Origin of the sequence: Caballeronia sp. LP006, assembly GCF_031450995.1 — a bacterium.
Lineage (GTDB): Bacteria > Pseudomonadota > Gammaproteobacteria > Burkholderiales > Burkholderiaceae > Caballeronia.
Map to the genome: position 1 here is coordinate 2628810 of NZ_JARTVW010000005.1, position 57671 is coordinate 2686480.

Annotated in this window: 54 protein-coding genes and 1 pseudogene (2 of these 55 cut by a window edge); 30 read left to right on the forward strand and 25 right to left on the reverse strand. The window is 61.9% G+C overall.

What is annotated here, in order from left to right:
• Positions 1–350: the 5' portion of a GNAT family N-acetyltransferase gene (locus P9250_RS28865; protein WP_250509372.1), read on the reverse strand. 799 nt of this gene lie to the left of the window's left edge; 350 of the gene's 1149 nt are visible here — the first part of the coding sequence; the start codon lies at positions 348–350; the stop codon falls past the left edge of the window.
• A 129-nt stretch (positions 351–479) separates the two neighbouring features.
• On the opposite strand from P9250_RS28865, the gene P9250_RS28870 reads away from it, so the two are divergent.
• Positions 480–809, forward strand: coding sequence for a GIY-YIG nuclease family protein (locus P9250_RS28870; protein ID WP_310396480.1), 330 nt, complete (start codon positions 480–482; stop codon positions 807–809).
• 75 nt (positions 810–884) lie between these two features.
• Here P9250_RS28870 and ppa read toward each other — a convergent pair whose 3' ends face one another.
• Entirely contained in the window at positions 885–1412 is a 528-nt protein-coding gene (ppa, locus tag P9250_RS28875) for an inorganic diphosphatase (RefSeq protein ID WP_244825962.1), read from the reverse strand.
• A 333-nt stretch (positions 1413–1745) separates the two neighbouring features.
• On the opposite strand from ppa, the gene P9250_RS28880 reads away from it, so the two are divergent.
• The gene (locus P9250_RS28880; RefSeq protein ID WP_244825964.1) at positions 1746–3062 is read left to right on the forward strand and encodes an MFS transporter; all 1317 of its coding nucleotides are present in this window, start codon (positions 1746–1748) and stop codon (positions 3060–3062) included.
• 100 nt (positions 3063–3162) lie between these two features.
• On the opposite strand, the gene P9250_RS28885 is transcribed toward P9250_RS28880, so the two are convergent.
• The gene (locus P9250_RS28885) at positions 3163–3816 is read right to left on the reverse strand and encodes a hypothetical protein (protein ID WP_310396483.1); all 654 of its coding nucleotides are present in this window, start codon (positions 3814–3816) and stop codon (positions 3163–3165) included.
• Complete coding sequence (locus tag P9250_RS28890; RefSeq protein ID WP_310396485.1) at positions 3813–6002, reverse strand: hypothetical protein; 2190 nt, start codon at positions 6000–6002, stop codon at positions 3813–3815. Before P9250_RS28890 ends, P9250_RS28885 begins: the two co-directional genes overlap by 4 nt.
• A 608-nt stretch (positions 6003–6610) precedes the next feature.
• On the opposite strand from P9250_RS28890, the gene urtA reads away from it, so the two are divergent.
• From urtA to P9250_RS28920, 6 genes are all read left to right on the forward strand, one after another.
• Positions 6611–7918, forward strand: a complete 1308-nt coding sequence (gene urtA / locus P9250_RS28895) for an urea ABC transporter substrate-binding protein (protein ID WP_244825971.1) — start codon at positions 6611–6613, stop codon at positions 7916–7918.
• Between the two features lie 67 nt (positions 7919–7985).
• Positions 7986–9602 (forward strand): urea ABC transporter permease subunit UrtB, encoded by a 1617-nt coding sequence (gene urtB, locus P9250_RS28900; protein WP_244825973.1) that lies wholly within the window; start codon positions 7986–7988, stop codon positions 9600–9602.
• A 4-nt stretch (positions 9603–9606) separates the two neighbouring features.
• Entirely contained in the window at positions 9607–10803 is a 1197-nt protein-coding gene (gene urtC, locus P9250_RS28905) for an urea ABC transporter permease subunit UrtC (RefSeq protein WP_250465351.1), read from the forward strand.
• Between the two features lie 68 nt (positions 10804–10871).
• A complete protein-coding gene (gene urtD / locus P9250_RS28910) occupies positions 10872–11675 on the forward strand; it encodes an urea ABC transporter ATP-binding protein UrtD (RefSeq protein WP_244828098.1) in 804 nt (267 codons plus the stop codon).
• A 44-nt stretch (positions 11676–11719) separates the two neighbouring features.
• Entirely contained in the window at positions 11720–12412 is a 693-nt protein-coding gene (urtE, locus tag P9250_RS28915; RefSeq protein WP_309962637.1) for an urea ABC transporter ATP-binding subunit UrtE, read from the forward strand.
• A gap of 60 nt (positions 12413–12472) precedes the next feature.
• Positions 12473–13351 carry an urease accessory protein UreD gene (locus tag P9250_RS28920; protein WP_310396487.1) on the forward strand — a complete coding sequence of 293 codons (879 nt, stop codon included), beginning with the start codon at positions 12473–12475 and terminating at the stop codon, positions 13349–13351.
• Positions 13352–13384: 33 nt separating this feature from the next.
• Here the strand turns inward: P9250_RS28920 and P9250_RS28925 are convergent, their stop codons facing one another.
• The 3 genes from P9250_RS28925 to P9250_RS28935 form a co-directional block, all read right to left on the reverse strand.
• A complete protein-coding gene (locus tag P9250_RS28925; protein WP_310396490.1) occupies positions 13385–14839 on the reverse strand; it encodes a cytochrome c in 1455 nt (484 codons plus the stop codon).
• Between the two features lie 14 nt (positions 14840–14853).
• Positions 14854–16467 (reverse strand): GMC family oxidoreductase, encoded by a 1614-nt coding sequence (locus P9250_RS28930; RefSeq protein WP_310396492.1) that lies wholly within the window; start codon positions 16465–16467, stop codon positions 14854–14856.
• A 110-nt stretch (positions 16468–16577) separates the two neighbouring features.
• Positions 16578–17303 carry a sugar dehydrogenase complex small subunit gene (locus tag P9250_RS28935; protein WP_310396494.1) on the reverse strand — a complete coding sequence of 242 codons (726 nt, stop codon included), beginning with the start codon at positions 17301–17303 and terminating at the stop codon, positions 16578–16580.
• Between the two features lie 412 nt (positions 17304–17715).
• Here P9250_RS28935 and P9250_RS28940 point away from each other — a divergent pair, with 412 nt between their 5' ends.
• The 10 genes from P9250_RS28940 (at position 17716) to ureG (ending at position 25030) form a co-directional block, all read left to right on the forward strand.
• Entirely contained in the window at positions 17716–18519 is an 804-nt protein-coding gene (locus tag P9250_RS28940; RefSeq protein ID WP_250509379.1) for a transporter substrate-binding domain-containing protein, read from the forward strand.
• Positions 18520–18537: 18 nt separating this feature from the next.
• On the forward strand, positions 18538–19215 hold the full coding sequence (locus P9250_RS28945) for an amino acid ABC transporter permease (RefSeq protein ID WP_244825988.1): 678 nt from the start codon (positions 18538–18540) through the stop codon (positions 19213–19215).
• Positions 19212–19862 carry an amino acid ABC transporter permease gene (locus tag P9250_RS28950; protein WP_244825990.1) on the forward strand — a complete coding sequence of 217 codons (651 nt, stop codon included), beginning with the start codon at positions 19212–19214 and terminating at the stop codon, positions 19860–19862. The genes P9250_RS28945 and P9250_RS28950 overlap by 4 nt, the downstream gene beginning before the upstream one ends.
• Positions 19849–20568, forward strand: coding sequence for an amino acid ABC transporter ATP-binding protein (locus P9250_RS28955; RefSeq protein ID WP_244825991.1), 720 nt, complete (start codon positions 19849–19851; stop codon positions 20566–20568). Before P9250_RS28950 ends, P9250_RS28955 begins: the two co-directional genes overlap by 14 nt.
• A gap of 101 nt (positions 20569–20669) precedes the next feature.
• Entirely contained in the window at positions 20670–20972 is a 303-nt protein-coding gene (gene ureA, locus P9250_RS28960) for an urease subunit gamma (RefSeq protein ID WP_244825992.1), read from the forward strand.
• Between the two features lie 4 nt (positions 20973–20976).
• Positions 20977–21282 (forward strand): urease subunit beta, encoded by a 306-nt coding sequence (locus P9250_RS28965; RefSeq protein ID WP_250509380.1) that lies wholly within the window; start codon positions 20977–20979, stop codon positions 21280–21282.
• Between the two features lie 16 nt (positions 21283–21298).
• Positions 21299–23005 (forward strand): urease subunit alpha, encoded by a 1707-nt coding sequence (gene ureC, locus P9250_RS28970; RefSeq protein ID WP_309844096.1) that lies wholly within the window; start codon positions 21299–21301, stop codon positions 23003–23005.
• Between the two features lie 8 nt (positions 23006–23013).
• Positions 23014–23670 carry an urease accessory protein UreE gene (gene ureE, locus P9250_RS28975; protein WP_310396497.1) on the forward strand — a complete coding sequence of 219 codons (657 nt, stop codon included), beginning with the start codon at positions 23014–23016 and terminating at the stop codon, positions 23668–23670.
• A complete protein-coding gene (locus P9250_RS28980) occupies positions 23670–24350 on the forward strand; it encodes an urease accessory protein UreF (RefSeq protein WP_250465363.1) in 681 nt (226 codons plus the stop codon). The genes ureE and P9250_RS28980 overlap by 1 nt, the downstream gene beginning before the upstream one ends.
• Positions 24351–24382: 32 nt before the next feature.
• Positions 24383–25030 (forward strand): urease accessory protein UreG, encoded by a 648-nt coding sequence (ureG, locus tag P9250_RS28985; RefSeq protein WP_244826002.1) that lies wholly within the window; start codon positions 24383–24385, stop codon positions 25028–25030.
• A 15-nt stretch (positions 25031–25045) separates the two neighbouring features.
• Here the strand turns inward: ureG and P9250_RS28990 are convergent, their stop codons facing one another.
• Positions 25046–26107, reverse strand: a complete 1062-nt coding sequence (locus P9250_RS28990) for a DMT family transporter (protein ID WP_310396500.1) — start codon at positions 26105–26107, stop codon at positions 25046–25048.
• Complete coding sequence (locus P9250_RS28995) at positions 26104–26517, reverse strand: hypothetical protein (protein ID WP_310396502.1); 414 nt, start codon at positions 26515–26517, stop codon at positions 26104–26106. Before P9250_RS28995 ends, P9250_RS28990 begins: the two co-directional genes overlap by 4 nt.
• Before the next feature lie 160 nt (positions 26518–26677).
• Here P9250_RS28995 and P9250_RS29000 point away from each other — a divergent pair, with 160 nt between their 5' ends.
• On the forward strand, positions 26678–27928 hold the full coding sequence (locus P9250_RS29000) for a glycosyltransferase (RefSeq protein WP_409014980.1): 1251 nt from the start codon (positions 26678–26680) through the stop codon (positions 27926–27928).
• Between the two features lie 15 nt (positions 27929–27943).
• Here the strand turns inward: P9250_RS29000 and waaA are convergent, their stop codons facing one another.
• The 3 genes from waaA to waaC form a co-directional block, all read right to left on the reverse strand.
• Positions 27944–29266 carry a lipid IV(A) 3-deoxy-D-manno-octulosonic acid transferase gene (waaA, locus tag P9250_RS29005; protein WP_250526196.1) on the reverse strand — a complete coding sequence of 441 codons (1323 nt, stop codon included), beginning with the start codon at positions 29264–29266 and terminating at the stop codon, positions 27944–27946.
• A gap of 44 nt (positions 29267–29310) precedes the next feature.
• The gene (locus P9250_RS29010; RefSeq protein ID WP_250465374.1) at positions 29311–30195 is read right to left on the reverse strand and encodes a Kdo hydroxylase family protein; all 885 of its coding nucleotides are present in this window, start codon (positions 30193–30195) and stop codon (positions 29311–29313) included.
• Between the two features lie 68 nt (positions 30196–30263).
• Positions 30264–31259, reverse strand: a complete 996-nt coding sequence (gene waaC / locus P9250_RS29015) for a lipopolysaccharide heptosyltransferase I (protein ID WP_244826011.1) — start codon at positions 31257–31259, stop codon at positions 30264–30266.
• A 196-nt stretch (positions 31260–31455) separates the two neighbouring features.
• On the opposite strand from waaC, the gene P9250_RS29020 reads away from it, so the two are divergent.
• Positions 31456–31887 (forward strand): DUF29 domain-containing protein, encoded by a 432-nt coding sequence (locus P9250_RS29020; RefSeq protein WP_309844113.1) that lies wholly within the window; start codon positions 31456–31458, stop codon positions 31885–31887.
• A gap of 61 nt (positions 31888–31948) precedes the next feature.
• Here the strand turns inward: P9250_RS29020 and P9250_RS29025 are convergent, their stop codons facing one another.
• Positions 31949–33349, reverse strand: a complete 1401-nt coding sequence (locus P9250_RS29025; RefSeq protein ID WP_244826013.1) for a phosphomannomutase/phosphoglucomutase — start codon at positions 33347–33349, stop codon at positions 31949–31951.
• 449 nt (positions 33350–33798) lie between these two features.
• On the opposite strand from P9250_RS29025, the gene P9250_RS29030 reads away from it, so the two are divergent.
• The 5 genes from P9250_RS29030 (at position 33799) to P9250_RS29050 (ending at position 39380) form a co-directional block, all read left to right on the forward strand.
• Positions 33799–35061, forward strand: coding sequence for an oligosaccharide flippase family protein (locus tag P9250_RS29030; RefSeq protein WP_309844115.1), 1263 nt, complete (start codon positions 33799–33801; stop codon positions 35059–35061).
• Positions 35058–35867: a glycosyltransferase gene (locus P9250_RS29035; protein WP_250465379.1), complete on the forward strand. Its 810-nt coding sequence runs from the start codon at positions 35058–35060 to the stop codon at positions 35865–35867. The genes P9250_RS29030 and P9250_RS29035 overlap by 4 nt, the downstream gene beginning before the upstream one ends.
• A 123-nt stretch (positions 35868–35990) precedes the next feature.
• The gene (locus tag P9250_RS29040; RefSeq protein WP_310396509.1) at positions 35991–37130 is read left to right on the forward strand and encodes a glycosyltransferase family 4 protein; all 1140 of its coding nucleotides are present in this window, start codon (positions 35991–35993) and stop codon (positions 37128–37130) included.
• Positions 37131–37154: 24 nt separating this feature from the next.
• Positions 37155–38225: a UDP-glucose 4-epimerase GalE gene (gene galE, locus P9250_RS29045; RefSeq protein ID WP_244826017.1), complete on the forward strand. Its 1071-nt coding sequence runs from the start codon at positions 37155–37157 to the stop codon at positions 38223–38225.
• A 45-nt stretch (positions 38226–38270) separates the two neighbouring features.
• Complete coding sequence (locus P9250_RS29050; protein ID WP_244826018.1) at positions 38271–39380, forward strand: glycosyltransferase; 1110 nt, start codon at positions 38271–38273, stop codon at positions 39378–39380.
• A gap of 46 nt (positions 39381–39426) precedes the next feature.
• Here the strand turns inward: P9250_RS29050 and P9250_RS29055 are convergent, their stop codons facing one another.
• The 3 genes from P9250_RS29055 to P9250_RS29065 all read right to left on the reverse strand — a co-directional run bounded on the left by P9250_RS29055 (position 39427) and on the right by P9250_RS29065 (position 41351).
• Positions 39427–39894 (reverse strand): hypothetical protein, encoded by a 468-nt coding sequence (locus P9250_RS29055; RefSeq protein WP_310396511.1) that lies wholly within the window; start codon positions 39892–39894, stop codon positions 39427–39429.
• Positions 39891–40358 (reverse strand): ImmA/IrrE family metallo-endopeptidase, encoded by a 468-nt coding sequence (locus tag P9250_RS29060; RefSeq protein ID WP_309962614.1) that lies wholly within the window; start codon positions 40356–40358, stop codon positions 39891–39893. The genes P9250_RS29055 and P9250_RS29060 overlap by 4 nt, the downstream gene beginning before the upstream one ends.
• A 171-nt stretch (positions 40359–40529) precedes the next feature.
• Entirely contained in the window at positions 40530–41351 is an 822-nt protein-coding gene (locus tag P9250_RS29065) for an alpha/beta fold hydrolase (RefSeq protein ID WP_244826023.1), read from the reverse strand.
• A gap of 287 nt (positions 41352–41638) precedes the next feature.
• Between P9250_RS29065 and P9250_RS29070 the strand changes: the two are divergent.
• A pseudogene (locus P9250_RS29070) lies at positions 41639–41722 on the forward strand (DegT/DnrJ/EryC1/StrS family aminotransferase); the annotation flags it as partial.
• 170 nt (positions 41723–41892) lie between these two features.
• Here the strand turns inward: P9250_RS29070 and P9250_RS29075 are convergent.
• On the reverse strand, positions 41893–42975 hold the full coding sequence (locus P9250_RS29075; RefSeq protein WP_310396513.1) for a glycosyltransferase family 4 protein: 1083 nt from the start codon (positions 42973–42975) through the stop codon (positions 41893–41895).
• On the reverse strand, positions 42976–44223 hold the full coding sequence (locus tag P9250_RS29080; protein WP_310396515.1) for an oligosaccharide flippase family protein: 1248 nt from the start codon (positions 44221–44223) through the stop codon (positions 42976–42978).
• A gap of 397 nt (positions 44224–44620) precedes the next feature.
• On the opposite strand from P9250_RS29080, the gene P9250_RS29085 reads away from it, so the two are divergent.
• Complete coding sequence (locus P9250_RS29085) at positions 44621–45802, forward strand: glycosyltransferase (protein WP_310396517.1); 1182 nt, start codon at positions 44621–44623, stop codon at positions 45800–45802.
• 81 nt (positions 45803–45883) lie between these two features.
• On the opposite strand, the gene P9250_RS29090 is transcribed toward P9250_RS29085, so the two are convergent.
• On the reverse strand, positions 45884–47023 hold the full coding sequence (locus P9250_RS29090; protein ID WP_309844132.1) for an acyltransferase: 1140 nt from the start codon (positions 47021–47023) through the stop codon (positions 45884–45886).
• Between the two features lie 463 nt (positions 47024–47486).
• Here P9250_RS29090 and P9250_RS29095 point away from each other — a divergent pair, with 463 nt between their 5' ends.
• Together P9250_RS29095 and P9250_RS29100 are read left to right on the forward strand one after the other, a co-directional pair.
• Positions 47487–48965, forward strand: coding sequence for a hypothetical protein (locus P9250_RS29095; RefSeq protein ID WP_250465396.1), 1479 nt, complete (start codon positions 47487–47489; stop codon positions 48963–48965).
• A gap of 20 nt (positions 48966–48985) precedes the next feature.
• Positions 48986–50188: a glycosyltransferase gene (locus P9250_RS29100; protein WP_250509396.1), complete on the forward strand. Its 1203-nt coding sequence runs from the start codon at positions 48986–48988 to the stop codon at positions 50186–50188.
• A 7-nt stretch (positions 50189–50195) separates the two neighbouring features.
• Here P9250_RS29100 and P9250_RS29105 read toward each other — a convergent pair whose 3' ends face one another.
• The 3 genes from P9250_RS29105 to P9250_RS29115 form a co-directional block, all read right to left on the reverse strand.
• Positions 50196–50654 (reverse strand): hypothetical protein, encoded by a 459-nt coding sequence (locus P9250_RS29105; RefSeq protein WP_310396521.1) that lies wholly within the window; start codon positions 50652–50654, stop codon positions 50196–50198.
• A gap of 130 nt (positions 50655–50784) precedes the next feature.
• A complete protein-coding gene (locus P9250_RS29110) occupies positions 50785–52518 on the reverse strand; it encodes a GMC family oxidoreductase (RefSeq protein ID WP_310396523.1) in 1734 nt (577 codons plus the stop codon).
• A 384-nt stretch (positions 52519–52902) separates the two neighbouring features.
• On the reverse strand, positions 52903–53538 hold the full coding sequence (locus tag P9250_RS29115; RefSeq protein ID WP_310396525.1) for a DapH/DapD/GlmU-related protein: 636 nt from the start codon (positions 53536–53538) through the stop codon (positions 52903–52905).
• A 517-nt stretch (positions 53539–54055) separates the two neighbouring features.
• Between P9250_RS29115 and P9250_RS29120 the strand changes: the two genes are divergently transcribed.
• A complete protein-coding gene (locus P9250_RS29120) occupies positions 54056–54520 on the forward strand; it encodes a hypothetical protein (protein WP_310396527.1) in 465 nt (154 codons plus the stop codon).
• A gap of 72 nt (positions 54521–54592) precedes the next feature.
• Here the strand turns inward: P9250_RS29120 and P9250_RS29125 are convergent, their stop codons facing one another.
• From P9250_RS29125 to P9250_RS29135, 3 genes are all read right to left on the reverse strand, one after another.
• Entirely contained in the window at positions 54593–55918 is a 1326-nt protein-coding gene (locus P9250_RS29125) for a glycosyltransferase WbuB (RefSeq protein WP_309844144.1), read from the reverse strand.
• A gap of 156 nt (positions 55919–56074) precedes the next feature.
• A complete protein-coding gene (locus P9250_RS29130) occupies positions 56075–57217 on the reverse strand; it encodes a glycosyltransferase family 4 protein (RefSeq protein WP_310396529.1) in 1143 nt (380 codons plus the stop codon).
• Between the two features lie 44 nt (positions 57218–57261).
• A protein-coding gene (locus tag P9250_RS29135) for a GDP-L-fucose synthase (RefSeq protein WP_244826040.1) crosses the window boundary here: on the reverse strand, positions 57262–57671 show its 3' portion. It continues 544 nt past the right edge of the window; 410 of the gene's 954 nt are visible here — the last part of the coding sequence; its start codon lies beyond the right edge, outside the window; its stop codon occupies positions 57262–57264.

The following is a 57671-nucleotide window of genomic DNA, read 5'->3' on the forward strand; positions in this document are numbered from 1 at the left end:
GCGATGAGACGCGGACCCGTCACCGGCGAGAACGGCACGGCCGAGAGCGCCTTGGGGTAATAGCGCACGCCGTGGCGTTCGAAGGCATCGGCCCAGGCGTGGTCGAAGACATATTCGCCGCGCGAGTGCGACTTGAGATAAAGCGGCATGGCGCCGGCGAAGACGCCGTTGCGCTTCAGAATGAGGTGATGCGCCCGCCAGCCGGTGCGCTTGACCGCGCAATGCGTGTCCTGCAACGCCGACAGGAAGCCGTGACTGACGAAGGGATTCGCGCCCGCGAGGCGGTTCCACTCCTCGGGCGAAATGTCCTCTAGCGTGTCGACTACCTGGATTTCGACTTCGCGATTCAACGGAAGACCTCGAATGATGAGTTTTGCCCTTGCGGGCATGAAGGGCTATTCTCGCGCAAGTTTTAATTCGTCGTTTAGTCGGGCGTGGCCGCTCTCGAAGGTTGCGCCGATTCGGCGATAATCCCGGCCATGCCCTGGTTTCTCTATCTCATCGAATGCGCCGATGGCAGCCTGTACACGGGCATCGCCACGGATGTAGAAGCGCGCTTCGTCGCGCATGCCGCCGGCAAGGGCGCGCGTTATACCCGCGCGCGCAAGCCGCTGCGCGTCGTGGCGTCGTTCGAACTGCAGGGAAGATCGGAGGCGTTGCGCGCCGAATATTGGGTGAAGCAGCTCACCGCGAGGCAAAAGCGCGCGTTGATCGCGGGCGAGCGCACGCTCGATTCCGTGCTGCCGCCGCCCGCTGCCGCCGTCGTGGATGACAACCTGGACGAAGCCCACGACGCGCCCGCAAATTGAAACGGCCGCGCATCGAGCGCGGCCGTGCGGACCACTCGCATCGCGTCTACGCAACGCGACGCGCGAAAGCCAGGCTTACTTCTTGAAGTTAGCCGCGCCTTCCGAGATTTCCTTGTGCGCGGCTTCGATGCCGTCCCAGCCCTCGACCTTCACCCACTTGCCCTTCTCCAGCGCCTTGTATTGTTCGAAGAAATGCTTGATCTGGTCTTTGAGGTACTCGGGCACGTCGTCGATCGACTTGAGATTTGCCGTCATCGGGCAGATCTTGTCGTGTGCAACGGCGATCAGCTTCGCGTCGACGCCGGATTCGTCGGTCATCTTCAGCATGCCGAGCGCGCGCGAGCGGACCACCGAGCCTGCGAGCAGCGGGAACGGCGTGATGACCAGCACGTCGACCGGGTCGCCGTCGCCCGACAGCGTCTGCGGGATGAAGCCGTAATTCGCCGGATAGCGCATGCCGGTGCCGATGAAACGGTCGACGACGAGCAGGCCCATGTCCTTGTCCGCTTCGTATTTCACCGGATCGCTCTGCGCGGGAATCTCGATGATGACGTTGAAGTCCTGCGGAAGATCCTTGCCGGAAGGTACGTTGTTGAAGCTCATGAGCGCTCTCTGATGAAGTTGAGTTCGGAAATCTGTCAGCGCCGCGCGCGCGAGGCATTCTCTTCGGCGCGGTGGCCGCGTTTCTGCGCATTCGCGCGGTCGCGCGAGGCGGCGTGGATGCAGCGAAGTGCAACCCGGGCATTATAGCCAAACGCGCCTGCGCGCCCTTTCGCTTGCCTTGGCGGGAGGATCGCCGGACGTTGCACGCCACACGTTCATCCGTGTTTTCCCCGATCCAAAACCCTCGCCTCGGCTTGCCGCCTGGCAGCTAGAATCCTTACGCGTCTGTAATCATCGAACGAACCCGAACGCGCAAGAGAAAGAGGAGACGACATGGCCCGCACCGCCGATTCAGTGCAAAGCCCCGCCACGGGCACGCCTTCCGCATTCGAGGAGGCAACCTACAAGAAGGTCGCATGGCGGCTCTCGCCGCTTCTGCTCATTTGTTATGTGGTCGCGTATCTCGACCGCGTGAACGTCGGCTTCGCCAAGTTGCAGATGGCCGCCGATTTGAACCTCTCCGATGCCGTCTATGGCTTCGGCGCGGGCATATTCTTTTTCGGCTATTTCATCTTCGAGATACCGAGCAACGTGATTCTTCATCGCGTCGGCGCGCGCGTGTGGATCGCGCGGATCATGATCTCGTGGGGCGTCATTTCCGCGCTCACCATGTTCATCACCACGCCGACCATGTTCTACGTCATGCGCTTTCTGCTGGGCGTGGCCGAAGCGGGCTTCTTTCCCGGCATCATTCTTTATTTGACGTACTGGTTTCCGGCGCAACGGCGCGGGCGCATGACGACGCTGTTCATGACGGCGATCGCGCTGTCGGGGTTGATCGGCGGGCCGGTGTCGGGCTGGATCATGAAGCGTTTCGATGGCACGAACGACTGGCATGGCTGGCAGTGGCTGCTATTGCTGGAAGGCATTCCGTCGATCGTCGTCGGACTCGTCGTGTTCTTCAAACTCGACGACCGCATCTCGAAAGCGAAGTGGCTCACGGCCGACGAGCGAGCGTTGCTCGAACGCAATATCGCCGCCGATAACGTCGAGAAAGAGGACATGCCCATCGGCAAGATTCTGTCGAGCCCGAAAGTCTGGCTGATGAGCCTGATCTACTTTTCCTTCGTGATGGGTCTTTATGGCGTGAGCTTCTGGCTGCCGACGATCATCAAGGCCACCGGCGTCTCCGATGCGCTCACGGTCGGCCTCCTCTCCGCGATTCCCTACGGCGCGGCGGTGATCGGCATGCTGCTGGTCGCGCGCAGCGCGGACAAGCGCGGCGAGCGGCGCTGGCATATCGCCATTCCGGCGTTCATCGGCGCATTGGGGCTGGTGCTCTCGGTCGTGTGGTCGGCGAACACGCCGCTTGCCATGCTCGGACTCACGCTTGCGACCATGGGCATTCTCACGACCTTACCGTTGTTCTGGAGTCTGCCGACTGCGTTCCTCGCGGGCACGGGCGCGGCCGCCGGCATCGCGATGATCAATTCGCTCGGCAATCTCGCGGGCTTTCTGAGCCCGTATCTCGTGGGATGGCTCAAGCAAGCCACGGCATCGAACGCAAGCGGCATGTATATGCTGGCCGGTTGTCTGATCGTGGGCGCGCTGCTCGTGCTGAGCGTGCCTGCGCGAATGGTCAATCGGTGAATCGAAGGAGAGCCGCCGTGGAAACGAGGCGGCTCTCCTATTATGGCGCAGGCGGTACATCGCCGCGATGATGCATCGCACTCCCGCGCTTTATAAGCTCCTATGCAGGGTTCTTGCCGGGCGTGTCGAGGAACTCGATCGACTCGATAATCTTCAACGCCTCCGGTATTACTCCGGTCTTGCTAAAGCGGGGTACCGCCACGACGGGTGCACTGCCGCACAGGGCCACGGCTGCGCGAAGCAAACAGAACCCTAATGAGACACTTCGATTTTGCGGATCACCGACGATCATGCGCTGAAGCACTACTAAACCGGAACTCCCAACAGCCTTTACCAAAAGCCACTGCACAGCCGGAACCAACACCTTCTTGTCGCGTGCAGACACCCCCGATAAATCCGTGAACCAACGTCCTTTCTGTGCGTCATATCGAGCCAAGGTGTAGTCGCGAATTGAGCCCGCATCGGACGAACTTAGACAAACGAAGGTAATTGCAAGACTCCCGATGCCGGTTTTTTTGTACGGCAAGTCGTCTACCGCATAGCTGTTGCCGGATATCCATCCTCCGTAAGGATCTTTGAATCCAATGGAACAATGATGGTTACCGCTGCTAACAAGTAATTCCTTTCGCTCGTTTGGTTCAGACTTTGCGGATGAAGCGCTGTGCAGCCCGAGAGCAATGAAACAGACGGCCAAGCCTTTTGCGATTGACTGGCAAGCTTTTGAGCCACATAGCAGACATAATTTTTTATTCATCTTTGGCCTCTTCGCAGAATATCGTAATCTGGCGTGTCTGCCGCCTGGCCCGGCGCGATCGGGAATTTCACTTCGGATAAGACTGCGAGAGCCACGTTGTAAGCCATACAGCGCGCCTCAAATCCGTTAAGCCGTATCGAATAGAGACTATCGATTGCCCCTGGCAAGTTCACCGATGCCGATGCTTTCCAAAAACTAGCGCTGCGGTAGTAACTATGCGCACGTCGATTTGCGGTAAGCCCTACTCGCTCCAGTACATGCGGCTCATCGGCATACCTGGCCATCCGCAGCTTCACCCAGTAAAAGCCTGCGCTCAACGCGGCATCCGACTGATCCGGAAGCGAGACCTTGGCCCGCCACTTATGCATGTCAGGTGTAAGAGCAGTCTCAGTGGCTTGCCAAACATCGTTGCTCCGTGAACGATCTGCCGCTTGCTGCGCAGTGAGAAGTTGTACACGTACAGCTGACGGGATTTGTGATGCTCGCCCGTGAAAATCCCAATAGTCGAGGTAGTTGCTTGCCCATGTCAGCTGTAGGAAGCCGCGCCCAAACCAAGGGTAATATCTTTGAGTTGTAGGAGAGCCCTCTTCCAGCAGTTGCAACCATTGAGATTCTTGAATAGCGTTGCCAAAAAAACTTGCCATACGTAACGGCGTGTTGATGCCGTAGGTGCACATCATGCGATTTAAAACGACTCGCTGGTTCTTGAAGATATTTCCGCTAGTGAAAGTGCCTGGGACTAGCTCCCACAATGTTTGCCCGCCGTGCTTACGGACCGTAAAAGATGGTACTAGCTGCTTGAACTCTTTTTCACTCAACCACGCACACTTCCTAAAGTGTCGAATAAACGCCGTCGGATGAAAAAACCAAAGCTTATTCGCCTCGCCTAGTGGCGTCTGCTTTATAAACTGAAACTGCTTGACGAAGCTGAGGAAGTTTTCGTAGCCACGCGGATCGGTCTCCTTGCGCTTACCAAAGAATCCATTCGGTTCATTCAGCGCACGGAAGCGTTCCTCATTGTTGCTCGTATCCCATTCGCTTTTGGCGTGACAAATAAAGCCCTTGAGCTTGACTCGCACTTCCGCCTCGCCACGCACATAAGCCGCCAGTCGCTGGTCATGGTCGAACTCCGTTGGCGTTTGGGCATGTAACGCTAGGCGTGTATCGGTCACACCCGCAATCGTGCAAAGCTCGTCATAGCCACAAAACCCCTCTCGATTGAACGGCGTATTGCCCTCCTCGATTTTCTGCCAGCCCATGAAGAAAGGGAAGTCTGCATCCGACAGCTTTTGAATGCTGGCCAAATTCACGTCGATATAGCCCGTCGTACCTTGAGCAAACGGTACCTCGACCCAAGTAGCTCGACTGCCGGCGGGCAAGGTCGGTGTATCCGTGCTCAGGATGCGGCCGAAACGGAGCAACTCATAGCCTTCGCTTGGGCACGCTTCGTATAGCGTGGTTGCGCGCTCGTAAAGGTCATATTCATACTCCGCGAACTTATCCTGCACAGGTTCCGGAGTCAGCGAAACAAGCTTCCGATCGCCCTTGTCAATCCACGCACGCATGAAACGCTCGCCCCGGCTAAAGTACGTCTCGACGTAAAGCGTGCTGTTGGCATCCAAAGCGCCTGCGTTCAGTGCGGGGAAAAGCAGCTTGGGTGTGCGACCTTTCGTTTTCAGGTTTCCTTGGCCCGGCGGCGTGCTCATGAACGTGGAGCCCTTTGGAATAACAAAGTATGTGTGCCCCCAATAGTCCTTCGACGCTGGCGTGTTTGGCTGTGCATCACCCAACGCAACCTTATGCCCCACCTGATCGAACCACGCGGTGAAATCCGCCTCGGTCATGAAGATCTCAAAGTGCAGATGCTTCTCACCCTGACTTTGGCCGACAAAACCCAGGCGATCCTTCCGATAAACCTTCTTTCCACCGCCCGCTTGCACGCCTTCTGTCTCCCTGAGCAGCCAAGCGGCGAGCGCACCGGGGGAACTCTCAGGCATCGGATTATTTGGCTGCGATGCAAGCGCATTGGTGCTAATGACGTCAAGCAAGTGCATGTAAAGCGAATAGAAGGTGATGGTGCGGCCTTCGCCTGTTTCGGTCACGTGTTTGAGCAGCACAAAGCCGATGTTGCTGTTGAGCGCAAGGCTGCCGTCGGAATTTGTTTGGCCATCCGAGACGGCCTTCAAAGCGACCGATAAGCAACGACTTCTCCATCTGCGATCGCCCGCACCGGTTCGAGTTGACCATCGCCCGCGAAAGGCACCAGATGCATGCCGCAATGCCAGCGTCGATCGAATGCGATTGGGAAAACACCACTATGCGATAACTCGAAGTCATCGACCTTATCCATCATTGGATCGGTCTTCCATTTTTCTATGGGCGTGATCAGGCCTTCGACGGGAAGTAAAGGGGGCTAATGATCATTGGTGGACTCGGCAAGGCTACCTGCTGATTACGGTAGTGCCGGATTGTTGCGGAAAACCGGAACGAAACGCAGGGCGGAATCGCTTTTCCGCGGACATTTCAGATAATCCTCAAACTGCTTAGGACAGAGTCGCTCCTTGTATAAAGCACCCGCGCACCACGACGACGCACACCTCGCCACCATGCACCAAAAGCAATCGCGCTAGACGCCTCCGTCACGCTGTAATTCCTTCCCGAAAACTCCGCAAACCCATAGCCATCGGTCAAAAGCCCCCGATTGGCATAGCACTTGCAGAACCCCCTTGCTGGTAGCGGGCGTCGACGCTCACACCACGTCAAGCAAATACACATCGGCAAGGGGAACACACAAATGAAACGACGCAGTCTGCTGAAGTTCGGCTCCATGTCGGGCGCGCTCGCCCTCGCGGGTCAGCTTCCGATCACCAAGGCGCAAGCCGCCGATACGGGTCCGATCAAAGTCGGCATCCTGCATTCGCTGTCGGGCACCATGGCCATCTCCGAGACGTCGCTCAAAGACACGGCGCTCATGACCATTGCCGATATCAACAAGAGCGGCGGTGTGAACGGCCGCCAGCTCGAACCAGTGGTCGTGGACCCGGCATCCAACTGGCCGCTCTTCGCCGAAAAAGCCCGTCAGCTTCTGACGCAGGACAAGGTCGCCGTCGTGTTCGGCTGCTGGACGTCCGTGTCGCGCAAGTCGGTGCTGCCGGTCTTCGAGGAACTCAACGGCCTGCTCTTCTACCCCGTGCAGTACGAAGGCGAAGAGATGTCGCGCAACGTGTTCTACACGGGCGCGGCGCCGAACCAGCAAGCGATTCCCGCCGTCGAATATCTGATGGGCGCGGAAGGCGGCAGTGCCAAGCGCTTCTTCCTGCTCGGCACGGACTATGTGTATCCGCGCACGACCAACAAGATCCTGCGCGCCTTCCTTCATTCGAAAGGAGTCAAGGATGAGGACATTCAAGAGGTCTACACACCGTTCGGACATAGCGACTATCAAACCATCGTCGCGAACATCAAGACCTTTTCCCAAGGGGGAAAGACAACTGTCGTCTCTACGATCAACGGCGACTCGAACGTACCGTTCTACAAGGAACTCGGCAATCAAGGCCTGAAGGCGACGGACGTGCCCGTGGTCGCGTTCTCGGTCGGTGAAGAAGAACTGCGCGGTATCGATACGAAGCCGCTCGTCGGCCACCTCGCCGCATGGAACTACTTCATGTCGGTGAAGAACCCGAACAACACGAAGTTCGAGAAGGAGTTCTTCGCGTACGCCAAGGCGCAGAATCTGCCGGGCGGCGACAAGCGCGTGACCAACGATCCGATGGAAGCGACCTTCGTCGGCATCCACATGTGGAAGCAGGCGGTCGAGAAAGCGAAGAGCGCCGATGTGGACAAGGTGCGCGTCGCGATGATCGGTCAGAGCTTCGCCGCGCCCTCGGGCTTCACCTTGACGATGGATGGCAACCACCATCTGCACAAGCCCGTGATGATCGGCGAAATTCGCGGCGACGGTCAGTTCAACGTCGTGTGGAAGACGAAGACCGCCATCCGCGCGCAGCCGTGGAGCCCGTATATCGCCGGCAATCAGGGCAAGCCGGACGTGGTCAGCTCGATTCCCTCGTTCCTGCGCCGCGCGCGCACGCGCACGGCCTAACGTATCGAGTCGAGGAAAGGGCCGCGCGTGTCATCGCGCGCGGCCAGTCACCATCAGAAAGGCCACCATGACCGGTTCGTTCGCCCGCCTCTTCCCGCGTATGCTGCTTGCGCTTTTCATCGCGCTCGCGCCGTTCTCCGCGCATGCGCTCACCAGCGACGATCTCGCGCCGCTCGCCGCCGACGACTTCGAGGCGAAGTCCGCGGCCATCGACAAGCTGATCGCCAACGCGGATGCGCCTTCGGTCGCCGTGCTCTCCGCGCTCGCGGACGGCTCGCTCGTCGCCACCGACAATGGCCACGTTTATCTGCAGACCGACGACGGCAACAAGGACCCGCTTACCGGCAAGGTCGTCGAAGCGCCCGACGCGCAGGCGATCACGCTCAACAACATCCTGCGCACGAAAGTGAACGGCGCATTGTCGGGCTTGCAGCTCGCTTCGCCGGATATCGCCAAGCGTCGCGATGCTGTGGCCGCGCTCCTGAAGAATCCCGATCCGTCGATGAAGCCGCTGATCGACCGCGCACGCGCCGGCGAAACCGATCCCGAGCTCAAGAAGCGTCTCGACACGCTCTGGGCGATGACCGCCCTGCACGACGCCGACGTTGCCAAGCGACTGGACGCGGTCAAGCTCGTCGCCGCGCGGCACGATCTCGACATGTACGAATTGCTGCGTCCGCTCGTCGCGAAGAAAGCGGACGGCACCTTCAACGAACCCGACGACCGCGTGCGGGCCGCGGCGCAGGCGGGCATCGAAGACCTCGATTCGATTCAGCATCGCGGCGAAATCTTCGGCACGCTGTTCGCGGGCCTTTCGCTCGGCAGCGTGCTGTTGCTCGCGGCGCTCGGTCTTGCCATCACGTACGGTCTGATCGGCGTCATCAACATGGCGCACGGCGAGTTTTTGATGATCGGCGCCTACGCGACATATGTCGTGCAGAACCTCGTGCAGCATTACGCGCCTGCCGCGTTCAACTGGTATCCGCTCTTTGCCGTCCCCGCGTCGTTTGCCGCGGCGGCGCTCGTCGGCATCGTGCTGGAGCGCCTCGTATTGAAGCATCTCTATGGACGTCCGCTCGAAACGCTGCTGACGACCTTCGGTATCAGCCTCATCCTCATTCAGGCGACGCGCACGCTCTTCGGTGCACAGAACGTGCAGGTGACCAATCCTTCGTGGATGAGCGGCGGGATTGCCGTCATGCCGAATCTGATCCTGCCGTATAACCGGCTCACCATTCTCGCCTTCTCGCTCGCCGTCGTGGCGATTGCATGGGGCGTGCTCACGCGCACGCGGCTCGGGCTTTTCGTGCGCGCGGTCACGCAGAACCGCCGCATGGCAGCGTGCGTCGGCGTGAAGACTTCGCGTGTCGATTCGTATGCGTTCGCGTTCGGCGCGGGCATCGCGGGACTCGGCGGCTGCGCGCTTTCGCAGATCGGCAACGTCGGACCGGATCTCGGGCAGAGCTACATCATCGATTCCTTCATGGCCGTGGTGCTCGGCGGCGTCGGTCAACTTGCAGGCACGGTGATCGGCGGCTTCGGACTGGGTCTCGTCAACAAGGCGATCGAGCCGTTCTGGGGCGCGGTGCTCGCGAAGATCGCGGTGCTCGTGCTGATTGTGCTGTTCATTCAGAAGCGTCCTCAAGGCATGTTCGCCCTGAAGGGCCGCAGCGCGGAGGCCTGATCCCATGACTGCCTCGACCAATCTCTCAGCCAATCTCGACGTCGCGCCGCAACCCGACGAGAACGCCGCCCGCGCGGGCTTCGCGCTCGGCCTGCCGCCGCGCGCCGCACTCTTGCCGCGCAACGGCTGGATCGCGCTGATCGCGCTCATCATCGCGATGGGCATCGTCGTGCCGGTCTCCGCGCTCGTGCTGCCGGAAACGAGCACGTTCCATCTGTCCGCGTATGCGATGACGCTCATCGGCAAGCTGATGTGCTATGCCATCGGCGCGCTCGCGCTCGATCTCGTGTGGGGCTACTGCGGCATTCTGAGCCTGGGTCACGCGCTGTTCTTCGCGCTCGGCGGCTACGCAATGGGCATGTACCTGATGCGCTCGATCGGCCGCGAAGGCACGTATCAGAGCGACCTGCCCGACTTCATGGTGTTTCTCGACTGGCACAAGCTGCCGTGGTTTTGGGAAGGCACGGAGCATCTCTGGTATGCGCTTTTGCTCGTCGTCCTCGTGCCAGGCGTGCTCGCGTGGGTGTTCGGCTTCTTCACGTTCCGTTCGCGCGTGAAGGGCGTGTATCTGTCGATCATCACGCAAGCCATGACCTTCGCCGCGATGCTGCTTTTCTATCGCAATGAAACGGGCTTCGGCGGCAATAACGGCTTCACCGACTTCAAGCGCATCGCGGGCTTTCCGATCACGCATCCGGGCACGCGCACCGGCCTCTTTCTCATCACGTTCGCGGTGCTGGTGCTCGCGTTTCTCGCGGCGCGCTGGATCGTCACCTCGAAGCTCGGACGCGTGGTGACCGGCGTGCGCGACGGCGAGACGCGGCTCATGTTCCTGGGCTACAGCCCGCTCGCATACAAGCTCTTCATCTGGACCGTGTCGGCGGTGCTGTGCGGCATTGCCGGCGCGCTCTATGTGCCGCAAGTCGGCATCATCAATCCGAGCGAGATGTCGCCCGCCAACTCCATTGAAATGGCGATCTGGGTTGCGGTAGGCGGACGCGGAACGCTCATCGGCCCGATCATCGGCGCGTTCGCCGTGAATGGCGCGAAGAGCTTCTTCACCGCTTATTTCGCGGAATACTGGCTGTTCTTCCTCGGCCTCATCTTCACGCTCGTGCCGCTGCTTCTGCCGAACGGCATCATGGGACTCATCGACATGGCGCGCCGCAAGAAGGCTCACGCAGGAGACGCCGCAGAATGACCGCACATAACGCACTGATCGTCGATCTGCCGCCGTTGCCGCAATCGGAGGAATCGAACGAACGCAACATGAACGGCATCACCGGGCTCGGCCATGTGCTCGCGCCCGGCGAGATCGACGTATCGCACGGCACCATTCTCTACCTCGAAGACGTGACCAAGAGCTTCGACGGTTTTCGAGCGCTCAACAAACTGACCTTGTCGATCGACGTGGGCGAACTGCGCTGCGTCATCGGCCCGAACGGCGCGGGCAAGACCACGATGATGGATGTCGTCACCGGCAAGACGCGTCCCGATACGGGCAAGGTCTTTCTCGGACAGACACTCGACCTCACGCGCATGTCGGAGCCGGTGATCGCGCGTACTGGAATCGGCCGGAAGTTTCAGAAGCCCACGGTGTTCGAGAATCATCCCGTGTGGGAGAACCTCGAACTCGCGATGAAAACGGACAAGCGCTGGTTCGCGTCGCTGCGTTCGCGGCTCGACCGCGCGGCGCAGGCACGTATCGAAGAGACGCTGGAGCTGATTCGCCTTCATCATCAGGCCACGCGGCTCGCGGGCGAGTTGTCGCACGGGCAAAAGCAGCGGCTCGAAATCGGCATGTTGCTGATGCAGCAGCCTGCCCTCTTGCTGCTCGACGAACCCGCTGCCGGCATGACCGATCACGAGACCATGGAACTTGCCGAGCTGCTCAACAAACTGCGCGGCTCCTGTTCGATGATGGTCGTCGAACACGACATGGAGTTCGTCGCCGCGCTCGCGGGCGCCGATGGCAAGGTCACGGTCATGGCCGAAGGCAGCGTGCTCGCCGAGGGCACGCTGGAAGACGTTCAGCGCGATGAAGCGGTGATCGAGTCCTACCTCGGACGCTGATCTCACCGCCCGCACAGATCACCAGAGCGAAGCCCAAGGCACCCATGCTAGAAGTCGAATCCCTGAATCAGTACTACGGCGGCAGCCACATTCTTCGCGATGTGAAGATGACCGTCCCCGATGGCAAGCTGACCGTGCTGCTCGGCCGCAACGGCGTCGGCAAGACGACGCTCCTGCGCTGTTTGATGGGCGTCGTGCCGACGCGCAGCGGCACCATCACCTGGCGCGACAAGAAGATTTCGTCGATGCCCACGCATGCGCGCGTGACGAGTGGCCTCGCCTATGTTCCGCAAGGCCGAGACATCTTCGGCCGCCTCACCGTGGAAGAGAACCTGCTGGTCGGCGCGGCGAGCCGCAAGTCGCCATCGAAGATTCCCGATCACATCTATCAGCTCTTTCCGGTGCTGAAGGACATGAAAAACCGGCGCGGCGGCGACCTTTCGGGCGGTCAGCAACAGCAACTGGCTATTGGCCGCGCGCTGATGAGCGAACCGCAGCTGCTGATTCTCGACGAACCGACCGAAGGCATCCAGCCGTCCATCATTCGCGACATCGGCAGGACGCTGCGCCAACTCGTCGATGAAATGGGCATGACGGTCTTGCTCGTCGAACAGTACTACGACTTCGCGCGCGAACTCGCCGACCGCTACTGGGTGATGAGCCGCGGCGAGATCATCGCGGGCGGCGCGGGCTCCGAGATGGATGAACAGGGTGTGCGAGAGTTGATCGCCGTCTGACTTTTCGGCTTAACATGGCGGCTCACCTCGTCTGCTCAGTTCACTAGTCACTGCTCGCTCATGCATCATGAATCGCACGCGGCACTCGCTGCCGCGCAAATCGACGCCGATCCAAACGTCTGGCGCGGCCGGCTCGAACTCGGTTTCGAGCAGAAGCATGGGCGCACGGTCTTTTCGCATCGCAAACACGAAGGGCCGCTCAGGCTGCAACGTCCGCTCTATCCGGAAGACGGCATCTGCCACGCGGTGATCGTGCATCCGCCGGGCGGCGTCGCGGGCGGCGACCGGCTCTCCATCGACGTGAAGCTCGGCGAAGACACGCATGCCGTCGTCACGACGCCCGGTTCGACCAAGTGGTACAAGGCCAACGGCAAGCTCGCGACGCAGCGTATAGATATCGCGCTCGCCGCGCATGCGAAGCTCGACTGGCTGCCGCAGAACAACATCGTGTTCGAATCGTCGAACGTGAAGCTCGACTTCAGTCTGACGCTCGCCGAAGGCGCGAGCGCCATCGGCTGGGACGCAATGCTGCTCGGCCGCGCGGCGGCGGGCGAGCGCTGGACGCATGGACATATCGAAGCGGTATCGCGCATTGCGCATGCCGATGGCAAGCCGCTCTGGTTCGAACGCAGCCTGCTCGATGCGACCGATCCTCTTTGCGATGCGGCGCAAGGACTCGCGCGCTTTCCCGCTTACGGCACGCTATGGGCGATAGGCCCGGCTTGCGACGATGCGCTCGCCGAAGCCCTCACCGCCGAACTGCCCTTCGACGATACGTTGCGCGCGGCTGCATCGTGCATTACGCCTGGCGTGTTGATCGTGCGCGCCATCAGCCACTCGATGGAGCCGCTGCAACGCGCGATGACCGAATGCTGGTTGCGGCTGCGGCCTCTCGTGCATGGCGTGAAGGCGCAGCCGTTGCGGCTCTGGACGACGTGAGGACGCAAGCGGCCGCTTCGTTGAAACACTGACTTAGCGCACTCGACGCCGGGCTCTTACGATCAGCACGACGGCAAACAGCGCGGCGAGAATCAATACGCCAAGCCCGATACGCGCAGCGCTCGCCATGGGCGAGACCCGACCACCGGCACGCAACGTCGCCACATCCTGCGCCGTCACTTGCACATTCTGGCGCCCGAACTGCTGCATCAAATAGCTCGATAACGTGGCGATCTGCGTATCGGACAGCCGGTCTGCAAAGGCGGGCATGTCGACGCTATCAGACGCGCGGTTTGCGGACTCCGGATGCGACGCGCCCTGCAGAATCGACATCACGACATTGTTCGGCTGGCCGTTGCGAAAGACCGAGTTACGCGACAACGGCGGCAGCGCGCCATCGGCCGTACCTTGACCGCTCGCCTGATGGCAACTTGCGCAATTCGAATCGTAGAGTTGCGGGCCGTTCAACCGTTCGGGGTCGGCGGGCCACGGCGTCTGACGGACAGCATCCGGATCTTCGATAAGGCCGGACGCCACGTCGAGCGCGAGCGTATCGCCGTCGTCGTGGACGGCGGGAACCGTCTTCAGGTACGTGGCGATCGCTCCGAGGTCCGCATCGGTCAGATACTGCAGGCTGTGATTCACGGCTTCCGCCATCGGGCCGGCTGCCTGCGCCTTGCCCCGCACGACGCCCGTTTTCAGGTACGCGACGATATCCTGCTCGCTCCATCCGCCGATACCGCTCGTCGTGTCGGACGTGATATTGGGCGCGTACCACGCGCCGACCGCACCGCCCGCCAAGCCACGCGAGGTCTGCTCCGCCATCAGCAGATTGCGTGGCGTGTGACAGACGCTGCAATGCGCAAGGCCTTCGACGAGATAAGCGCCGCGATTCCACTCCACGCTCTTTTGCGGGTCGGGCTTGAAGCGATCCTTGTCGACGAAGAGCAGATTCCACGGAATGAGCGATGCCCGAATGCTGAACGGGAACGGCAGATCGGTGTGCGGCACGGCGCTATCCACAGCGGGCACGGCCTTCATGAAGTACGTGTAAAGCGCGTGTACGTCGGGATCGGTGAGCTTCGCAAACGAGGTGTACGGCATCGCCGGATAAAGCTGTGCGCCGTCGGCACGCTTGCCGGCGCGCAGGGCATCGGCGAACTGCGCCTCGGTGTAGGAACCGATACCGTGCGTCTTCGATGCCGTGATGTTGGTCGACCAGATGGTGCCCATGGGAGAGGCAATCGCCAGTCCGCCCGCGAACGGCTTGCCGCCGGTCGCCGTGTGGCAGGCCACGCAATCGCCCGCGCGCGCGAGATACTCGCCACGCTGAATAAACGCGGATTCATCGACGGCGGCTTCCGCGTGAGCGCTCGCCGGCATCCACCCGATGGCAAGCGAGGCGACAGCCACGCCAGCCGCCATTGCACGCTTGATGAAACTTCCGATGACGAACGCATGGCGTTCGACTGCGCTTGTTCGCGACATGATGTGTTCGTGCTTCATCGCGCTTCCTTCACGATGTGATCGACAGTGCGCAGCGCGAGCGCGGCACCCGTGAGCGTCGAGTTGACGGTGGCGGCAGTCGGCATGACGCCGGTACTCGCGAGGAAGAGATTCTCGTGATCGTGCGTGCGGCCCCAGGCGTCGCACACGGAATCGGCCGGGTCCGCGCCCATCGAGAGCGTGCCGGTGATGTGCTGATTGTTGCTGTAGACGCCATCGGGACTGTGACGTAGGTTGGTGCCGCCCATGAGGTCGGCGACCTTCAGGTAGAAGGCTTTCGACGCCTGCATGCCCTTCTCGACGTAATCGCTCATGCGATATTCGACCGCCGGACGCGGCAGCCCGAGCGCGTCTTTCTGGTCGCTGAGATAGATCCTGTTGCGCCGGTCGGGCAAGATTTCGAGCACGTTCTTCAGGCTGACCTGATGCGCCGCGCGCTCGCGCAATTGCTTCTCGAGTTCCGGACCATAGACACCCTTGCCAATCAGGTCCTGCGTAATGGACAACACCTGCGACGAATTGCCGATGTCGACGCGAAACGCCGCGTGTTCACTGCGGAACGCGCCATCGCGCATCAACTGGATCGACGACGGGCTCATCGGCCCGCGACCGGCCCAGACCTCGTCTTGCGCGTCGAAGGTCAACGAGTTGCTCGGATGATCCATCAGGTTCTGGCCCAAGGTGCCCGAACTGTTCGCGAGACCATTCTTGAACTTGTCGCTTGCCGACATCAGCAAGAGGCGCGGACTTTCAACGCCGTTCGCCGCCAGAATGAAGGTCTTCGCCGTCACTCGAACCGATGCCTTCTCGGGCGTGTAGTAATGCACGGCGACGATCTTGCCGCTGGCATCGTGCTCGATCTTGTAGACCACCGCGTTCGGCAGCAGCTTCACGCCCGAGGCTTCGGCGGCATCGGCTGCAAGGCCACCGTGATATTGCGCATCGATCGGGCAAATCGGCATGCAGTTGTTGTTGCCGCAGCAGGCTGGCCGGCCATCGTATGTGCGGCTGTTGCGTGCAGTCGTGTTCGTGATGACCGCGATGCCCGCCGGTGCAAGCCGCTCGCGAAAGCGCTGCTCCAGATACGATTCGGTCACGGGTTGCATCGGGAACGGCTTGCTGCGCGGCGAACCGTTGTCGGGTGCGCCGGAGACGCCCATCTTCACTTCCGCTTCGAAATAGAACGGCTCCAGGTCTTCGTAGGCAATCGGCCAGTCGCGGCCCACGCCATACAGCGTCTTCAGACGCATGTCGTTGGGCAGGACGCGCCAAGCCTGCGCCGCCCAGTGCCACGTCGTGCCGCCAACGGCGCGGATATATTCCGGCTCGTACGGATACGGACCGTTCTGCACGATATAGTTGTTCTTGGTCGGCTTGTAGACCGGATGCGGCGACCACGACGAGAACGGATACGGCGACATGAAGTCGTTCTTGCGAGGCGAGTTGCGAAAGCCCGCCACGATCTGTTCGCGCGTGATGCGTGGACCCGACTCGAGGATCAAGACGGATGCGCCGTGCTGCGCCATTTTTTGCGCGGCAAGCGACCCGATGATCCCCGAACCGATCACGACGACATCGGCGCTGTTCGGCACGTTGGTTTGAGAGGACATGTTCGAGGCAATGAAAAGTGCCGGCGCGCGTGCGCTGCGGGCCGGGGCATGGATGGGAAACGTTTGGAGTGTGTTTGGCGCCGGAAAACCGGCAGTGCGGGTTCTGCTGGCTACACGCGCGCGGCAGCGGGAGCCACGAGCGGCGGCAGGCTCACCGTGCGGGGATCGACTCGCCAAGCGCCATAACCGCCGTAGGCATAACTCGGCGGACGCAGGCGGTCTTCGACGACGCGGTTCATCAGGCTGGTCGTGTAGGTGATGGTGCGCGCACGTTCGCCATCGCCGACCACGCCGACATACCAGGCCGTCACGATACGACGCGGCAAGGAGGCATAAGAAGCCTTGGCCGCGTCCAGGTCCGCTTGCAGATGCAGCGGGTCGGGCTTGTTTGCCGTGAGATACGCCGCCAGTTGCTGGCACGCGGCGCCGAAGCCGGCATCGTCGTCGAGCAGCGCTTGCAGGAGTCGAGATGTCTGCGTCGGGTCGAGCGAGCGCTCGCCGATCAGATAGCGCGAGACATCGGCGAATGCACGAGTGGTCGCGGCGTCCGCACCCGAGCTTGCGCCCGCGGCAAAGACGGGACGCATTAACGTGACCGCGGGAACCAGGGTCAATGAAGCGACGACGCCACCGACGATCAACCTGCGCAACGGGTTTGGCGTATCGGGAAAGAGCGAGGCGGAAGTGTGCGGGAAGGATACGACGCTAGAGTCGTGCAGCGACTCCAGGCGTTTTTTATCGGCAGACATAGAGGTCAAACATGAGGCTTCGTTGAGCGGACACATGGCCGGCATTCGGCCTGTGGCGATACATTGAACGAGGCGCTTTGCGGCCATGACAGGCGAAGCTTCAAGCGCGGGTCGGCACGTTCGACGGGTGGCTCATTTTGCCAGACAGGTACTTACGATTAGTGCATCGAGGCGTCGGCACGACGTAAATTCACATTTTCAGCAAGCGGACACGTCCGAGTTTACGATCCAGCCGCATGAGTCATTTCGCGCGACTTTCACCTGGATGGCATGGCAGCGGAAACGAATCCGCAGTCGTTCAATAAGACAGTGCCGCCGCCCGAACTTTGCGCACCAAGAAAAGGCACCCGCACGCCCCGTAATTGTGCAAGCACATACAGCCGCCACGCCGGATCCTCCTGCCCACAAGCCGTGGGCCGTAATGGCATGACTTTCGCTTGAGACATCCTTCAGAAGCCGCGCTCTCCAACGCGGTCGATTCAAGAACGAAGGATCTTCGATGCACATCAAGCTTGCTCTCGCCCGCCGCCGCACGGCGCTCGCCGCGCTTCTCGCCGCCCCGCTCCTCGCACTGACACCGCTCGCCGCACATGCCGATGCACTCGACAACATCGCGAAGAGCGGCACGCTGCGCGTCGCGGTGCCCGAGGACTATCCGCCTTTCGGTTTCGTGGGTGCCGACATGAAGCCGCAAGGCTACGACGTCGATACCGCCGCGCTGCTCGCCAAGGCGTTGAACGTGAAGCTCGAACTCGTGCCGGTGAACAGCGCGAACCGCATCCCTTATCTCACCACCAACAAGGTCGATCTCGTGATCTCGTCGCTCGGCAAGACGCCGGAGCGCGAGAAGGTCCTCGATTTTTCCGCGCCTTATGCGCCGTACTACCAGGGCGTGTTCGGCCCCGCCGACATCAAGGTGACCGGTCCCGCCGATCTCACCGGCAAGACCGTCGGCGCCACGCGCGGCGCGCTGGAAGAAATCGCACTCTCGCAGATGGCGCCCAACGCCACCATCAAGCGCTTCGAGGACAACAACGCCACCATCTCCGCATTCCTCTCGGGTCAGGTGCAGTTGATCGCCGCGGGCAACATCGTGGCTGCCGCGATCATCGCGAAGAATCCGCCGCGCCGTCCGGAACCGAAGTTCGTCATCAAGGACTCGCCGTGCTTCGTCGGCCTGAACAAGAACGAGCCGAAGCTGCTCGCGAAGGTCAACGACGCCATCGCGCAGGCGAAGAAGGACGGCACGCTCGGCGCGATGTCGAAGAAATGGTTCGGCCAGCCGCTGCCCGCAAGCCTCTGATCGAGGACTGCCCAAGCGATGGCCTATGAACTCCAATTCGGCGATCTCACGAACTATGCGGGCATGTTCGCGAGCGGCGCAGCGACGACGCTTGCGCTCACGGCCGTCTCAACAGTGCTCGGCGTAACCGTCGGCGTGCTCGGCGCGGCCGGTCGCAACAGCACGCGTGCGTGGTTGCGCGCATCCGTCGGCGGCTATGTCGAAGCCATCCGCAACACGCCGTTCATCGTGCAACTGTTCTTCGTGTTCTTCGGCTTGCCGGCGCTCGGCATCCACTTGAGCGAATACGTCGCCGCGATTCTCGCGATGACCCTCAATCTCGGCGCGTACAGCATCGAGATCATTCGGTCGGGGATCGCCGCCGTGCCGAAGGGTCATCACGAAGCGGCCGCTTCGCTTGCCATGTCGCGCGGCGAGATCTTTCGTCACGTCGTGCTGCCGCAAGCGATCGCCAAGGTGTTCCCGGCGCTCACGAGTCAGATCGTCATCACCATGCTCGGCTCGGCGGTGGTGTCGCAAATCTCCGTGCCGGATCTGACTTACGCGGCGAGCTATATCCAGTCGCGCAACTTCCGCGCGTTCGAGACGTGCTTCCTGATCACGGCGGCTTATCTCGCGCTCGCGCTGATACTGCGCGCGGCGTTGAACGCGGCAGGCAAGCGCTTTTTCGTCAACAGCCGGAGTCCCGCGCGATGATCGAATTCACTTTCGCTCAGATCGTCGAGAACCTGTTGCTGGCCGCGCGTTGGACTATCGTGCTGTCGATCGTCTCGTTCGTGCTCGGCGGTGTCGTCGGCTTCGCGCTGCTCGTGATGCGCGTGTCGAAGTCGGAGTTTTTGCGCACCATCGTGAAGGGCTACATCCAGATTTTCCAGGGCACGCCCTTGCTGATGCAGCTTTTTCTCGTGTTCTTCGGCTTGCCGTTGATTGGTGTGGAAGTCTCGCCGTGGCTCGCGGCGACCGTGGGTCTCACGTTCTTCACGAGCGCCTATCTCGCGGAGATCTGGCGCGGCGCGGTGGAAGCCGTGCCGAAAGGTCAGTGGGAAGCGTCGTCCAGCCTGGCGATGAACTACTTCGAGCAATTGCGTCATGTGATCCTGCCGCAGGCGCTGCGTATCGCCATTGGACCGACGGTCGGCTTCGCGGTGCAGGCGGTGAAGGATACGGCGCTCGTTTCGATCATCGGCTTCACCGAACTCACGAAAGCCGGCACGATGATCTCGAACGCGACGTTCCGGCCGTTTCTCGTGTACGGCCTCGTTGCGATCATCTACTTCGTGCTTTGCTATCCGCTCACGCGCTATGCGCGGACGCTCGAAAGGAAATGGAATGCCGCTCGTTGAAACCCGCAATCTGCAAAAACAGTTCGGCTCGAATCAGGTTCTGAAGGGCATCGACTTTTCGGTCGAGCAAGGGCAAGTGGTGGCCATCATCGGGCGAAGCGGCTCGGGCAAGAGCACGCTCTTGCGGACCTTGAACGGACTGGAAAGTATCGACGAAGGTTCGATCGAGATCGATGGCGAACATATCGATGCGCGCCGCGCCGACCTCCGCGCGTTGCGTCTGAAAGTCGGCATGGTGTTTCAGCAGTACAACCTCTTTCCGCATCTGACGGCGGGACAAAACGTGATGCTCGCGCAGACGGTCGTCAAAAAGATCCACAAGGCGAAGGCGCGCGCCACGGCCCATAGCGTGCTCGAACGCGTGGGACTCGGCGACAAGTTCGACGCCTATCCCGAGCAGCTATCCGGAGGACAGCAGCAGCGCGTGGCCATTGCACGCGCGCTTGCCATGAAGCCGACCGTGCTGCTGTGCGACGAAATCACCTCGGCGCTCGACCCCGAACTCGTCGGCGAAGTGCTGGCGGTCGTCGAAAGCCTGGCTCGCGACGGGATGACGCTCATCATGGTCACGCATGAGATGCGCTTCGCGCGCAAGGTTTCCGACAAGGTCGTCTTCATGCATCAGGGGCGAGTCTGGGAATCGGGCGCGCCCGAAGAGATTTTCGAGCGGCCTTCGACGGTGGAGCTGCAAAGGTTCATTCAGTGAGGCTCGTTTGCCGCGATGCATGGGCTCGATTCCCCATTCCACCCTTGAACCAGTGCTAGCATAGATCACCCGCCCCCAAGCGAAGTCAACGTCCCTGACCGATGAAACTCACCCCTCGCGAAAAAGACAAACTGCTGATTTTCACCGCGGCGCTCTTAGCCGAACGCCGCCGCGCTCGCGGCCTCAAGCTGAACTATCCGGAAGCCATCGCCTTCATTTCGGCGGCGCTCATGGAAGCGGCGCGCGACGGTCAGACCGTCGCCGAGGTCATGCATTACGGCACCACGCTGCTGAGCCGTGACGACGTCATGGAAGGCGTGCCCGAAATGATCCCCGACATCCAGATCGAAGCCACCTTCCCCGATGGCACGAAGCTGGTCACGGTCCACCATCCGATCCCCTAAGCACATGATTCCCGGCGAATACTTTATCGACGACGGCGAGCACGAACTCAACGTGGGCCGCGAAACCGTTACGGTCACCGTCGCGAATCACGGCGACCGCCCCGTGCAGGTCGGCTCGCACTATCACTTCTACGAAGTCAACACGGCACTCAAGTTCGAACGGGAGAAGGCGCGCGGCTTTCGTCTCAACATCGCGGCCGGCACCGCCGTACGCTTCGAACCGGGACAGGAGCGCACCGTCGAACTCGTCGCGCTCGCGGGCGATCGCCATGTCTATGGCTTCAATGGCCTCGTGATGGGCCCTCTCTGACCAGGATACCTACGATATGACGTTACGCATCGGCCGCCGCGCTTACGCGGAAATGTTCGGCCCGACCACCGGCGACCGTGTGCGGCTCGCCGACACCGACCTCATCATCGAAGTCGAACGCGACTTCACCACGTACGGCGAGGAAGTGAAGTTCGGCGGCGGCAAGGTCATTCGCGACGGCATGGGCCAGTCGCAGCGCCCATCCGCCGAAGTGGTCGATACCGTCGTCACCAACGCGCTGATCCTCGATCACTGGGGCATCGTGAAAGCCGACATCGGCATCAAGGGCGGACGCGTCTTCGCTATCGGCAAGGCGGGCAATCCCGACATTCAGCCGAACGTGAACATCGCGATCGGCGCGGCCACCGAAGTCATTGCGGGCGAAGGCATGATCGTGACCGCGGGCGGCATCGACTCGCATATCCACTTCATCAGCCCGCAGCAGATCGACGAAGCGCTCGCAAGCGGCGTGACCACCATGCTCGGCGGCGGCACCGGTCCCGCGACCGGCACCAACGCCACGACCTGCACGCCCGGCCCGTGGCATCTCGAACGCATGCTGCAAGCCGCCGATGGCTGGCCGGTCAACCTGGGCTTTCTCGGCAAGGGCAACACGAGCTTGGCGGAACCGCTCGTCGAACAGATCAAGGCGGGCGCAATCGGCCTCAAGCTGCACGAAGACTGGGGCACGACTCCAGCGGCTATCGACAACTGCCTTTCCGTCGCCGACGACACCGACACGCAAGTCGCCATCCACACGGACACGCTGAACGAAGCCGGCTTCGTCGAAACCACCGTCGCCGCGTTTAAGGGCCGCACGATTCATACGTATCACACCGAAGGCGCGGGCGGCGGTCACGCACCCGACATCATCAAGGTGTGCGGCGAGTCCAACGTGCTGCCCTCTTCCACCAATCCCACGCGCCCATACACCATCAACACGCTCGACGAGCATCTCGACATGCTGATGGTGTGCCATCACCTCGACCCGTCGATTGCGGAAGACATTGCATTCGCCGAATCGCGCATTCGCCGCGAGACCATTGCGGCCGAGGATATCCTCCACGATCTGGGCGCGCTTTCCATGCTTTCGTCGGATTCGCAAGCGATGGGCCGTGTCGGCGAAGTGATCATTCGCACCTGGCAGACGGCGCACAAGATGAAGGTGCAACGCGGCGCGCTGCCCGAGGACACCGGACGCAACGACAACTTCCGCGCGAAGCGTTATGTCGCGAAGTACACGATCAACCCGGCAATCACACATGGCATCGCGCATGAAGTGGGCTCCATCGAGCCGGGCAAATGGGCCGACCTCGTCTTCTGGGAACCGGCGTTCTTCGGCGTGAAGCCCGCGATGATCGTCAAGGGCGGGATGATCGCGGTGGCGCAGATGGGCGATCCGAACGCATCGATTCCTACGCCGCAGCCGGTGCATTATCGCGAGATGTTCGCCACGCGCGGCGGCGCGCTCGGCAAGACGTCGCTGACGTTCGTCTCGCAGATGGCGGCGGAAGCGCGCATTGCGGATCGCTACGGTTTGAAGAAGCAGGTCGTCGCCGTGAAAAACTGCCGCAATGTCACGAAGGCCGACATGATTCACAATGCATGGCAACCGTCCATCAGCGTCGATCCGCAGACCTATCAGGTGATCGCCGACGGACAACTGCTCACTTGCGACCCCGCCACCGTTCTGCCGATGGCGCAACGCTACTTCCTGTTCTGACGCACGCCATGCGCACTATCGATAAACGCCTTACCGCCAAGCTCGCACCTGTACTCGTCAAACGCGCGCCCACGCTCACGCTCGCCTTCGATGCGCGCTGCAAGAGCCGCCTTGCCGCCACGCTGGACCACGGCGAGGAAGTCGCGCTCGTGATGCCGCGCGGCACCGTGCTCGCGGACGGCGACATGCTCGTCGCGGACGATGGCGGTTTCGTGCGCGTGGTGGCCGCGCCGGAGGACGTGCTGATCGTGCGGGCGCCGAGCGTGCGTCTCTTGACACGCGCGGCTTATCACCTTGGCAACCGGCATACGCCGGTCGAAGTCGGCGCGGAGTATTTGAAGCTCGAAGCCGATCCGGTGCTCGAAGACATGCTCAGGCGTCTCGGTTGTATCGTCGGGCATGAGTCGCAGCCGTTTCAGCCTGAGACCGGCGCTTATGGCGGCGGGCACAAGCACGGCCACGATGAAACCTTCGGCGAGGACTATGCGCTCGCGCAGAAGGTTTATAGCGAGCATCACGGGCATTCGCACGACCATGACCATGACCACGAACACGAACACGAGCACAAGCACGCTCACGATGCCCATGATCACGATCACTCCCAATGCGGCCACGATCACTCGCATGATCATGGCCACGACCACAAGCACAAGCACGATCACTGATGCAAACCGCTGAGCTCACCGCGCTGCTGCATCTGGCGTCGCCTGCGCTGCCTATCGGCGCGTTCAGCTATTCGCAAGGACTCGAAGCGGCCATCGAACACGGTTTCATCCACGATGCCGACAGTGCCCGCGACTGGATTGCAAGCGGGCTCGTCAACGTGCTCGCACGCGGCGAACTGCCGTTCCTCGCGCATCAGTTGCAACGCTGGCACGCGCACGACGAAGCCGCCTTGACCGCGGCGAACGACGAATACATCGCGAGCCGCGAGTCGTCGGAGTTGCGCCGCGAGACCGAGCAAATGGGCTGGTCGCTTGCGCAGTTGTGCGCGTCGCTCGAATGGGGCGATGCCGCGCGCCGCGCCACGCTTGCCGCGATCAAGCCGATTGCGCAACCGACGGCGTTTGCCTTTGCCGCCTTCGCGCACGATGCCGCGCCCGACGCGATGCTCGCCGCCTACGCGTTCAGTTGGGTCGAGAATCAGGCGGCCGCGGCGCTCAAGGCCGTGCCGCTCGGGCAACTTGCGGGGCAGCGCATCATCGTGGCGTTACGCGCGCCGATAGACGACGCCGTGCGCCGCGCGCTGGCGACATCGCCGAACCAGGTCAATACTTTCGCGCCGCAACTCGGCATTTTGTCGGCGCGGCACGAGTCGCAATATTCGCGGCTTTTCCGCTCCTGATCGTAGAAACCGAAGCACTTCAAACAACGCCCATGAACGCCCCTGCTTATTCTTCCGCCGCCCGTCGAACCAAGAAGCTGCCGCCGTTGCGCGTTGGCGTGGGCGGGCCGGTCGGCTCCGGCAAGACCACGCTGCTCGAAATGCTCTGCAAGGCGATGCGCGAGAAATACGATCTCGTCGCCATCACCAATGACATCTACACGAAGGAAGATCAGCGCCTCCTGACCGTTGCGGGCGCGCTGCCCGCCGAGCGCATCATGGGCGTGGAGACGGGCGGTTGCCCACACACGGCCATTCGCGAGGATGCGTCGATCAACCTCGAAGCCGTCGATCGCATGGTGTCGCGCTTTCCGGATGCGGACATCGTCTTCATCGAATCGGGCGGCGACAATCTCGCGGCGACCTTCAGCCCCGAGCTGTCGGACCTGACCATCTATGTGATCGATGTCGCGGGCGGCGAAAAGATCCCGCGTAAAGGCGGACCGGGCATCACGAAGTCGGATCTGCTCGTCATCAATAAAACGGATCTCGCGCCTTATGTCGGCGCGAATCTCGACGTGATGGCAAGCGACGCAAAGAAGATGCGCGGTGAACGTCCGTTCGTGATGTGCAACCTCAAGGCGCTCGATGGCGTGGATACGGTGATCGGCTTCATCGAGAAGAAAGGCTTGCTGGTTTAGGCGCTTCGAGCGCCGTCAATGACGGTGCCGATGATGAATATCCGGAAAATGTGCATGCGTGTGCGTGATCGGCAGATGCCGATGCTCATGCACATGCGGCTCGACGCCATCCCATTCGAAATCGTGTTCATGCCGATGATGCTCGTCATGTCGATGCCGGTGCGTATGCGCGAGCGGCTCGTGCGTGTGGGCATGTTCGTGACGTTCCCGCAGATGCAGCCATACGCCGAGCGTCATTAGCGCGGCGGCGCACCAGAAGAGCATCGAGGGCGATTCCGGCCATAGAAGCAGCGAGAGCGCGACGCCGAAAACCGGCGCAACCGAAAAATACGCGCCGGTGCGCGCCGTGCCCAGATTGCGCAGCGCGACCACGAAGAGAACAAGGCTCACACCGTATCCGGCAAATCCCGTAAGCATGGCCATGAGCATATGCGACGCATCGGGAAGCCGCGCGCCGAGCATGCAGGCGATGCCGAGATTGACCGTCCCCGCGACGAGCCCTTTCACGCACGCGATGACGAAGGCATCGTTCGTCGATACCTTGCGCGTCAGATTGTTGTCGATGGCCCAGCAAAAGCACGCGCCCGCGACCAACAGCGCACCGGACGTCATGCCACCCGCGCCCGGCTGCCACGAAAGCACCGCGCCTCCGGCGACGATCGCGACCATGCCGAGGAACACCTGAAGGTCGACGTTTTCCCGAAAGACGACCCACGCGATGACGGCGGTGAACACGCCTTCGAGATTCAACAGCAGCGAACTGGTCGCGGCAGGCGTGGCGGCGAGGCCCAGCATGAGCAGCGCGGGGCCCGCGACGCCGCCGGCCGCGATGGCGCCGACGAGCCAAGGCGTTTCGTTTCGCGGGATGCGGATGTCGCCACGCTCGACGCGTGTGGCGGAAAGCGTCTGCCGCACGACCAACACGATGGCAAGTCCGATGCCGCTGCCGAGATAGAACAATCCGGCAACCATGAAGGGTGCAAGCGTGCCTAGGAGCGCCTTGGCTATGGGCGTGGTCGCGCCGAATAACGCGGCGGCGAGCAAGGCGGTGAAGGCGGCGTTCGGGCGAGTGGTCATCGATTTCTTGGTCCGGCTACATGTTTCCAAACCGCCCGTATCCGCCGCCCGCGATCCTCGAACATATACCACCCGACGAGCGCCAGCACACCGGAAGTCAGCCCCGTCATCAAAGGTTCGAAAAACGGAACACCGTAGTGATTCGCATGCGAATAAGCGTCGCCGATCATGGTGAGAACACCGACGACGAGCGCATTGCCATATCGATTCAAAAACAGCCTGCGCGCCGGCGTGAACGTGATCAGCACAGCGAGAATGCCCGTGGCGAGCCCTGTCTTGAAAGCCAGCGTCCAGTGCGCGAGGCTCATGACGTTCATCCAGCTTCCCGGCATGCAGGTCATGCACGCGCTCGTCGGTTGCCAGAAGCGTTTCACGAACACGATGATGCGCCGCTTCCATTCGCTCGCCATGACGTGCCTTCTTCGTCCGATGATGATCTTCAACGACGCGCGGCCAGTAACTCCGCCGCATTTTCCGGCGGCTTTCTGCATCGCCACACCCCGTGCGGTAGCATACCGGCTTCCTCGATCCTCACGTTCGCCTGCGCCGAAATTGCGAGCGTGATACATGATGCCCACTGCTGCTTTGTCCGAACAACCGTCCACGAACCCTTTTCCAGGCCAAACCGGAATCGATTCCACGCCCGTCCCCGTCCTCTTCCACATCGTGGACTTCGGCGATGGCGGTATCGAGTCCTCGCTGATTCAATGGCTGCGCGTCTTCGACCGCACGCGCTTCGCCGTCACGTTGTCCGTCATGCACCCGTCGCCCGCGTTCGAAAACCGCTTTCGCGCGCTGGTGCCGCCGGACGTGAAGATCGAAATCCTCGCGGAAAAGCCGTGGCTCAACACCTTTCAGGCGCGGCGCTACGCGAAGCGCCTGGGCAAGCTCGGGCGCATCGGCCGCGATGTCTTCAATACGCTCGTCGTGCGGCCCTATGTGAAGCGTCGTGTAGAAACGCTCGCGCGCCAGCATGCGCTGATCGTCGATTACGACATGTCGCTGCGCCGGCTTGCGGGTCAGTTCGATATCGCGTGGCTCGGCGTGAATCATTTCAGCTTCGACGCGAGGCTTGCCAGCCGTCCGCGCCGACAACGCCGGCTTGCCGAGCAGTTCGCGCGCTACGACGGCGTCGCGGCGCTCAACGATCACATGGCGGCGGAAGCGCGCGCCATGTTCGGCAGCGGGCTGAAGCGGATCTTCGTGTTGCCGAACGCCATCGATATCGAGCGCATCCGGCAGAACGGACAGATCAGCGAAGCAGCGCCGTGCGACGCGCCGTATATCGTCTCCGTCGCGCGGCTCGACGAAATTCAAAAGGACCATCGCACGCTGTTGCGCGCTTATGCCGAACTCGTGCGCGACGGGCAGATCGTCGAACATCTCGTGATCGTCGGCGACGGCGCGTTTCGCCGCGAACTCGAAGGTCTCGCCAACGAATTGGGGATCGCGGCGCGCGTGCATTTCATGGGGTATCGAAACAATCCGCATGCGCTCGTCGCCCGCGCGCGCCTGCAAGTGCTGAGTTCGCGCTACGAAGGCATGCCGATGGTGCTGCTCGAAGCGCTCGCGCTCGGCAAGCCAGTGGTCGCGAGCGATTGCCCGACCGGCCCGCGCGAGATTCTCGGCGATGGGCGCTTCGGTCTGCTGGTTCCGGTGGAATCCGTGGATGAATTGGCCAATGCGCTGCGCCGCGTCTTGACCGACGACACGTTATGCGCCGACATGCAGGCGCGCGCGCTGGAACGCGCGGAGGAATACGGCATCGCGGTGAGCAACGAACGCTTCGCGCGATGCGTTGCGGCCTTGCTGGCACGCTGAGTCGTCGCCGCTGGCTCAACGCTCCGCGTCACTCTCCTCGTCCAGCAACGCACCCAGAATAGACACCGTGCGCTCCGTCGCCCCGCGATGCCGCGCCGCGAACGCCGCGGCCGCCGCGCTCATCGCGAGACGCTGCGGCTTGTCGGTGAACAACTCGCGCAGGCCGCGCGCGAGTTCCTGCGGGTCTTGCACGCGCAACGCCGCGCCCGCCGCGATGGCATCGTTGGTCGCCTGCGTGAAGTTGAAGGTATGCGGCCCGATCAGCACCGGCACGCCCGCCGCGCACGCCTCGATCAGATTCTGCCCGCCAAGCGGCAACAAACTCCCACCGATAAACGCCAGATCCGACGCCGCGTAGTACGCGCCGAGTTCGCCCATGGAATCGCCGAGCAGAACCTGCACATTCGATGGCAACGGCTCTGGCACGTCCGCGCCCGATCCCGCCGCCACGGCCTTCGGCGCCCACACCGAACGGCGCGCGCTCTTCATGCCGGCGGCCGCGATCATCGCCGATACTTCATCGAACCGTTGCGGATGGCGCGGCACGAGAATCAGCAACGCATCGTGCACGTTCAGCGCGGCGAACGCGCGCAGCACCAAAGTTTCCTCGCCTTCGCGCGTGCTTGCCGCCACCCACACCGGCCGATTGCCGATGGCCGCGCGCCAAGCCTGTCCGCGTGCGACGAGTTCAGGCGGCGCGCTCATGTCGAACTTCAGGTTGCCGAGCACCGCGACATTGCGCGCGCCAAGCGCGATGAGCCGCTCGGCATCCGAAGGCGTCTGCGCCAGCACGCGAGAAAAGCCGCCGAACACTTCGCGCACCGCGCGGCCGAAACGCGCCGCGCGCTTGAACGAACGCTCCGACATGCGCGCGTTCGTCAGCACGAGCGGCACGTCCGCGTGCTTGCATTCGTCGATGAGCGTCGGCCACACTTCCGTCTCCATCACGATGCCGAGCGACGGCCGCCAAGCACGCAGAAAACGCCGCACGAAACGCGGCGAGTCGTAGGGAAGATAAGCGCGCATGACGCGATCGCCATAAAGCTGCTCGCCGGTCGCGCGGCCGCTCGGCGTCATGTGCGTAATAAGCAGCCGCGCTTCGGGATGCGTCTTGAGCAACGCTTCGATGAGCGGTTGCGCCGCGCGCGTCTCGCCCACGGACACCGCATGCACCCAGACGAGCGGCGCGAGATCGTCGGCGCGGCGCGCGGGACCGCGACCGAAGCGCTCGGCAATATGCTCGCGATAACCGCGCTCCTTGCGCGAACGAATCAACAGGCGCAGCACGGCAAGCGGCGCGACGAGCCACCACGCCGCGCGATACACGAGCCTCATCAGCACCGCCGAGGCAGGTGGCGCGCCGGCTCCGATAGCTGCGCCGTTCAAACGAGCGCCCTGCCCTTGAGACGTTCGAGAATGCCGAGCGGCGCGCGCTCAGGCCGCGCCATCGACTTGACGGGCAGAAAGAACGTCTGCTCCATCATGAACTGGCCGGACATCACCGCGTGCGACGTCTGGTCGGAGAAACAGACCCATACCGAGCCGGGCGGAAACGGCATCGTCACTTGCGGCGAAACCTTTTGATAATCGAGATCGGCTTTCATCGCGTCGTGCAGATGCAGCATCAGGTGGTCGTATTCGCTACGCTTCGACTTCGTGATGTGCAGCAGATTCATGAGCCACGCCGCGCCCGGCGTCTGCGCCTTGATGTTCGGCAGGAAGCGCTTCGCCATGTCCTCGAACGGCTCGCCCACGCGCCACACGCGCGGCGCGCCTTGCGGGTTCACGTTGGTGAAGACGCGCAGAATGCGTTCGCCGTAATTCGGCCGCGACGGAAAGGCATCGACGTGAAGACGGCTGTCGTCCTTGCGCCAGGATGTCTCGCGCGTTTCCACCTGATGCAGCCGCAAGCTGGTTGGCGCGACGCGCAACTTGCCGTCGTATTCGGGGAAGAGGCCATCCACCAGGGAGCGCGCGTTCGTCTGATAGCGCGCGATGAGCGAGCGCACCGCCGACTGCATCACGTTGTCGCCGAGCACGCCAGCAAGCGCGCCGCCGTTGGGCGCGAGGCTGATGTTCTTGCGCTTCGGGTCTGCAATGCGCGGGTCGAGCAGCGCCTGTTCGCCGCCCGCAATCTCGAACCGCAGATTGGGAAAATAGAGGACTTTGCCGTTTTCGACGCCGGCGAGCAGCGTTTCGCGCGGTACGGAAAGATTTTTGCCGTGCCAATCGCACGAAGCGACTTCGATGATTTGAGATTCCGTCATGTGCCTTCGACCTTGAGTTGCTTGGCGCCTGGAAACGTAATGCGCGACGGGCACGCTATCACGGCACGCTACAAGAGACCGAAGCCCGCGAGCGCTGCCTTGACTTCGGACAACGTGGGATGCCGGCTCGCGTCGCCAAGATTGACGACCTTCGGCGACCAGTAGCCGCCGGTGCGCCAGGCGGTCGAGAAATTGTACAACTCGACGGTCGGACGCTTCAGCGCCGCCGCGATATGAACCAGCCCGGTATCGACGCCAACGGTCGCGGCCGCGCCATCGATCAGCCCGACGACCGCGGGCAGCGAGAGTTTCGGCGGCACGATGGCAGCCGCGCCGAATTCCTTCGCGAGTTTCTCGCTCGTCGCGCGTTCGGCTTCGTTGCCCCACGGCAGCACGATCGATGCACCGCGCGTGACGAGCGCCTGTCCGAGCTCGATCCACGCGGCTTCGGGCCATTGTTTGTCGGCGCGGGAGGTCGCGTGCACGAACACGACATAAGGCACCGGCAGATTCAGCCCGAGCTCTGAAATGGCGAGCGTTGCACGGCGCGTATCGATGCCGAAGTCGATATCGTCGGTGGGCTGCGGGCGCGGCAGATCGAGCGCGGCGGCCACGAGCTGGCGCGTGCGTTCGACCACATGCGTGCGCGGCTCGATCGGCACGCGGCGGTCGTAGAAAAAGCGCACGGGCCATTCGAAGCCCGCGCCTTCCGTGCGATTCGCCAGGCCGACGAGCGGCCCGCGCGCCCAGCTCGCGACCCACGCGGTCTTGATGAGCCCTTGACAGTCGATCACGAGATCGTATTTCTCGGCGGCGAGCTGGCGCTTGAACCTGCCGATCTCGCGCCAGTTCGCGGGCGACGCGAAACTCTTGCGCCAGCGTCGCAGCGAAAACGGGATCGCGCGATGCACGCCATCGACGAGTTCGACGAGACTCGCGAAACTTTCCTCGACGAGCCAGTCGATCCGCGCATCGGGATAACGGCGGCGAATGTCGGCGACAACCGGCATGTTGTGTACGACGTCGCCAAGCGACGACACGCGAACGATCAGGATCTTTTGCACGCTGATTGGGACAGGCGCGGATTCGCGTTCAGGCGATTCTCGCGGTGAATTGGAGATGGGAAACGGGATTTTAGCGCGGGTTGTGCGCGCGGCGGCGCTCGCTGTCTCCTGAAGCGATTTAAGGGCGCAAAAAAGCCGGTAACACGACGATCACCGGGCAAGCCGTACCGGATATCCGACCACAAAGGGAGTTGCGATGGGAACGCGTTACGAACAGGACGTGGTGGCGTGGGCGCGGGAACAAGCCGAGCTGCTGCGGGCTGGTAAGTTCTCGGCCATCGATGTGGAACCTATCGCGGAGGAAATCGAGGACGTCGGCAAGAGCGAACAACGCGAGCTTTCCAGCCGTATGGCCGTGCTGCTTGCGCATCTTCTCAAGTGGCAATACCAACCGGGACGTCGTGGCTCGAGTTGGCAGCGTACGATCAAGGAACAGCGCCGCGCCGTCGGCGTCGCGCTGCAAAAGACGCCGAGTCTGAACACTTCGTTGCGCGACTCGGGCTGGCTCACCGGAACGTGGGCCGATGCCATTTCGAAAGCCGCCGAAGAACAAGGACTAGATGCGTTCCCGGAAGAACTGCCCTGGTCGACCGAGCAGAGTCTTTCGGCAAAGTTTTATTCCCAATGAAAAACGGCGCGGTTTGCCCAACCGCGCCGCTTCCCAACCATCTAGACTCACTCCGTCCAAATCAGAACGGCAGCTTCGCGTCCGGCTTTTCAGCCAGAATCACGCGGCGAAAATCTTCCTGAATGCGCTTCAACGCCTCTTCGGTGTCCGCCTCGAAACGCATCACCACGACCGGCGTCGTGTTCGACGAACGCGCGAGACCGAAACCATCCGGATATTCGACACGCAATCCGTCGATGGTCAGCACATCGTCCGCGCCTTCGAACTTCGCCGACTTCTGCAAGCGTCCGATCAGTTCGAAGTTTTCGCCTTCTTCCAGTTTGATCTGCAGTTCAGGCGTCGACAGCGAGTTCGGCAGGTCGTTGAGCAGCTTGCTCGGGTCGTCCACGCGCGAAAGGATTTCGAGGAGTCGCGCGCCCGTGTAAAGGCCGTCGTCGAAGCCGTACCAGCGGTCCTTGAAGAACACGTGACCGCTCATTTCGCCCGCGAGCGGCGCGCCGGTTTCGCGCAGCTTCGCCTTCACGAGCGAGTGGCCCGTCTTCCACATGACCGGCTCGCCGCCCTGCTCGCGCACCCATTTTGCGAGATTGCGCGTGCACTTCACGTCATAAATGATCTGGCCGCCCTTGTTGCGCGACAGCACTTCCTGCGCAAACAACATCAGCTGGCGATCCGGATAGATCATCTGGCCGTCCTTCGTCACCACGCCGAGACGGTCGCCGTCGCCATCGAATGCGAAGCCGATCTCGGCATCCGTTTCCTTTAGCGCCTTCATGACGTCCTGCAGATTCTCTGCATGCGCCGGGTCCGGGTGATGGTTCGGGAAGTTGCCGTCGATGTCCGTAAAGAGTTCGACCAGCTCGCAACCGAGCGCCTTGAACAGACGTGGCGCAAGACCGCCCGCGACGCCGTTGCCTGCATCGATGACGATCTTCATGCCGCGCACCGGCTTCACATCGGACAGGATTCGGTCGAGGTAGATCTGCTGGACGTCGAACTCGGTGTAGCTGCCTTCGCCCGTTTCGAAGTCGTCGTTGACGATCCGCTGATACAGGCTCTGAATCTGCTCGCCGTAGATGGCCGCGCCGCGCAGCACCATCTTGAAGCCGTTGTAGTCGGGCGGATTGTGGCTGCCCGTCACGACGATGCACGAATCCACGCGCCGCTCGCCCTCGGGCAAGGGCAGCGGCACGCTCGCGGCGAAGTAGCCGACGGGCGTCGGCACCATGCCGATATCGATGACATCGACGCCCGCCGCGCGCAGGCCGTCCGCGAGCGCGCCGACGAGTTCCGGGCCGGACAGACGGCCATCGCGCGCAACGACGACGGAATCGCCGCCCTGCTTGCGGATCTCGCTGCCGAACGCTTGGCCGATGTTCTTCGCCACGTCCTTGTCGACCGTCTTGCCGACGATGCCGCGGATGTCGTAGGCCTTGAAAATGGATTGGGATACCTGGGTCATAAGATGGCTACCTCTTCTCGTTTGATTGATGGATTCTCGGCGATGCAGCCATGAGGGCGTGCAGGTCGAAACGTGATCGATGTAAAACGCGCCGGCATGCAAGCGCATGCCAGATGACGGTTCGAATTCTGCCTGCAAGTGTGCTTGCGCATCGCGACCGCGGCTTCGAGGATCGAGCTTCGGTTCGCACTTATAATCGCTGTCTTTCAGCGCTTTCCACGTTTTCATGCTGCGCGTCGCGGCAAAGCCTCGCGCGCTCATTCTAATCCAATGCCTAATCGCTCTTTCGCCTCGATGCCCGGGAATGAGGCGCCTTCGCGCGCCACCACACAAAACTATTTTCCGTTGCGGCGAACGTTTGTCACGAAGCTGGCGAAAATCGCGAAAGCGTCGGACCGTCAGGTTTTGCTAGCACACGGCATGCCCGACCACACCTCGGTACGCGCGGCATGAAGGCGTTGACACGCTCGGGCAATCCGGACGTCGCGCGGGCGCTCGCCAACATCGTCTGGCTCGGGCTCGAAAGGCTGACGCAGATTGCGGTGGCCATCGTCATTTCGGGGCTGCTCGCGCGCTATCTCGGCCCGGACGCGTTCGGCAAATGGCAGTACGCGAATACGCTCTTGCTCGTCATCGCGCCGATCACGTGGGTCTGCGGCGCGGAAATTCTGGTGCCGACCATCGTGAAGGAACCGCCCGCGCGCACGGGCGTCGTGCTCGGCAGCGCCTTCGTGCTGCGCATCGCGGTATCGGCGATTGCGCTCGTCATGACCTGGACATGGATCGCGGCGGGCTTCACCGACCCGCTCGTGGGCGCCATGCTCGCCGGTCTTGCGCTCACCATGTTGTTTCGCGAGCCGTTCATCGGCGTGATTAACGCGTGGCTGCAGAGCATGACCTACAGCAAGCCGCAATTGATCGCGAGCATGTTCACGGCCATCGTCAAGGCGGCGCTCGTCTATGCCTTCGTGCGCATGGCGATGAGCGCGGCGAGTTTCGGCTGGCTGTGGGCGCTGGAAGCGGCGGCGATAGGCGGCGTGCTTCTCGTGTATTACATGCGGCGGCACGGCGGCAGGCTCGGCTGGCACTTCGACCGCGCGCTCTTCAGGCACTTCGCGAGCGCGGGTACGGTGTTCTGGATCGGCCTCATCTGCATGTATCTGTTCCTGAAACTCGACCGGCTGATGCTCGCGCATCGCGTATCGTTCGCGGAACTCGGGCTTTATTCCGCCGCGCAGCAATTGAACGAGAACTGGATCGCGCTTGCGCTGATGCTGGCGCAGACCATCGCGCCGGCGTTCGTTTATCGCGTGACGGACACCGCGCAACTGAAGCGCAATCTGTGGCGCCTCTTCGCGCTGACCGCCGTTTTGATGGTCGCCGGCGCCGCCGTGCTCGACGCCCTCGCGGGCTTCATCATCACGCGAGTCTTCGGGCCGAACTATGCGGGCGCCACGGAAATTTTCCGCTGGGCGGTGTGGCTTTCGGTGCCGGCGGGCATCGAGGCAATCGGCAATCTCGTGGTCCTGAAATTTCAGGCGAAGTACGTGCTGCTCGCGAAATGGCTGCTCGCGCTCGGCGTCGCGTTCGCGGTGAATGCGTTCGCCATTCCGCGCTTCGAAGGCTACGGCGCGTTGATCGGACTGGCTGCGGGTTATCTGGCGGCGGCGTCGGTGAATTTCTATTACATACGCTTGCGCCTGTCAGCATGAACGCTCTCTCCGATGTCGCCGTCCTCATTCCCGCGTACAACGGTCAGGCCGACCTGGAACGCACGCTCGCCTCGTTCGATGAAACGTCGCCCGTGCAAGTGCTGATCGTCGATGACGGCAGCACGCCACCCATCGTCGCGCCGGTCATCGACGGCATGCGGATCGCGATTCTGCGACTGCCCGAAAACGGCGGGATCGAGCGCGCGTTGCAGGCCGGCATCGAAGCGCTTGCCGCGCGCGGTTTGCGCTACGCGGCGCGTATCGACAGCGGCGATCTCGCGACGCCCGGGCGGCTCGCGATGCAGCGTGCGTATCTCGAGGCGCATCCGCGTGTAGCCGCGCTCGGCATGTGGACGCACGTGGTAGCCACCGGCGGCGCGCCGCTCTTCGATCTCACGCCGCCGACCGAACCGGACACAATCCGCCGCATGATGCTCGCGCGCTCGTGCTTCGCGCATCCCTCGCTGATGCTGCGTGTCGAGGCGGTGCGCGAGGTCGGCAACTATCGCGCGGACTATCGCGCGGCGGAAGACCTGGATCTGCTGCTGCGTCTGCTTGCACGCTACGACGGCGCGAATCTGCCGGCGTTCGGTCTCTACTACGAGCTGAACGAGAACGGCATCAGCGCCACGAAACGCCGCACGCAGACGCTGTCAACGCTGCGCCTGCAATGGCGTTACTTGCGGGCGGGCAACGTGTTCGACTGGGCGGGCATCGGCAAGAGCATTGCGCATCTGCTGCTGCCGTATCGCGCGCTCAAGGCGTTGAAGGCGAAACTGCTGCGGCCTTCCACGCCCACGAAATAGTTGCACCCTGAACTTATTGTCGAATTGCTTTCGATTGATTTTGCGCTACGGTTGGCCGTGCACAAGCGCAAGCGCGCGGCGTGTTCCGCCTCGCACGGCGAACCGTAAAAAAACGACTCCCGGATGACGAAACCACCGCAGCGCCTTCGCATCGCCCTCGTGTGCAACACGGCATGGGCCATTTATACCTACCGGCGCGGCGTGCTGCGCATGCTGACGGACAACGGAGCCGAAGTGACGATCATCGCGCCGCGCGACCGCACGTTCGAGCCGCTGGAGGCAATGGGCTGCCGCTGCGTCGAATTGCCGGTGGCGTCCAAAGGCACGGACCCGCGTCAGGACCTGAAGACGCTCGTCGCGCTGTATCGCGAATATCGCGCGACGCGTCCGCATCTCGTTTTCCACTACACGATCAAGCCGAATATCTACGGCTCGCTTGCGGCCATGCTGGCGCGCGTGCCTTCGATTGCGGTGACGACGGGACTCGGCTACGTGTTCATCCAGAAAAGCCGCACGGCGCAGATCGCCAAGCGGCTTTATCGCTTTGCGTTCCGTTTTCCGCGCGAAATCTGGTTTCTGAATCAGGACGATCTCGCCGCCTTCAACGATGAAAAACTGCTTGTGCACCCGGATCGCGCGCGCCGTCTGCATGGCGAAGGCGTCGATCTCGACGAGTTCGCCTTCGAGCCGTTGCCCGAACGCGAAGACGTCGTGTTCATCCTGATCGGGCGGCTCTTGTGGGACAAGGGCGTGGCCGAATACGTGGAAGCGGCGCGACGGCTCAAGCGCCGCTATCCGCATGCGCGTTTCCAGTTGCTGGGGCCAGTTGGCGTCGATAATCCCAGCGCGATCGGCCGCACGGACGTAGAAGCGTGGGAGCGTGAGAATATCGTCGAATATCTGGGCGAAGCGAACGACGTTCGGCCGCTCGTCGCGGCGGCGGATTGCGTCGTGCTGCCTTCGTATCGCGAAGGCGTGCCGCGCACCTTGATGGAAGCCTCCGCGATGGGCCGTCCGATCGTCGCGACCGACGTGCCCGGCTGCCGCGAAGTGGTCGCGCACGGCGAAAACGGCCTGCTTTGCGAAGTCAAGAGCGCGGACAGCCTCACCGCGCAACTCGAAAGCATGCTGACGCTGCCACGTAGCGAGCGCGAAGCAATGGCGCAACGCGGCCGCGAGAAAGTCACCCGCGAATTCGACGAAAAAAATGTCGTCGAACGATACAAGGGCACAATACACGCCATAACCGGCATTTCACTCTGAATTTCGATTTCTGGGGAGCACACGATGAATGGCAACGGGGCGCATGAGAACGCGGCGCAGGACACGGCACAAACCACCTCGCGAGGCACGATTCTGGTGACAGGCGGCGCGGGCTTCATCGGCTCGCATACCTGCGTCGAACTGCTCGGCGCGGGCTACGGCGTGGTGGTCATCGACAATCTCGTCAACAGCCGCGCGGAGTCGCTCAAGCGCGTGGAGCGCATTGCGGGCAAGCCGGTGGCGTTTTATCAGGAAGACGCGCGCGACGAAGCCGCGCTTCGCCGGATTTTCGATGCGCACGAGATCACCGGCGCGATCCACTTCGCCGCGTTGAAGGCGGTGGGCGAATCGGTCGCGAAGCCGATCGAGTACTACAGCAACAACATCGGCAGCCTGCTTGCCGTGCTCAACGTGATGCGCGAGCGCAACGTGCGCAACTTCGTGTTCAGTTCGTCGGCAACGGTGTACGGCGTGCCGCAAAGCGTGCCGATCGACGAGAGTTTTCCGCTGTCTGCGACCAATCCGTACGGGCAATCGAAGCTCATCGCCGAGCAAATTTTGCGCGATCTCGAAGTGTCCGATCCGTCGTGGCGTATCGCGACGCTGCGCTATTTCAACCCGGTCGGCGCGCATGAAAGCGGGCTCATCGGCGAAGATCCGGCGGGCGTGCCGAACAATCTGATGCCTTACGTGGCGCAAGTGGCGGTCGGCAAGCTGGAACGCCTGCGCGTGTTCGGCAGCGACTACGAGACGCCCGACGGCACCGGCGTGCGCGATTACATTCATGTGGTCGATCTGGCGCGCGGGCATATTGCCGCAATCGATGCGCTGAAGTCGCTCGACCGAAGTTTCGTCGTCAATCTCGGCACGGGACAAGGCTATAGCGTGCTGGATGTGGTCAAGGCATTCGAAACGGCGTCGGGCAAGCCCGTGCCTTACGAACTCGTGCCGCGCCGTCCGGGCGATGTCGCCGCTTGCTACGCCGACCCGGCCGCGGCGCTCGCGCTGATCGGCTGGCGCGCGGAACATGGCATCGAGCGCATGTGCGCGGATCACTGGCGCTGGCAGTCGCAAAATCCGCGAGGCTTTGCCTGAGGCGTCGCGGCGCCTTGCTTCACTCGTATCAACCGGTCCTATTTCATGCTTAGTTTCGCGCTTGCTTTTCTGGTGTCGCTGCTGGTGACGTTGTTGATCGTGCGGTTCGCGCACCTGCATGAAGGCGTGCTGGGCGACACCGATCTTGCCGGCGTGCAGAAGTTTCATGCGCGACCGGTGCCACGCATCGGCGGCGTCGGCATTTTGTGCGGACTGACGGTATCGGCCGTGCAATTGCGATGGAGTTACCCGCTCGTTTCGGGCGGGATACTCGGCATCATCGCGTGCGGCATGCCGGCGTTTCTCTCCGGCTTGATCGAAGACATGACCAAGCGCGTGACGCCGCTCATCCGGCTTGTCTGCACCATGGCGGCGGCCGGGCTCGCGTATGCGGTTCTGAATATCGCGGTGACGCGCATCAGCGTGCCGCCGCTCGACTTTCTGCTTTCCTACGCGGTCATTTCATGCGCGGTCACGGTGATCGCGGTGGCGGCGCTCGCCAACGCGGTGAATATCATCGACGGCTTCAACGGCCTCGCTTCGATGGTCACGTTCATGATGTTCGCCTCGCTCGCCTACGTGGCGTTTCAGGTGCACGATCCGGTCGTGCTGTCGGGCTCGCTCATCATGATGGGCGCGGTGATGGGCTTCTTCATCTGGAATTTTCCGGCGGGACTGATCTTTCTCGGCGATGGCGGCGCGTACTTCGTCGGTTTCATGCTCGGCGAACTGTCAATCCTGCTCGTGATGCGCAACCGCGATGTCTCCGCATGGTATCCCGTGCTGCTTTTCATGTACCCGATCTTCGAGACGTGTTTCTCGATCTACCGCAAGAAGTTCATTCGCGGCATGTCGCCGGGAATTCCGGATGGCGTGCATCTGCATATGCTGGTTTACAAGCGGCTGATGCGCTGGGCGGTCGGCGTGCAGAATGCGCGTGAACTCACCCGACGCAATTCGCTGACTTCGCCCTATCTCTGGCTGCTATGCCTGATTGCGGTGATTCCCGCGACCTTGTTCTGGCGGCACACGCTGCATTTGTTCTGTTTCGTGATGGTGTTTGCGGCGACTTACGTGTGGCTGTACATCAGCATCGTGCGATTCAAGGTTCCGCGATGGATGGTGTTTCGACGGCCGCACGTGGTGCGCAAGTGAATCATGTTTTCTAAACCGCCCGTGTCTTGCACGGGCGGTTTTGGTTTCAGGCGGGGGATTTGGGGCTGCGACCCACATACTCCTTTAGAGCATCGCCGATTTCGCTGATGACCGTTTGCCAGATGGTGACGCCGTTCTTGTTGTCGTCTTTCTCTCCGAGTTGCCGGAATACCAGGCGGACGATGGGCAGCATGGACACGGCGACCAGTGAAGCCAGCACCACAAGCGGCGCCAGCAACAACTCGACATGCGATGAATAGTTTCGGGCTGAAGAACCGAAAATGCGCCAGCCGAACGTGATAATCCACGCGGCTAGCATGACGAGAAGAACTGCGATCAATCCGGCCATACCGATGAATGTGTAATGCCTGAACCTTCGATATTGCCGTCGGTCGGCAACCTGCTCTCTCAGTAAATACGGATGCACTATCGTTGTCACTGATAGCTCCTCAGCGTCGGTATCCAGATAGACCCGTTCGTCTCGCACTTTCGCCGACCCAGCTTCTGCGTTCATGAAACCCATCCCATTTGCCCCAACTTGATCGTCATTGCGCCTTGGCCGACATGAAACTGTTCGCTCAATTTTTTTATGCTCGTGATATTCCTTTTGTCGATAAGAATGTCGACCGCAAAACCCGGGATGAGCAGCTCCAGCGCGAAAGTATTGGCTTGTAACTCGACCAATCTTCGCGGCACTTCCACGAACTGCTTCGCCGTATCGACGAAGGAATTGCCATGTCTGAGAGCGAAGTGCCCAAGTTCATGCGCAATTGAAAATCGCTGCCGCCGTTTCCCCTCGCGCGAATTGATGTAGATATGCGGTTTGCCGTCCACTCTCTCGAAGCGCCCGAAAACCTCGCCCATATCAGGATCGAAGTTGACCGTTACGCCTGCCGCCCGCGCGATGGCCTCCGGATCGACCGGCAACCGACCATCCCAGTACTTCGAATATAGATACTCCGCCGTTCTTATCGGCATAATTCCTGCCCTCCATCAACAAAATAACCCTCGCGTCAATTACTTCGTCATCCTTCGCGATTCTGTCGTCTGGAGTCTATCATCCACGATACATCTATCCTGCGCACCTCATCCGAATGGCCAACGCGTAACGCGTGACTCGCCTGCAAGAACGAGTCACGCAAAGCTTGTTTAACTCTCGATGAAAGCCAGCAAGTCCGCATTCACCTTATCCGCCTCGACCGTGCACATGCCGTGCGCGCCGCCCGGATACACCTTCAACGTCGCATTCTTCACGATCTTCGACGCCTTCTCCGCCGCCGCGCCGATGGGCACGATCTGGTCGTCGTCGCCATGCAGAAAGAGCGTGGGCACGTCGAACTTTTCGAGGTCGGCCGTGTAGTCCACTTCCGAGAACTGCTTGATGCACTCGTAATGCCCCTTGATGCCGCCGCGCATGCCCTGCAGCCAGAACAGGTCGCGCACGCCCTGCGAAATCTTCGCGCCTTCGCGGTTGTAGCCGTAGAACGGCATCGTCAGATCCTGATAGAACTGCGAGCGATCCGCAGCCACACCCTGGCGTATGCCGTCGAAAACGTCGATCGGCAAGCCGTCCGGATTTGCCTCGGTCTTGAGCATGAGCGGCGGCACCGCGCCGATCAGCACGGCCTTGGCCACGCGCTTCGTGCCATGCCGGCCGATGTAATGCGCGACCTCGCCGCCTCCCGTCGAGTGGCCGACGAGCGTGGCGCCCGTGATATCGAGCGTGTCGAGCAGCGCGGCGAGATCGTCGGCATAAGTGTCCATGTCGTTGCCTTCCGACGGTTGATCCGAACGACCGTGTCCGCGACGGTCGTGCGCGATCACGCGGTATCCCTTGCCCGCGAGGAAAAGCATTTGAGCGTCCCAGGCATCGGCGTCGAGCGGCCAGCCGTGCGAGAACACCACCGGCTTGCCGCTGCCCCAGTCCTTGTAATAGATGGAGGTGCCGTCTTTCGTCTTGATCGTGCTCATCGTGTGGAACTCCTCGAAAATCCAACAATTGGGAGAAGCGCGGTTTCCGCGCTGCAGCCTGCGCCAATGGCGATGCCTATCACGCACGCGCGCGATTTCTGCAGTGAAGTGTGAAGCGATTGTGTGACCGGCGGACGTGATGCGAACGGCAAAGCGCCGCATCCGAAGCGCGTGCTTGCCGAAGCCTGGAAGGGATCGAGGCGATGGCGGTCCGGACAGCGACCGTGGCGCAAGCCCTCAATTGATACGCGAAAAATTATGAGTGCGCCAGTGTTGAATCGACGGGAGTGGATATGGACCGGCTTTACGCGATCGCGCGCGCCCACAAGCCGCGCGTGATCGAAGACGCGGCGCAGGCGTTCGGTTCGAGCTGAAACGGCAAGCGGTCGCGTCTTCCGGATTCGGGAGGGAAGGACAGCGGCGCAATGGCCGCTTGCACGCAGAAGATGTGAAAAAACCTCGGCGCGGCGCCAGGTCGAACATCACGCCGGCGCAAAGCCTCGACGAACGCCCGCTGCGTCAAGCCATCAACGATGAAACCTCAAGCCGGCGCGGCGCCACGCGGCAGCGCCTGCGTGACCTGACGCGCCACCGCGAGATATCGCGCGGCGGTATCGGCGAGCGTGAGCCCACCAAGCGGACGATGCGAGCGAGGCTCGGTCAGCGCGCGCACGAGCGTGTCCGCATAAGCGTCGATATCGTCGGGATCGCAGAGATGCACGCCCGGAAAATCCGCCGCGAAGCTGAACGGCCGAATGGTGCTCGCCACCACCGGCACGCCGGACGCGAGCGCCTCCAGAAACGCGATGCTATGCCCTTCCGAACGCGACGGCATGGCGAACACGTTCGACGAGAACAGCAGTTCCGCGACATCCGAACGCGGACCTTGCAGACTTACGCGATCCGACAATCCGAGCTTGGCGATGAGATCGCCGACCGCCGCGTGATACGCCGGATCTTCGATCACGCCGCACAACAAGAGCCGCGCGGACGGCACTTTCTCGACGACGCGCTGAAACGCATGCACCGTGGAAAGCTGGTTCTTCACCGACGTATAGCGGCCGATCTGCACGATCTGCGCTTCCTTCGTCACGCTGCCGGCCGGGCGCTTGCCGAAGCGCGCCATGTCGACGCCATTCGGAATCAGCGTCATCGAAGGATGACGGCCCACCGCGTCCACGTAATCGTCGATATTGGTCGGCGACACCGCGATCACCGCGCGCGCCCGCCGCGACAACAAACGCTCGACGCGCCTGAAGGCTTCGCTCTCGAAGTCGTTGGTGGCCGAGTGCATCACATAGACGATCGGCACGTTGAGCGGCAGCATGCGCGCGTAGAACGCGGGAATGGTCGCGTGCGCGAAGAGCACGTCGGCGCGCGCGTCCTTGATCGTGCGATACAGATGCCACAGCTTGCCGAAGCGCCCGTACATGCGCTCCGGGAACAGACACTCCACGCCATTCGCGACGAGTTCCGCCTTGAGCGCCGTGAAATCGTCGTGCGCCGGCACGAGTGAGGCCACCGCCACCGACTCGCCGCCCTTCTGCTGATGAATCGCCAGATCTTTCGCGAGCACTTCGGCGCCGGACAGACGCGGTGCAAGTACGAGGTGAACTATGCGCATTCAAGCCTCCCTGACGATACGAAACAGCATCCATGACGCCGCGGCGCCGAGACCGAGCGTCATGGCCCAGGCAATACCCGTCACGCCCCACAGGTGCGTCGCGATGGGCACGGTCACGCACAGCACGATGGCCTGCACGATCGACGCGTGCGTCGCCACCTTAGGCATGCCGACCGCGCGCAGCCACGACACCAGCACCGCGATGATCGCGCCGATCGCCATGTTGATCACGAAAATACGGAAGAGCGGCACGGCCGAAAGCCATGCCGGTCCGAGCACGAGATTGAAGAGCGGCTCGGCGGCCAGACGCAGCACGATCACGAGCACCGTGAGCCCGACGCCCGCGATCAGCAGATAACGCGTGAAGAGCTTGCGCGCGCCTTGCGTATCGCGCCGGTGATGCTCGGAGAATGTCGGAAACAGATACTGCGACATGGCGATGGCGGCATCGGCGAGGAGCATCTGCGCGAGCTTCGACGACATCTGATACGCGCCCAGTTGCATCGGCCCGAGCAGCTTGGCGACGACCACCTTGTCGAACTGATTGAGCAGCAGATTGACCACGCTGCCCGCCCAGATCCAGCGGCTGAAACCCACGTAATGCGAGATGCCCGCAACCGAGAAACGCAGCGGCGGACGCGGCGACATGCTGCTCCAGGTGAGCGTGGTCTTGAGTATCTCGCCGGCGACGAGGCCGATCAGCACCGAGTAGGCGCCCGCGCCCGAGAGCGCGCAGATGAGGCCGATGGCGCAATCCGTGAAACTCGCGGAACACTCGACGCCCGCGAGCTTCTGGAAGCCGCGCTGCCGCGTCACGATGAAATACGCGGGCGATGCCACGCCGCGCACGATCGGCAACACGGCTGCAAGCAGGATCAGCCCGATCGAGCCGCTCATATGGAACTGGCTGCTCATGAACGGCGCGAGCACCGCGAGCAAGAGACCGATGAGCACGCCGCGCATCGCGAGCGTGGACCACACCGCGCCGAGCTCGTTATGCGTGGGCGCATCGCGGCCTTGCACGACGGCTTGCGCGAGCCCGGTATCGGACAAGGATTCGGCGATAGCCACCGCGAGCAGCGCGATGCTGACCGCGCCGATTGCCTCGGGTCCGAGAATCCGGCCGATGGCGAGAAACTTGACGGCGACGAAGCCGCGCACGACCACTTGCTGCAGAAGCACCCAGAATGCGGCGTCCTGCTGGAAACGCCCGCGCGCCGGTATGAAAGGTAGCCGGACAGATCTCACTCGAATTCCCCGCGCTGCTGTTATTTCGTTGGCGTGGCGTTCGCGCTTGAGGCCTGGCGCGCTCGACCACCTTGCGCGTCGCGCAACGCTCCCATTCCGGACGACGGGTGCGCGCGTGACGCCGCTTCTTCTTCAGGCGACTGTGCCAAAAGTATCGTGGCAGCGGTTGCGGCGGACGACAACGCGTAGTCGAAATCGGCCCGAAATGGGTGTCAATGCGGGTTGACGAATTTCAAAGCGTGTCCCCGCACACAGGGCGTACGCGGAAAAACGCTGAAATTTGGCCGTTGCGTACGCAGTGGCGATGCTAACGTCGGTTTCGTCGGCGTTATCGCGTGGCGCGAGCCATCTCGCGCTCAATGTGCGTTCACATCTGCCGGATGCAACGGTGAAATCAATGGCGAAAGATCAAGTCCTCATCATCGAGCCCAATTTCAGCGGGCATCGCTGGCGTTATGCCGAATGGGCCGCGAACGCTTACATGGAAGCGGGGTATCGCTGCATCATCGTGACCGAGCCGGGCAACGCGGCGCATCCGCTCGTGAAGAAGATTCAGGAGCAAGGCGGCGATGCGCTCGAAGTCATGATGGTTGCGCCGCCCGTGCGTCATGGGCGCGGCCTGCACTCGGTCAGCTACGTGCGCGCGCATCAGGACTTCAAGCATTTCTTCGATACCGCGAGCCGTGGGCGTTCCATCGCGCTCGTCGTGGTGCCTTACGTCGATTACTTCCTGCTCGCTTTGCCGTTCCTGCGCTCGCCGTTCGGAAAGACGCCGTGGGTCGGCATCACGATGCGTTCGAATTTTCATCATCATCTCGTGGGTGTGCGTGCGCCGCGCCGGCCGCTCGTGAATGCGGTGAAGGGAAGACTTTTTGCGCGCGCCATTCGCGTGGGCGGCATGAAGACGCTGCTGACCATCGACCCGACCTTGCCGGACTGGTGGAAGCGCAACGTATCCGCCGCTCGCGACACGACCTCGATCGAATATCTCGCCGATCCGTTTCCCGACGCACGCGCCGCCGAGCCCTCGGCGGCTCGCGAGCGCCTCGGCTTGTCCGATGGACTGCATGTGCTCGTCTACGGTGCGATCAACGAACGCAAGGGCCTTTTCGAACTGATCGAAGCGCTCGCGCAACGCCCGAGTGCGCAGTCGCCGACGCTCGTCATTGCCGGCGCTCAGGACGAAGACGTGCGCGCTCGGCTCGCAACGGCAATCGCAAAGTTGAAGGCGCCCGTGCCCGTGGTGTTCGACCGCTTCATTCCCGCCGAGATGGAGCTTGATCTCTTCTCGGCCTGCGATGCCGTCTGGCTCGGATACAAAGGGCACTACGGCATGAGCGGCGTGCTCGTGCAGGCGTTCCGCTTCGGCAAGCCGGTGATTGCTACGGCGGATGGCTTGATCGGATGGTTCTGCCGCACGGGAGAGCTTGGGCCTGTGGTCGACGAGCTTTCGCCCGCTGCGATCAATCAGGCGCTCGACGATGTGCTCGCACGACGCGTGGCGCCGTTCGCATCGGGGCATCTGCTGGAGCGCAATACGCTTCTGCAATTCAAGGAGACGTTGCGGCAGGCGGTTTGATGGCGTTTTGCGGTGCATCAACGAGAGAAGCCGCCTTTCCTCACGAAAGGCGGCTTCTTTTTTCTTGCTCCCGTAAGCCAATCAAGCCTGCGGCTCAACCGCCGAAACCGGCACCTCCGCCTTCCGCTTCGCCGGAAAGAGCGCGTCCCGAATCTTCAAGAACGGAAACTCGACAGCGCGCGTGGTCACGTATCCCACGACGATGGCAATAGCGAACTGCGCGCCCATGATTGCGAACCAAGCGGGAATGGCCGGCACATGCAGCGCCGCAGCCCGGCGAATGAGCATGTCGCCCGGAGCCAGCGCCAGCGAATGCCAAAGATAGATGCCGTACGAATACACCCCGATCCATCCGATCACGCGATAAATCATGCTCTGCCTGGTCGACTTCGAATATTCGAGCGTCAGCACGATGAGCGCGCAGAAGCCGATCGCCTGGATCGTATAGCCGATGCTCTGATCGAGCGCCACGTTGCGCGTTCCGAAGACGAGCCACAACACGACGCCGACGACCATCGCGATCAGCAAGTGCTTTTGCGCCGCAATCGAACGATAGATATTCGGCTTGAGCCAACGAACGGTCGCGAGCATCACGCCGAACAGCAAGCTGTCGATGCGGTATTGCGTATAGAAGAAGGTCTCCTCGAGATGCCCGTTATAAACCGCGATACTTCGTGCAACCAACACCACCACGCAGATCGATCCCAGTACGGCAAGAATAGTCTTGAAATCCGCACGCCACCGCGCCAGCACGATCAGAAGCAACGGCAGGAACAGATAGAAATGCTCTTCGACGGCAAGACTCCAGGTCTGTGCAATCGACGAACCAAAGAAGTTCTGCATGTGCGTGAGGTTCTGCACGAGGAAGGTATCGGTCGGATGCCGTCCCGCCACCACATGAAACAGAATCAGCGCGTAATAAGCAGGCCAGATCTTGAAGATCCGACGCACGATGAAGCGCCCCGCATCGATACGTTCCTCTTGCGCGTATTGCCTGAGCAGCAATCCGCCGACGAGATAGCCGCTCAGCGTGAAGAACAAATTCACGCCTTCGTGCCCGAAGCTCTTGAGCGGATACTCGATCGCCGCGATAAACGCGCTACCCGTGGGATACGAATGGAAGTGATATCCCATCACCGCGATGATCGCGAGACCCCGGATGAAGTCGAGCTCGATCGAGCGACTCGCTCCCTGAATGCGCGGCACGCCGAACAGGCTCATGTCTTCCCCCTTCTGCGAAGGTCTTTCTGTTGTAGTTGACGCCGCATTTGACTGTCCCGTCGACGGCGCGCGCACGCACGCTCGTGCACGAAGAACGAGCATCGCGGCTGTCCAATAATCGGTCCAGACTATCGTTGCGATCCGCCAGAATCGCGCAGTTAGCCGACATCGGCGAATCTCGTATGCGCGCTCGGCAACAATGTCTTTAAGCGCTCACGGCGAGCGTGGTGCGGCGCACATGGGCGTCCGTCGTTTCGCGCCTAACGCTAGTCGCAAAACGCCGCCGCGACGGCATGCTCGAAAACCCGCTGATATATTCGACCCACAAATACGGGGCTCCCGGAACCGTCGCATCCATCAACAGCATCACGAAACGAAACGCGACTCAGGCTTTCCGGGTATGCAGCGGCAGACGCCGCGAGGATATGAAGCTCGAAGAGCTTTGCGATCTAAAGAGAACGCCATGCGCAACAAGTTCGCCGTCGTCTGGATCTGGCTCTTCCTGCTGCCGCTCGCTTTCGACTTCAAGGCCGCCGAGACAGCCAGCAAGGCCATCCAGATTCTGCTCACCGTGCCTTCCATCGGCGCCGCCATCGCGCTTATGCTGATCGGACCGCGCTTTGCTTATCGCTCGCGGCTGCGCACGGTCATCACGTCGCTCTTCATGCTCACCATGGTCGGCAGTATCGCCACGCAGGTGTTGCAGGGCAACGACTCCGGCAACTACATGCGCGTGATTCTGCCGTTCCTCCTGATGCTGCTCGGCTATTTCGTCGCATGCCGTCCGTGGGACTCTCAGCGTCTCGAACAGATCGAACGCGCAATGTACTGGTCGATGATCGCCTCGCTCGTCTTCAGCTTCGCCTACGGCATGGCAACCGGCGGCGGCCTCGACAGCGTGCGCTTTCGCATCGTCTCCGTGACGTTCCTCTGCTTGCAAGGACTGTTGCTGCATGAGTTCGTCATCGCGCGGCGCGTCACTAAGTTCACCGCGTTGCTGTTTCTCGGCACCGTCGTGATCGAACTGCTCAGCGTGACGCGCAGTCTGCTCGTCGGCACCATCCTGCTGTTCATTTATGCGACCTGGCTTGCCGCGCCGTCCATCCGCCATCTCTTCACGGCCGGCTTGCGCGCGGTCATGATCGCGGCGCTTCTCGGCGCGATGGTGGCCGCGTCTGCCGCGTTCTTCCCCAGTGTTGCCGAGCACTGGGCGCAGCGCATGTCGTTCTCGAAAGACACGGAGTCCGGCCGCGATCCGACCACCATCACGCGCCTTGCCGAGATGAAGGATCAATACGATCAGACGATGGCCTCGCCACTCTCCGTCGCGGTCGGTCTCGGATACGGTCACGACTATCGCTATTCGCCGACGTATCTGCCGGACCTCGCCGGTCAGATGACCAAGAAGGATTTCTACGCGATCAAGGAATGGGCGGCCGGCCACAACTTCTGGGTCTATCAGTTCTTCGCGGGCGGCATCATGTTCGGTATTGCGTTGCCGATCGCGTTGCTGTGGGCGCTCTATCGCGGCTCCATGGCGTATCGCGCATGGAAGCATCGCGCGCCGGATGTGATGTATCTGCCGGTGCTCGGACGCGCGTTGCTCGTGGTCGCCTCGCTGCCCGCGACGTCGGTGGGCGGCAATCCACTCGGCAACCGTTTCTCGGGCATCGTGTTCGGCGTCGCGCTCGGTCTGCTGGTCGCCGCCTATGCGCGCATCGCTCATGCATTGCGCACGCGTGCGGCTGAGACGGCGGCGCCGCGGCCATCGTTCAGAAGTCCCTTCGGTCCCGTGCATCCCGACATGCAGCCGTTTTTCGAGCCCACGCCCGATGCCTTGCCGACGCACGCATCGCACGCACCGGGCCTCACGCATGGTCATCATGACGACGGCCGGCGCGATTCGCCGCCGGGCGCGAGCACCTTCGCGCCGTCCGCCTGACACAAGCCAGTTCATACGCCATGAAGATCCTGCATCTGCTTTCCACTGTCGATCCACGCGCGGGCGGTCCCATCGAAGGCGTGCTGCAAAGCGGCATCAGCATGCAGACGATGGGCCATGAGATCGAAGTGGTCTCACTCGACGCACCCGATGCACCGTGGCTCGCGAGTTTTCCCCTGCGTCTTCATGCGTTGGGGCCGGCGCGCGGCTTCTACGGACTCACGCCGAAGCTCGTGCCGTGGCTCAAGGAACACGCAACGCGCTTCGATGCCGTGATCGTCAACGGTCTCTGGCAGTATCACGGCTACGGCACGTGGAAGGCTCTGCGCGACAGCAGCGTGCCCTATTACGTGTTTCCGCACGGCATGCTCGATCCGTGGTTCAAGCGCACGTATCCGCTCAAGCATCTGAAGAAAAGCCTTTATTGGCCGTGGGCCGAATATCGCGTCCTGCGCGATGCGCGCCGCGTGCTGTTCACGACGCAGGAAGAGCGACTGCTTGCACGCGAGTCGTTCAAACTGTATCGCGCGAATGAGGAAGTGGTCGCGTTCGGCACGCGTCCGCCGCCCGCCGATTCCACCGCGTTGCGCGAAGCGTTCCTGGCGAAGTTTCCGCAACTCGCGGGCAAGCGCACCATTCTGTTTCTCGGCCGTATTCACGAGAAAAAAGGCTGCGACTTGCTGCTGAAGGCGTTCGCCAACGTGCGCGATATCGACACGAACGCGCATCTCGTGATGGCCGGTCCCGACGACGGCGAGTTCGCCGCCAATCTGCGTACGCTCGCCAAGGAACTTGGCATCGAGACTCGCATGACGTGGACCGGCATGCTAAGTGGTGATTTGAAGTGGGGCGCGTTTCGCACGAGCGATGTCTTCGCGCTGCCTTCGCATCAGGAGAACTTCGGCATTGCGGTTGCGGAAGCGCTGGGTTCGCGCTTGCCGGTGCTGATCTCCGACAAGGTCAACATCTGGCGCGAAGTGAAAGAAGACGGCGCGGGAATCGTGACGACCGATACCGTCGAGGGCGCCGCCGATGCGTTATCGACCTGGCTGCGCATGGATACCGCCAAGGTCGAAGCCATGCGCGAGCAAGCGCTCAAGACCTTCATGCAACGCTTTCATGTCGACGCCATGTCGAAGGATCTCGTCCGCGTGCTGCGCGAAACGGCGGGACCGCGCGGCGGCAGGACCGATGCCTTGCGTTTGAAGCGGCAAGCCGGTTGATGCGTGCTTATTTCGCGACCAGATTGGCCTTCAGGTAATCGACGAAGCCGTTCTGCGTGGCGATGATCTTTTCCGCGCAGCCGTTGTAGTCCGAGCCGACGGTGCGCTCTTCGCCGTACATGTCGCGGCATTGTGCATATAGCACGATGGTTGCGCCACTGCCCTTCGCCGTGCGCGTCGCCGAATAGACCGGCTTGCCTGAGCCTGAAGGCATGTCGGTGTCGATCGCGACATCGTCCGCGCGCAACAGACGTTCCTTCGAACTTTTTTCCACATACGTCTTCGTCAGCTTCCAGGCCGCGTCGCATTGCGCGGCGTCGTTGCATTCGACGGTCGCGTTGCGCTGCGCCTCTTCGAGCGATTGCTCGGTGCGCGTGAAGCGGCCAGCCTTCTGCGCCTCGGTTTCGGAGAACGAGCAGGCTAAGAGCAAGAGCTGGGCAAGTGTCAGGGCGATAAGCAGTTTCACGAGCGATATACCTAAAAAAGCCGGGTGTGGACGGCGATTATAGCGATGCCCGCTCGCACGCATCAAAACGAAACGCCGCCGGTCCTCGACGACCGGCGGCGTTTTGCGCTTCAGGTGCTGCTGCCCTGCCTCACGCCTTGCTCAGATCACCCGGCATATGCATGGCCGATGCGGCCATCGGCATTTCCTCGGTGACGATACCCTTGAGCGGCGTGCCGGACGAAGAGACGAGCGTCGCTGCCGGCGTGCTTTCATCGTTCTTCAGCATGCGGCCGAGATGGCTACCGAGACGCAGGGTCATCGCGGCGATCGTGATGGTCGGGAAGTTTGCGCCAACCGTCGGGAACACCGAGCTGCCCGCCACATACAGGTTGCTCATGCCGTGAATCTTCAGGTTGCGATCGACCACGCCTTCCTTCTCCGAGTCGTGCATGCGCGTCGTGCCCATGTGATGCCATGTGCCTTCGAGCTGCGCGGGCCACGGCTTGCCTTCGAGCGGCTCGTCGAGCTCCACGTCGGCCACGCCGCCGCGCTTCAGTTCCTCGGCAAGAAGCGTCACCGTGCGATCGAAGGTGCGCTTCACGAGCTCGGTCACTTGCCAGTCCACCGATACGCGATTCATTCCGAGCGCGTCTTTCTGCGCCGAGAGCGTCACGCGGCTGTCGCGATTCGGCTCCGCTTCCACGATCGTCTGAATCTTCACTTCGGTGATGAGCGAACGCGGTTGCAACAGACGCGCAAGACCGAAGCACGCGGTATCGACGGGATGCGCCATCATGGTCATGAGGTCGCCCGCCATGCTGTAGCCCGGCTGATCCTTCTTGAGCATGGCCTGTTTCGCGCGGATCAACGCTTCGGAACCCTCGGTGTTCTCACCACGGAACACCGAATAGAACCACGAGCGCGCGTTCAGGAGCTTCTCGCGTTCCAGCACGGACTGCGTGAGCGCGAATTGCGAAGAGATGAACGTACCGTGTGCCGAGACCGCCTTGTTCTGATAGTGATACTTGATGTCGTAGAGCTTGTTGCGCGCCCATTCCTTCTTGAAGTTCACCTTCGCCGACATGATGCGCGGATGGTCCATGAAGTAACGGCCCACCAGATCGTTGCCGTTGCCAAGACCCGCCTTTTGCACCTTATTCGACGACAACAACAGACGCGCGTTCTCGATACCGCCTGTCGCGAGCACGAAGACCTTCGCGCGAATCGCAAAGCGCCGGCCGCTGATGGTGCCGATATCGACCTTCGTGACGGTGCGTGCGTCGGTGTCGGTGTCGATGTTCATCGCGTTCGCGTACAGCATCACGCGCACGTTCTTCGCATCGAGCAGATGCTTGCGATACACCTTGCCGAAGCGCACCGGCGGGCTGAACTGCGAGATCGTGTCGCGCACCTTGCCCGTCGGGAATGGATGACGCTTGACATCCGAACGATGAATCGCCGCTTCCCAGTAGGCCGGATCGAAATTATTCTCGCCGAGCTGCAGCAGTTGATGCGTGCGCGCATAGTAAGGGCGCAACTCGTCCAGGCTGAAAGGCCAGCCGCTGTCTTTCACCCAGTCGCGCTTTTCGAAATCCCACGGATCGAGCGGACGGCACCAGCCGCCCCAGCAATTGCTGCTGCCGCCAAGAAAGCGGCTGCGGCAACCATCGGCGAACTCGTACGGCACGCCGACGTTCTCGCCGCGATACAGATCGCGCGTTTCGTCGTCCGCTTTGTACCCGCCGCTTTCCAGGAGGCACGCGTCGATGCCCTGCCTTTCGAGTTCGAGCGCCAGCGTGATGCCGGCCACCCCCGCCCCGACGATGCAGACCGTGGTATCGATTACCGCGCCTTGCTCTACGCTTCGGCTGTCAATGAACATGCCCCGTGCTCCTTCTTACTCGTGCTTAAGCGGTGTGCCATGTTGCCGGCAATGCACCGCGCCCCTGACCCGTTGTCCAAACGCCGCATCCGGTTGCGAGTCGTCGCTCGTCTTGGCGACGCATCTTCTTGCCGGATTCAAACGATCCCGACGGCGCCCTGTACGCCATATACGCGCTATTCGCGCTTGTTCGCGTGTGCTGCCGCAGGGCTCCGCATGAGCTTGCAAGTCTCCTTCGCTGTCGGTTCACGAAAGCCCGCCGTGATACGCGGCATCGAATGTCCGCATCACGCCGCGCGCGCTTTGTCTCCGTGCCTCAGATGTCTTGTGCTTTTAAAAACGACCGGGCCGCGTCGATCACGAAGCGCGCGACCGCGATAAAACTCATGCAGGGAAGCGTTTTTTGATGAAGCGCACTGGGTTGCCGCCATACACGCCTTCCGCATCGAGCGAACGATGTACGACGGAAAGCGGTGTGACGACTGCCGAGCGCCCGATGGTCACGCCCATCTGCACCACGCATTTCGAAGTGATCCAGACGCCGTCTTCGATCACGATCGGTGCGACCTGCAAGTCCATGTTGCCGCCCACGTCGTGCGAGCCGGTAGTGAGAAACCCGCCCTGCGAGATGCAGACGTTGGAGCCGATGCGAATCGTGGTCTGGTTGTAGATCCAGGCATCGACGCCGAACCAGCAGTTGTCGCCGACCTCGAGATTCCACGGCGCCTTCACGCGAATGGGATGCGGCATGCGGCAGTTGCTGCCGATACGCGCGCCGAATGCGCGCAGAAGCGCCACGCGCACAAACGAGACCGGAATGAGCTTGTTATTGATGAAGCATGCTTCGATGAAGAACCACACGAGCTCGGTCAGAAAGCCGCGCTTCGCAACGAAGTTGCCGGGACCCGCGAGCGACAGGTCGATGACCTTGCCCGACGCCGTCGCGCGCCGTGTGGCAGTCTCGCCAGCGTTGCCATTTCTGGCCGCGCCGATGCCACGCTCTTCGATCGCTCTGTCCATTAGGAACCCCCGCCCCAGTCACTCCGCTTCACTACTCGCCCAGCTGCCCGCATACTGCCGATTCATTGCTGTGCAGCGCTTGTCGCACGGTGCCTGTCATCGAGCGCGCTTTTGTTTTCTGGCGACTCGTGTTTGGCCTTGTCCTTAGGTACGCTTCAAGGCGTACTCGTCTTACCTTTTCTGATAAGCATGATTGCTCGAGATGCCTGCATGCCGCCCGCCCGTTGCCAGGGAAAGCATGCCTATGCAGCGCGGCTCAGGCGCATACGGTAGGTTGATTATCGGCGAAGGGTGCACGAGCCCGCGTGCGCTAATACACGAATGGCCGCATCTGCAGGGCTTTTGGCGGTAGTGATCGGTTCCGCGCCATATCCTGTTTTCATGTCCGATTTATTCGTTGCATGCGTTGTATCCGGGTTCACCGAATCGATGCAGGAAGCGCACCGAATGAGGTCTTGCGACCAGACAATCACCTGCCGACTTGCGGAAACTTCGCACTACCGTTTTGGAGATTTCGATGAAAAACGCGCTACGTGTAGTGCTATTCCCGCTCATCGCCGCGACCGCGTTCGCCGCGGCGCCCTTTGCACATGCAGGCAATTTCGCCGATGCCGCCATGAGCAACGGTCAGGCCGCGGGCGGCGCGGGTGAGATGGACTTGCTCGGAAGTCCATCGACGTATTCGGACCCGTATGGTGCGCCGACCAACGGCAAAGGTGGTAAGCGCGGACCCATCACGAACGGGCAGACCACTGAGGGCATCTCGCCCACCGACAAGTTGCTGGCCCAGCAGAACGGCTATGTCGGCAATCCCGGTGCGGGTGCGCAGTTGCGGGCAACGGGCCGAAGAAACGATGCAGCCACCGCCAAGGCCATGTTGATGCCGCAAGGCGCGGCGGCCACGCTCTATCCCACGCCGGCGGGACTCAAGCCTCCGGCCAATGCCGCGCGCGCCAGAGACATCTACAAGTCGCCCTACTAAAAACACAAGGGTTCGTCTTCGATGAAAGACGAACCCTTGCAAGTCACGTGAAACAGCCAGCGCGATGCTCTGCTATTCGATCTTCTCCACGACAGGCGCACGCTCGATAAACATATCCGTATCCGCCGGCCGCGCAGCCGCTTCCTTGATCCGCACCGGCGCCGCATGCGGAACCGGCTTGCCGATGAGCGATATCAAGCGGTCTTCGAGGCGTGCAAACACGGAAGCCGGCGACAGACGTTCTTGTGCAAAGAGCCGTCCTTGCTCGCCATGCGAAGCCCGCAACTCCGGGTCGCCGATCAGCATTTCTATCGCATCGGTCAGGTCCTTCGCGCTCTCCGGCTTGATCACGACGCCACGTCCATTGACGGCTTCGTAGAGTTCCGTGCCGCCATGCGCCATGGCAATCACGGCGCGTGAACTGGCGAACATGCCGGTGAGCTTCGAAGGCATCACCAGATCGGCGACATCGCCGCGTTGCGGAAGCACGTGGACATCGGCGAGATTGAGCAGTTCGTTCAGACGCTCCACCGGCTGAAGGCACATGAAGCGCGTGTTCTTGAGACCCGCGCAACGCTTCTGCAATTCCGCCTTGGTCGCGCCGTTACCGCAAAACACGAAGACGATGTCATCGCGCGATGCGAGTGCGGCGGCGGCATCGGCCAAAACTTCAAGGCCTTGCTTCGCGCCCATGTTGCCCGAATAGAGCACGACGCCCGTATGTTCTCCGATCCCGAGTTCACGACGAAACTCGCTCGGACGATCGAGCGGAAAGATCGCGCCGGTATCGACCCAGTTGGGCAGATGGAACACGCGCGTCAGCTCCACGCCCTTCTTCACCGCGCGATCGACCATCTTGTCGGAAATCGACGAGACGACGTCGAAGTGCTTCATCAGCCAGCGTTCGAAGCCGAGCGCCATGCGGCTGGCGCGCGCGTTCTTGAGCAGGCCGAGATCGAAGGCGGCATCGACCTCGAAATCCTGAATATGCAGCCATGAACGCGCGCCGGTCAGACGTGCCAACGCAAGTGCGCCAGGCGCGTTGGCGAGGCTCGGTGCAATGCTCATCACGATATGCGGACGCCACGCCACGTGCGCCGCGAGCGCGGGCATGGACGCCAGCGCGAACGACGCAAGATGCAACATGCGCTTTGCGCCGCTCGGCTTCTTGGGCACCCATAGCGGCGCGCGCCATACACGCACGCCCTTGCGCGACTCGATACGATGAAGCCAGCTTCGATACCCCTCGCCGACCTTCCACTCCGGGTAGTATGGCGGCGCGCAGACGACGCGCACTTCGTGGCCGCCCGCGGCCAGTGCTTCTGCCATCTCTGCCGTGTACTTGCCGGTTCCCGTCAGCTCGGGCGCGTAATTCAGCCCGTAGATCAGTATTCTCATTTGGTCCCTCGCCCGACTAACGCGCCTTTCGCTCCGAACGGCTTTCGCGTCCGGCAAGGCGCCAGCCACCAGGCGCGCAGGACCGCGCGTCTGGCAGCGTCTCTTCACTACCTGTGTGCGTCTTCCTCCATCTACCGTCCCGCTTTGGCCACCCGCTTAGTTGGTCAGCAAGAGCGCGCAGCCTCGCGCGATATTGGCAGCCGCCGTGGGCGGATCGAAGCGCTGAATCACGTCGGTGCAACGGCTCGCCGTGCCCGCCGTATCGGCGAACGCTTCCAGCGACTTGAGCATTGTGCGATGCAAGGCCGCCACATCGCCCGCAGGGAAGGAGTAACCCGATACCCCTTCCACCACGAGTTCCGGAACGCAGCCGCAGCTTTCGCTGACGATGACCGGACAACCATGACTCAATGCTTCGTTCGTGACGAGACCCCACGGTTCACGCCGGCTCGGCAACACCATGCACGTCGCGCTGAAATACTCGCGCGACAGTGGCGCGTCTTGCAGACTGCCGAGAAACTGCACGGATTCCTCGAGACCAGCCTCTTTCACTTGCTGCTTCAACGCGTCGCCGAGCGGGCCCGTACCTACGATACGCAGCTGGGCATTCGGCACGCTCTTCTTGAGCGTACTGAACGCTTCGACCAACGTATCAATACCCTTCTCGGCGGACAGACGTCCGACATAGAGGAACACCGGCTTGTTGCCTTGCCGATGTAGAAGCCGGTCATCACCCACCGTCTTCGGTGAAAACGAACGCGGCAGCGCGGCAGCCTGACAAGGGATGAAAATGTTCTCCTGCTTCGCACCGAGCGACATCAGATACTCGCGGCTGCGCGTACCGAAAGCGAAGTAACCATCGCACAGCGCGAAGAACACGCGCTTCGGAATGGAGGTCAACATGCGGCGCGGATTGTCACGTGCAGTTGAATCGCAGAACACAGCGCGGCGCTTTCCGGTGAGAATGCACGCGGCCATCATCGCCCAATATTCCGGACGGTGATACCCCGGCAAAACCACGAGATCGGACTTCGCCTTGAGCACTTCCCAAGTGAGACGCATGGTCATGCGCCAGGTCGGCACGTCTTCATAGCAGCCGCTGTATAGCTTTCTCATCGGGTAGCGGTGGAACGAATAGTCGACATCGGAAAAGCCGATGCGATCGTGCTCCGTATCCGCGATCTGCACCATCGAATAACGAATAGAGCCGGACCCCGAGATGTTATGCAACGCGGACAAAACTTCGCCTTTATGCCGCGACCACACGACGTTATGAAAAATGGTCACTGATGCTGACATTTCTTTTGCGTCCTTTGGAAAGGATTCGATATGTTCGCGGCTGGCTATGCGGCGACCGGCGTTTGCATCGATTCGTCACGCGAGAGGAAGTCCCCGTACGTCGCGCGGATGCCTTCTTCCAGTGCGATCGACGCCTTCCATCCCATGCCTTCGAGCTTTGAAACATCGAGCAGCTTGCGCGGCGTGCCGTCCGGCTTGCTGGCATCGAACTCGAGTTGACCGTCGAAGCCGACCACTCGACAAATCGTATGCGCGAGTTCGCGGATGGTCAGGTCTTCACCTGTCCCGACGTTGAATACGCCTTCGCTGATGTCGCTTTCCATGAGGAAGGTCGCGGCATCGGCGAGATCGTCGACATGCAGGAACTCGCGACGCGGCGTGCCCGATCCCCAGACCGGCAATGTCGCATCCCCTCGTTGCTTCGCTTCGTGCGCCTTGCGAATCAGCGCGGGCA

Bases quoted from the DNA above. Each gene is read 5' to 3' on its own strand.
- P9250_RS28870 (WP_310396480.1), top strand. From the start codon at position 480: ATGCCCTGGTTTCTCTATCTCATCGAATGCGCCGATGGCAGCCTGTAC.
- ppa (WP_244825962.1), bottom strand. From the start codon at position 1,412: ATGAGCTTCAACAACGTACCTTCCGGCAAGGATCTTCCGCAGGACTTC.
- P9250_RS28880 (WP_244825964.1), top strand. From the start codon at position 1,746: ATGGCCCGCACCGCCGATTCAGTGCAAAGCCCCGCCACGGGCACGCCT.
- P9250_RS28885 (WP_310396483.1), bottom strand. From the start codon at position 3,816: ATGAATAAAAAATTATGTCTGCTATGTGGCTCAAAAGCTTGCCAGTCA.
- urtA (WP_244825971.1), top strand. From the start codon at position 6,611: ATGAAACGACGCAGTCTGCTGAAGTTCGGCTCCATGTCGGGCGCGCTC.
- urtB (WP_244825973.1), top strand. From the start codon at position 7,986: ATGACCGGTTCGTTCGCCCGCCTCTTCCCGCGTATGCTGCTTGCGCTT.
- urtC (WP_250465351.1), top strand. From the start codon at position 9,607: ATGACTGCCTCGACCAATCTCTCAGCCAATCTCGACGTCGCGCCGCAA.
- urtD (WP_244828098.1), top strand. From the start codon at position 10,872: ATGAACGGCATCACCGGGCTCGGCCATGTGCTCGCGCCCGGCGAGATC.
- urtE (WP_309962637.1), top strand. From the start codon at position 11,720: ATGCTAGAAGTCGAATCCCTGAATCAGTACTACGGCGGCAGCCACATT.
- P9250_RS28920 (WP_310396487.1), top strand. From the start codon at position 12,473: ATGCATCATGAATCGCACGCGGCACTCGCTGCCGCGCAAATCGACGCC.
- P9250_RS28925 (WP_310396490.1), bottom strand. From the start codon at position 14,839: ATGTCGCGAACAAGCGCAGTCGAACGCCATGCGTTCGTCATCGGAAGT.
- P9250_RS28930 (WP_310396492.1), bottom strand. From the start codon at position 16,467: ATGTCCTCTCAAACCAACGTGCCGAACAGCGCCGATGTCGTCGTGATC.
- P9250_RS28935 (WP_310396494.1), bottom strand. From the start codon at position 17,303: ATGGCCGCAAAGCGCCTCGTTCAATGTATCGCCACAGGCCGAATGCCG.
- P9250_RS28940 (WP_250509379.1), top strand. From the start codon at position 17,716: ATGCACATCAAGCTTGCTCTCGCCCGCCGCCGCACGGCGCTCGCCGCG.
- P9250_RS28945 (WP_244825988.1), top strand. From the start codon at position 18,538: ATGGCCTATGAACTCCAATTCGGCGATCTCACGAACTATGCGGGCATG.
- P9250_RS28950 (WP_244825990.1), top strand. From the start codon at position 19,212: ATGATCGAATTCACTTTCGCTCAGATCGTCGAGAACCTGTTGCTGGCC.
- P9250_RS28955 (WP_244825991.1), top strand. From the start codon at position 19,849: ATGCCGCTCGTTGAAACCCGCAATCTGCAAAAACAGTTCGGCTCGAAT.
- ureA (WP_244825992.1), top strand. From the start codon at position 20,670: ATGAAACTCACCCCTCGCGAAAAAGACAAACTGCTGATTTTCACCGCG.
- P9250_RS28965 (WP_250509380.1), top strand. From the start codon at position 20,977: ATGATTCCCGGCGAATACTTTATCGACGACGGCGAGCACGAACTCAAC.
- ureC (WP_309844096.1), top strand. From the start codon at position 21,299: ATGACGTTACGCATCGGCCGCCGCGCTTACGCGGAAATGTTCGGCCCG.
- ureE (WP_310396497.1), top strand. From the start codon at position 23,014: ATGCGCACTATCGATAAACGCCTTACCGCCAAGCTCGCACCTGTACTC.
- P9250_RS28980 (WP_250465363.1), top strand. From the start codon at position 23,670: ATGCAAACCGCTGAGCTCACCGCGCTGCTGCATCTGGCGTCGCCTGCG.
- ureG (WP_244826002.1), top strand. From the start codon at position 24,383: ATGAACGCCCCTGCTTATTCTTCCGCCGCCCGTCGAACCAAGAAGCTG.
- P9250_RS28990 (WP_310396500.1), bottom strand. From the start codon at position 26,107: ATGACCACTCGCCCGAACGCCGCCTTCACCGCCTTGCTCGCCGCCGCG.
- P9250_RS28995 (WP_310396502.1), bottom strand. From the start codon at position 26,517: ATGGCGAGCGAATGGAAGCGGCGCATCATCGTGTTCGTGAAACGCTTC.
- P9250_RS29000 (WP_409014980.1), top strand. From the start codon at position 26,678: ATGCCCACTGCTGCTTTGTCCGAACAACCGTCCACGAACCCTTTTCCA.
- P9250_RS29010 (WP_250465374.1), bottom strand. From the start codon at position 30,195: ATGACGGAATCTCAAATCATCGAAGTCGCTTCGTGCGATTGGCACGGC.
- P9250_RS29020 (WP_309844113.1), top strand. From the start codon at position 31,456: ATGGGAACGCGTTACGAACAGGACGTGGTGGCGTGGGCGCGGGAACAA.
- P9250_RS29025 (WP_244826013.1), bottom strand. From the start codon at position 33,349: ATGACCCAGGTATCCCAATCCATTTTCAAGGCCTACGACATCCGCGGC.
- P9250_RS29030 (WP_309844115.1), top strand. From the start codon at position 33,799: ATGAAGGCGTTGACACGCTCGGGCAATCCGGACGTCGCGCGGGCGCTC.
- P9250_RS29035 (WP_250465379.1), top strand. From the start codon at position 35,058: ATGAACGCTCTCTCCGATGTCGCCGTCCTCATTCCCGCGTACAACGGT.
- P9250_RS29040 (WP_310396509.1), top strand. From the start codon at position 35,991: ATGACGAAACCACCGCAGCGCCTTCGCATCGCCCTCGTGTGCAACACG.
- galE (WP_244826017.1), top strand. From the start codon at position 37,155: ATGAATGGCAACGGGGCGCATGAGAACGCGGCGCAGGACACGGCACAA.
- P9250_RS29050 (WP_244826018.1), top strand. From the start codon at position 38,271: ATGCTTAGTTTCGCGCTTGCTTTTCTGGTGTCGCTGCTGGTGACGTTG.
- P9250_RS29055 (WP_310396511.1), bottom strand. From the start codon at position 39,894: ATGAACGCAGAAGCTGGGTCGGCGAAAGTGCGAGACGAACGGGTCTAT.
- P9250_RS29060 (WP_309962614.1), bottom strand. From the start codon at position 40,358: ATGCCGATAAGAACGGCGGAGTATCTATATTCGAAGTACTGGGATGGT.
- P9250_RS29065 (WP_244826023.1), bottom strand. From the start codon at position 41,351: ATGAGCACGATCAAGACGAAAGACGGCACCTCCATCTATTACAAGGAC.
- P9250_RS29075 (WP_310396513.1), bottom strand. From the start codon at position 42,975: ATGCGCATAGTTCACCTCGTACTTGCACCGCGTCTGTCCGGCGCCGAA.
- P9250_RS29085 (WP_310396517.1), top strand. From the start codon at position 44,621: ATGGCGAAAGATCAAGTCCTCATCATCGAGCCCAATTTCAGCGGGCAT.
- P9250_RS29090 (WP_309844132.1), bottom strand. From the start codon at position 47,023: ATGAGCCTGTTCGGCGTGCCGCGCATTCAGGGAGCGAGTCGCTCGATC.
- P9250_RS29095 (WP_250465396.1), top strand. From the start codon at position 47,487: ATGCGCAACAAGTTCGCCGTCGTCTGGATCTGGCTCTTCCTGCTGCCG.
- P9250_RS29100 (WP_250509396.1), top strand. From the start codon at position 48,986: ATGAAGATCCTGCATCTGCTTTCCACTGTCGATCCACGCGCGGGCGGT.
- P9250_RS29110 (WP_310396523.1), bottom strand. From the start codon at position 52,518: ATGTTCATTGACAGCCGAAGCGTAGAGCAAGGCGCGGTAATCGATACC.
- P9250_RS29115 (WP_310396525.1), bottom strand. From the start codon at position 53,538: ATGGACAGAGCGATCGAAGAGCGTGGCATCGGCGCGGCCAGAAATGGC.
- P9250_RS29120 (WP_310396527.1), top strand. From the start codon at position 54,056: ATGAAAAACGCGCTACGTGTAGTGCTATTCCCGCTCATCGCCGCGACC.
- P9250_RS29125 (WP_309844144.1), bottom strand. From the start codon at position 55,918: ATGAGAATACTGATCTACGGGCTGAATTACGCGCCCGAGCTGACGGGA.
- P9250_RS29130 (WP_310396529.1), bottom strand. From the start codon at position 57,217: ATGTCAGCATCAGTGACCATTTTTCATAACGTCGTGTGGTCGCGGCAT.